Below are 57671 nucleotides of genomic sequence, written 5' to 3' on the forward strand. Positions count from 1 at the left end.
CCTGCGCTACCGCACCGACGGGGCGGGCCTCGTGCACCACTGCTGGAAGGACTCGGCCGACTCGATGGTGTTCGCCGACGGCACGGTCGCGGCGGGACCGATCGCGGTCAGCGAGGCGCAGGCGTACGCGTACCGGGCCCTGCGCGGCACGGCGGAGCTGGCCCGGTCGGCCTGGGGCGACCCGAGCTGGGCCGCCGACCTCGACCGCCGCGCCGACCGGCTGCGCGCGATGTTCTCCGCCGACTTCCGCCTGCCGAACGCGTTCGTGGCGCTGGCCCTGGACGGCGCCGACCGCCAGGTCGACGCGCTGGCCTCCAACGCGGGCCACGTGCTGTGGTCCGGCATCCTCGACGACTCGTGGGCGGCCCTGGTCGCCGACCGGCTGGCGGCCGACGACTTCTTCTCCGGCTGGGGCATCCGCACCCTCGCCGAGGGCCAGCCGCCCTACCACCCGCTCTCCTACCACCGCGGCGGCGTGTGGCCGCACGACACGGCGCTGGCGGTGGCCGGGCTGGCCATGACGGGACGCGCCGACGCGGCCGCCCGGATCGCGGAGGGCCTGGTCGCGGCCGCGTCGTCGGCGGACGGCCGGCTGCCCGAGGTGCTCACCGGCCTGCCCCGCCGCCCCGGCCAGCCACCGGTCCCCTACCCGCACTCCTGCTCACCCCAGGCCTGGGCGGCGGCGGCCCCACTGCTCCTGCGCTCGGTGCTCTAGCGTTTCGTGCCGGCGGCGACCCAGATGGTGAGCGCGGCCAGGAACTCGTCGCGGGCGCCGGCGGCGGCGACCGCGGCGAACCACGTCTCGCGCAGGTCCTCCGGGATCATGCCGGCCTCGGGCGGCACGGTCGGGTCGAAAAACGGGACCACGACGGCCGCCGAGGCGGGAGTCGGGAAGACGCAGGTCACCGCCGTCGCGGTCACGTCGGCCAGGCCGGCCCGGACGAGGCGGCGGCGCAGCGTGCGGCCCATGTCGTTGTGGTGGTCGGCCGCCAGGTTGAGCAGGTGGTCGCGCATGGTGGTGGCCAGGTCGGCCGGGACGCCGTCGACCGTGGCGGACTCCCAGTCGGTGTCGACCAGGACGACCCGCCCGCCGGGCCGGGTGACCCGTGCCAGCTCCCGGACGGCCCGGTCGGGGTCGGCCACGTGCTGGAGGACCCGCTCGGAGCGCACGCCGTCGAAGGTGCCGTCCGGGAAGTCGAGGGCCGTGATGTCGCCCTGGACGAAGCGGACCGGCAGGTCGGCCGGCGTGAGCTCCTGGGCGGCGCGCAGGGTGCGGGCGGACGCGTCCATCGCGACCACCTCGGCGGCGGTGGCGGCCAGGTCGCGGGCCACCTCGCCGGCCCCGGCGCCCGCGTCGAGCAGCCGCTGACCCGGCGCCGGGCGGAGGGCCTCGCGCGCGGTCGCGCGTACCCGCTGGATCTCGGGGTGGTCGGCCATCCGCCGCAGCACGCCGATCAGGATGTCGAAGATGGGCTCCGGCAGGGCGTCCACGTCGCTGAACGCCCCCGCGTCGTCGCGCTGCATGCCGGCCAGCCTAGTGCGCTACGCCCTCCGCGAACGACGGCCCGCGGGCGCGTCGGCTCGCCTAGAGTCGGCGGCGTGACGCGACCGCTGCTGCGCGAGGTGTACGGCCGGCTGCTGCGCCGGCGCCGGCTGCGGCAGGGCCGCACGATCGCCGACGTGGCCGAGGCGGCCCGGGTGTCCGCGCAGTACCTGTCCGAAGTGGAGCGCGGGCGCAAGGAACCCTCCTCCGAGGTGCTGGCCGCGGTCTGCGGGGCGCTCGGCGTCGAGCTGCCCGACCTGCTGACCGCCGCCGGCCGCGAGCTGGCCGCCGCCGACCAGCCCGCGGTCGCCCCCGTGCTGCGACTGGACGCCGCCCGCGCGGCGCGCGCACCCCGGTGGGGCGACGCCCAGCTCCGCGTCGCCGCCTAACCGACCCGGGCGAGCGGCGCCCGCTTGCGGTTCTGGACCACGTGGTCGGCGAGCCCGTACGCCACCGCCTCGGCGGCCGAGAACGTCAGGTTCCGGTCGATGTCGGCGCGGATCTTCGTGGTCGGGTGGCCGCTCACCTCGGCCAGGATCTCCTCCATCTCGGCGCGCACCTTGCTGACCTCCTTGGCCTGCACCGCCAGGTCCGGCAGCGTGCCGCGGGCCTGGCTCGACGGCTGGTGCAGGGCCACCTTGGCGTGCCGCAGCACCGCCCGCTTGCCCTGGGTGCCGGCGGCCAGCAGCACGGCCGCGGCCGACGACGCCTGGCCGAGGCAGAACGTGGCGATGTCCGGCCGGACGAACCGCATCGTGTCGTAAATCGCCGTCAGCGCGCTGAACGAGCCGCCCGGCGAGTTGATGTAGAGCCCGATCTCGAGGTCCGGGCTCGCCGACTCGAGGTGCAGCAGCTGCGCCATCACGACGTTGGCGACGCCGTCGTCGATCTCGGTGCCGAGGAAGATGATCCGCTCGGCCAGCAGCCGCGAGTAGATGTCGTAGGCGCGTTCCCCGGACGAGGTCCGCTCGATCACGGTCGGGATCGTGTACTGGCTCATCGTCACAGCCCCACCGGCTGGCGCGTGACCGACGGGCGCACGTCGTCGACCCGGCTCACCACGTGGTCGACCATCCCGTAGGCCAGGGCCTCCTCGGCGCTGAACCACCGGTCCCGCTTGCTGTCGTGGTCGACGGACTCGATCGGCTGGCCGGTGTGCCGGGCGATGAGCTCGACGAGGGTACGCCCGACCCGGTCGAGCTGGGTCGCGTAGATCTCGATGTCGGCCGCGGTGCCGCCGAACCCGGCGGAGCCCTGGTGCATCAGCACCTGGGCGTGCGGCAGGCTGTAGCGCTTGCCGGCGGTGCCCGCGCAGAGCAGGAACTGGGCCATGCTCCCGGCCAGCCCCATGGCGACCGTACGCACGTCGTTGGGGATCAACCGCATCGTGTCGTAGATCGCCAGGCCGGCGCTGACCGACCCACCGGGCGAGTTGATGTAGAGGCTGATGTCCGCGGCGGGGTCCTCGGCCGACAGCAGGAGCAGCTGGGCGCAGAGCCGGTTGGCGATCGGGTCGTCCACCTCCGCGCCGAGCACGATGATCCGTTGATGCAGCAGGCGCGTCGCCAACTGGTCGTCGAGCGAGGCGAAGCTCGTGTTCTGCATGGTCTCTCCCTCGTGGGTTCTGGCTGACCCCACGATGCGGAGACGGGTCGGTCGCGGGCCAGGCCGCGCTGCTGGCAGCAGCGCCGTTCAGCGCTCCGCGAACCCTTGACACCGCGGACCCACGCGATGTGCAATATATCGCGCGCCGGTGGCCGAGTCGCGAAGGAGACTGACCATGCCCCTCGCCGACTTCGACCGCTATCCGCTGCTGTTCGGACCGAGCCCCGTGCACCCCCTCGACCGGCTGAGCGACCACCTCGGCGGCGCCCGCGTCTGGGCCAAGCGCGAGGACTGCAACAGCGGGCTCGCGTTCGGCGGCAACAAGACCCGCAAGCTCGAATACCTCCTCGCCGACGCGCTGGCCACCGGGGCCGACACGCTGGTCAGCATCGGCGGCGTGCAGTCCAACCACACCCGCCAGGTGGCGGCGGCCGCGGCCCGGGCCGGGCTCAAGGCCGTGCTCGTGCAGGAGAGCTGGGTCGACTGGCCGGACCCGGTCAACGACAAGGTCGGCAACATCCTGCTGTCCCGCATCCTCGGCGCCGACGTGCGGCTCGTGCAGGAGGGGTTCGGGATCGGCTTCAAGGAGAGCTGGCGGCAGGCGCTCGACGACGTGCGGTCCGCCGGCGGGGTGCCCTACGCGATCCCGGCCGGCGGGTCCGACCACCGGCTCGGCGGGCTCGGCTTCGCCGGCTGGGCCGCCGAGGTGGAGCGGCAGGAGCGGGAGCTGGGCGTCTTCTTCGACACCATCGTCGTCTGCAGCGTCACCGGCAGCACCCAGGCGGGCATGATCGCCGGGTTCGCTGCGCAGGGCGGCCGGCCGCGGCGGGTGCTGGGCATCGACGCGTCGGCGAAGATCGACGAGACCCGGGCGCAGGTCGAGAAGATCGCCCGCAACACCGCGGCGCTGATCGGTCTCGACCGCGAGCTGGCGTCCGACGAGATCACCGTGCTCGCGGGCTGGGCCGGCGACTTCTACGGCATCCCGGTGGAGTCCACACTGGACGCGATCCGGCTGACGGCCCGGCTGGAGGGCATGATCATCGACCCGGTGTACGAGGGAAAGTCCATGGCCGCCCTCATCGACCTCGTCCGCGACGGCACGATCGCCCCTGATTCGCACGTCCTCTACGCGCATCTGGGCGGCCAGCCGGCGATCAACGCGTACAGCTCGGTCCTGTCGTGATCGTCGGATTGCCGAACGAAGGGTTGACCTGCCCAAACCGGCGCGCGTAGCAAGACCCTGTGTCCAGGACCGGGATCCAGCTCGTCGGACCGTTCGCGGTGGTGCGCGACGGCCGCGTGCTCCCTGACGCCCGGGTCGGCAGCCGCAAGGCCCGCACGCTGCTGGCCCTGCTGGCCGCGGAGCGCCGCGTGGTCCCCGTCGACCGCATCGTCGCGGCGCTCTGGCCGGGCCGGCCGCCGCAGCGCCCCGCCGACAACGTCGCGACCCTGGTCAGCCGGGTCCGCGCGGAGTTCGGGGCCGCCCTGGTCGAGGGCGGCCGCGGCGGCTACCGCCTGTCGGCCGAGATCCCGGTCGACCTCCACGAGGCGACCGAGGCGGCAGCCTCGGCCGAGCGGCTGCTCCCGACCGACCCGGCCGCCGCACTCGACGCGGGCCGCTGGGCCGAGGGCGTGCTCGCGGCCGCGCCGGCGCTCACCGACGAGCCGGTCTCCGACTGGGCCGCGGCGGTCCGCGCCGACCAGGCCGGCGCCCTGCGCCGGGCGCGGCAGGTGATCGCGGCGGCGGCGCTGGCCACCGGGCAACCCGCCCTGGCCCGCGATGCTTCCGCCGCCGCGCTCCGCGCGGACCCGTTCGACGAGGACGCGGCTCGCACGCTGATGCGCGCCCACGCCGCCCTGGCCGAGCCGGCCCGAGCGCTGGCGGTCTACGAACAACTACGCACGCTGCTCGCCGACGAGCTCGGCGTCGACCCCTCCACCGCCACCCGTACCCTCCACGTCACCATCCTCCGCGGCGACGCCGCACCGCCGCCCGGCCCGGCCGCCGACGCATCCCGCCGCACCGGGTCGGCCGCGTCGCCGCCTGGCGCGGCCCCGGCCGGCGGCACTGCGGCTGTCGATGTCGGTCCGTCATCCGGTGAGAGCGGCCTGGTCGGGCGGGCCGCGGAGGTCGACGTGCTGGCGCGGGCCTGGCGTGACGCGGTCGCCGGGCGGTCGCGGCTGGTGTTGGTCACCGGTGAGCCGGGGATCGGCAAGACCCGTCTCGCCGAAGAGGCGGCCCGCCTCGCCTCCGCCACCCCCGGCACCGTCGTCACCGTCCGCTGCTACGCGGCCGAGCGGTCGCTCTTCCTCCAGCCCGCCGTCGAGGCGATCGCCGACCTCGTCGCCTCGACCGACCCCGAACGGGTCCGGACCGCGGCCGCCGCCGGGGCCGGTGCCCTCGCCGCCCTCGTGCCGGCCGCCGCCGCCGTGCTCGGCGCCCCGCCCGCCGGCCACGGCAGCCCCGAGGCCGAGCGCCGCGCCGCCTACGAGGCGGTGACCGGCTTCCTGCGCGGCATCGCCGAGCCGCGCCCGCTGCTGCTCGTCGTCGACGACCTCCAGCACGCCGGCACCGCGACCGTCGAGCTGCTGCACTACCTGGCCCGGCACGCGGGCCACGCCCGCCTGCTCGTGGTCGCCACCGTGCGGGCCGCCGAGGGCCGCCCGGCCCTGGCCACCCTCGACGGCGTCGCCACGACCGTGCCGCTCGGTCCCCTCGACGAGCCGGCCATCGCCCACCTGGCGCGGGCCAACGGCCAGGACGCGCACGCCGCCGAGATCGCCCGCCGCACCCGCGGGCACACGCTGTTCGTGGTGGAGACCCTGCGGGCGCTCGCGGCCGGCGACACCGGCGTGCCGGAGTCGCTGCGGGCGGGCGTGCTCGCCCGGGTCCGCGCCGCCGACGCGGAGGAGCTCCTGCGGGCGGCCGCGGTGCTCGGCCCGTCGTTCGCCCCGGCCGCGCTCGCGGGCCTGCTCGGCATCGGCGTCGCCGACGCGACGCTGCGCTGCGACCGGCTCCTGGAGACCGGGCTGACCGTCGTGGCCGGCCGGGCCTACGAGTTCGCCAACGACCTCGTCCAGGAGGTCCTCTACGACGCGACGCCGGCGCCGACCCGGCTCGCCCATCACCTGCGCGCCGCCGACGTGCTCGCCGACAACCCGGAGGCGGTGGCCCGGCACGCGCAGGCCGCCGGTGACGACCGCCGGGCCGGGCGCGCGTGGCTGGCGGCAGGGCGGCGGGCGGCCCGGCGCTACGCCGCCCCCGACGCGGAGGCCCTGCTGGACAACGCGATCGACGCCGCCGACCGGTGCGCCGACCCCGAGCTGCGGACCAGCGCGCTGCTGCTGCGGGCCCGGGTCCGGGAGACGATGTTCCGGTTCGACGACGCCCTCGCGGACGCCGGCGTCGCCCTGTCGCTCAGCCGTGAGACCGGCGACCGGCGCGCGGAGATGGCGGCCCTGCGCGAGCTCGGCGGCCCGGCCTGGGCGGGCAGCGGGCGGCCGGTCGACACCGGGGTCGGGCACATGCGGGCGGCGCTGCGGCTGGCCGAGCAGCTGGGCGACCGGGGCGCCGAGGCGGAGCTGCTCGGCTGGCTGGCCGTCCTCAGCAGCAACCAGCTCCGGTTCGTCGAGGCCCTGGCGTACGGGCGACGGGCCCGCGACGCCGCCCGGGGCGCCGGTGGGGCCGGGCTGGCCGCGGCGTTCGACGGGCTGAAGACGGCGTACGCCTACCTCGGCGAAGTGGCCGAGCTGTCCGCGCTGCTCGAAGAGCTGGAGCCCCTGGTGCGCCAGGCCGGCGACCTCTGGTTCCTGCAGTGGTGCCGCTTCGAGTCGGCCTTCCCGCACCTCGCCGCCGGCCGCTGGGCGGAGGCGGCGGCCCGCGTCCACGAGGCGATGGCGATCAACGCGCGCAGCGGCTACCAGAGCTACGCCTCCTGGTACCTGGCCCACCTCGCCTGGATCGCCCGCCTCGACGGCCGCCGGGCCGACGCGCTGGAGCTGGGCCACCGGGCGTCCACCTTGGACTCCCACGCCTGGTTCGCCGGAGCGGTGGCCGCGCTGCACGGCACGGCCCTCGTCGAGTACGGCGACCCGGCCGCCGCCGTCCCGGTCCTGGAGGCCGGCCTCGCGGTCAGCGAATCCCACCGCACCGCTGCCTGGCGGCTGCGCTGCCTCGCCCCGCTGGCCGAGGCGACCGGCGACCCGGCCCTGCTCGACGAGGCCGACGCGATGCTCCGCGCCGTCGTCGCCCCGCCGGACGCGGCCTGGCTCTACGGCGCCGACGCCTACACCTCGGTCGCCCGGGCGTGGCTGGCGCGCGGCGAGCCGGAGCGCGCGGCCGCCCTGCTCGACCCCCTGCTGGCAGCCGGTGACCGCACCGGCTGGCGCGCGCCGCTGGCCGCCGCCCGCGCGGTGGCGGCGCGGCTTCAGAACAGCTCCGCCAGCAGCGCGGCGGCCCGGTCGGCGCCGTCGGTCTCCACGGGGCGGTAGTCGACCGGTCGGCCCAGCTCCTCCGCGATCAACGCGGCCAGGTCGTCCGTCTGTCCATAGTCGACGTAGCGGCCGGCGCGGTAGGCCGCGAGCCGGTGCCGGACGTGCACGTTCTGCTCGAAGTGGTTGCGCAGCGGGATGTAGAGGAACGGGCGCCGGTGTGCGGTGAGCGTCATCGTGGTGGTCAGCCCGCCGTGCGTGATCGCCAGGTCGCAGGCGGCCAGCAACCGGTGCAGGCGATGCACGTACCCGTGCACCTCCAGGCCCTCGCGGGGGGTGAACCGCGCCGGATCCACCCGCGGGCCGGCCACCACGACCAGGCGCAGCCCCGGCACCGCGCGGCGGGCGGCCGGGAACGCGTCGACCACCTTGCGCAGCAGGTCGCCGCCGACGCCCGAGCCGCCGACGGTGGCCACGCACACCGGCTCGCCGGGTGCCCAGCCCAGCTCGGCCCGGATCGCCGCCCGCTCCTGTTCGCCGACGGGCGCGAAGTCGCAGACGTACCCGCTGAAGTCGAAGTGCCGCAGGGTCCAGTCGCGGACGCTGGGCAGCCCCGGCCCGAGCGGGTCGGCGACCAGGTCGTCGGGGTTGCCGACGAACACGGAACGGTCGCGCAGCCGGGGGAAGCGGGCGATCTGCTCGACCATCTCGGCGTTGTAGTCGGCGGTCAGCTCCGCCTCGGCCGCGCCACCGGACGGCATCGGGAGCCAACCGACGAAATCGGTGAGCCAGGCGTACGCGGACCGTTTCAGCTCCGGGTTCTCGTGGAGGAAGTAGTCGAGCTCCCAGGCCTCGTCACCGACCCAGAGGTCGTAGTGCTCCCGCTCGACGAGGTCGGCGAAGACCATGAAGTTGGCGACCAGGATCTCGTCCATCCGCCGCACCGCCTGGAACGCGTGCAGGTCGTGCTCGCCCGCCTCGCTCTCGATGTGCGCGGACTCGGCGGCCAGGTGGGCCGAGGCCGGATGCACCCGCTCGCCCCGCCGGCGCAGCACCTCGGTCACGGGGTGCTGCGCCAGCCAGTCGACCTGGACACCGGGCCGCTGCCGGCGCAGGGCGTCGACGATCGCCGCGTCCCGCTCGGCGTGGCCGAGGCCGATCGGCGACGACAGGTAGAGCACGCGGCGCGGTCGGTCGAGCGGACGGGTCCAGCGCACCGGCGGCGCCGGCACGCCGGTGACCTCGCGGACGAACTCGCGCAGCAGCCGGTTGACCACCACGGGCTCCCGGGCGTGCGGGAGGTGGTCGGCGCCGTCGAGCACCACGTCGCGGGCGCCGGTGAGCTGGGCGGTGCGGACCATCTCGGCGCGGCTGCGGCAGTGGTCCTCGGATCCGCGGATCACCAGCACCGGGCGGTCGATCGAGCGCAGCAGCGCCTCGGCCTCGGCCCGGTCGCGGACGCAGCGCTCCGACCGCTCGGCGGCGATCAGCGACTCCGGCGTGGTCCGCTCCGCCCAGTCGACGGCGTCCTCGATCTGCTTGGTCGAGTGCGGCTCGCTGATCACGGTGTGGAAGAAGAACTCCGCGAACGCACGCAGGTCCTGGCGCCAGAAGTGCGCGTTGAAGCGCTCCCAGCCCGTGTAGTCGGTGCGGACCACCTCGAAGTGCGCTCGCATGCGGTGGGGCGGCAGGTCGTCGAGGAACGGGCCGACGGGCGCGATGGCCACGGCGCCGATGACCCGCTCGGGATGGCGGGCGGTGGCGACCAGCGACCACCAGCCGCCCCGGCTGAGCCCGACGAGCACCGCCTTGGTCGCGCCGACCGCGTCAAGCACCGCCAGCACGTACGCCAGGTGGGCGTCGTCGCTGTAGGCGGCCGGGTCGGTCGGCCGGTCGGAGCGGCCGTTGCCGGGCGGGTCGATCGTGACGACGCGGAACTCGCGGGCCAGGAACGGCACCTGCGCCTTCCAGTGCCGCGAGTCGATGATCGACCAGGCCGGCAGCAGCGCGACCGTCGGCGCGTCGGGGTCGCCCGGTTCGAAGACCTCGTACCCGATCCGGACGCCGTCGTGTTTCACGTACCCCTGGATGTCGGGTTGTCGTGCCCGCATGGCGCGCTCCTCTCCCCGCCCGCCAGCCTGCCCGGTGGCGTTGCAACGTGGTTGCAAGCAGCCTGCAACGTCGCCGAGGAGGGTCGGAAGGGACGAGTTCGTTCCTGGAGGGGGAAGCACGATGGCAGTGGACAATGACCGGTTGATGGAGTTCCTCGGCCGGTTCGTGGGGGATCTCGGCGCGACGATGGCGGCCGGCAACGTGGTCGTCGGTGAGCGGTTGGGGCTCTACCGGGCGCTCGCCGCCGCACCGCGGACGCCGGCCGACCTGGCCGAGGCGACGGGCACCGACGCGCGCTACGTCGACGAGTGGCTGCGCGGTCAGGCGGCCGGCGGATACGTCGAGTATTCGGCGGCGACCGGCGAGTACTCCCTCACCGAGGAGCAGGCGTTCGCGCTCACCGACCCGACCGGGCCCGTGTTCGTGCCGGGCGCGTTCCAGCTGGCGCTGGGCGCCCTGAAGGCGGAGCCGCGGATCACGGCCGCGGTACGCAGCGGCGACGGCGTCGGCTGGCACGAACACGACGGCGAGGTGTTCGAGGGGTGCGAGCGGTTCTTCCGGCCCGGCTACCTGGCCAACCTGACCGCGGCGTGGCTGCCGGCGCTCGACGGCGTCGAGGCGAAGCTGCGGGCCGGGGCCACGGTGGCCGACATCGGCTGCGGGCACGGCGCGTCCACCCTGCTGATGGCCGAGGCGTTCCCGGCGTCGCGGTTCGTGGGCTCGGACTACCACGACCAGTCGATCGCCCAGGCGCACAAGCGGGCCGCCGACGCCGGTGTCAGCGACCGGGTGTCGTTCGAGACGGCGACCGCGCAGACCTTCGGCGGCGGGCCGTTCGACCTGGTCACGACGTTCGACGCGATCCACGACATGGGCGACCCGCTGGGGGCGGCCCGACACGTCCGGGAGGCGCTGGCCACCGACGGCACCTGGATGATCGTGGAGCCGCGGGCCGGCGACACGGTCGCCGAGAACCTCAACCCCGTCGGCCGGGTCTACTACGGGTTCTCGACGTTCCTGTGCGTGCCGAACGCGCTGTCGCAGGACGGCGGCTACGCCCTCGGCGCCCAGGCCGGCGAGGCGGCGATCCGGCGGATCGCGACCGAGGCCGGCTTCACCCGGTTCCGCCGGGTGGCCGAGACGCCGTTCAACCAGGTGTACGAGGCGCGCCCGTAAAGATTTCGCCGGGGCTGTCGATTCCGGCATCGTGGGGTTCGTCGGTGCGGTGAGGGAGCCGCACCGCGGCTCCGCGGATCGGGAAGGCGATGGCCATGACGAAATACATGCTGCTGATCCTCGGCGACGAGGCCGAGTGGTCGGCGATGACTCCGGAGCAGTGGCAGGCCCACGACGAGGCGCACCACGCCTTCCGGGAGGCCGCCGGCGACCGCGTCCTCGGCGGCCAGCAGCTCGAGCCGCCCGCGGTGGCGACGACGCTGCGGTCCGGTCCGGACGGCGGGCTGGTGATGACCGACGGGCCGTTCCTGGAGACCAAGGAGGGGGTCGGCGGGTTCTACCTGCTCGAGGCCGACCACCTCGACGAGGTCACCAAGCTGGTGGCGCTGCTGCCGGAGGTACGGGCCGGGCACAGCGGCGTCGAGATCCGCCCGGTGGTCGACCACGGATGAGCGCCGACGAGGCGGTCGTCGCGGCGGTGGCGGAGGCCCACCGCCGCGAGTGGGCCCAGGTGCTGGCCACCACCGCCCAGGCGACCGGCGACCTGGACCTCGCGGAGGAGTGCGCCCAGGACGCGTTCGCGCAGGCGCTGGTCGTGTGGCCGGCCAGCGGCGTCCCGGACCGGCCGGGCGCCTGGCTGACCCGGGTCGCGCGCAACCGGGGTCTGGACGAGCTCCGCCGGCGGGCCGCGTTCCGGCGCCGGATGCCGCTGCTCGTCCTCGACCCCGTGGGCGAAGGGCCCGACGCGGCGCTCGACGACGACCGGCTTAGGTTGATCTTCACCTGCGCGCACCCGGCGCTGGCGCGGGAGGCCCAGGTGGCGCTGACGCTGCGGCTCGTCTGCGGGTTGTCGACCGCGGAGGTGGCCCGGGCGTTCGTGGTGCCGGAGCCGACGATGGCAGCCCGGATCACCCGGGCGAAGAAGAAGATCGCGACGGCCCGGATCGCCTATCGCACGCCGGCCCCCGACGAGCTCGGCGCGCGGGTCGACGTGGTGCTCGAGGTCGTGCAACTGATCTTCAGTACGGGGCACGCCGCGCCGGCCGGTCCCGCCCTGCTGCGCCACGACCTGCTGGACCGGGCGCTGGACCTGGGCCGGCTGCTGCACCTGCTGATGCCGACCTCGGCCGCGGTCAGTGGGCAGCTGGCGCTGATGCTGCTGATCGACGCCCGCTCGGCAGCCCGGGTGTCCGAGTCCGGGCGGCTGCTGCTGCTGTCCGAACAGGACCGTGCAATGTGGAACCATGCGCTGATCGCCGAAGGGGTGGCCCTGCTGGTCGACGCGCTCCGCCGTGGTCCGGTGGACCGCTACTCGCTGCAGGCCGCGGTCGCGGCGGTGCACGCCGAGGCGCCGTCGTGGGAGGCGACCGACTGGTCGGAGATCGTCGCCCTCTACGACCGGCTGCTCGTGCTCTGGCCCTCGCCCGTCGTGGCGCTGAACCGGGCGGTCGCCATGGGGATGCGCGACGGGCCGGCCGCCGGCCTGGCCGTCCTCGACCCGTTGCTGCGCGAGCCGGCGCTGGCCGCCTATCCCTATCTGAGCGCGGCCCGCGCCGACTTCCTGCGGCGGCTGGAGCGGTGGGACGCGGCCGCCGAGGCGTACGAGGAGGCGCTGGTGCTGACCGACAACGACGTCGAGCGCCGGTTCCTCCTCGCCCGCCTCGACGAGGTCCGCGGACTGGCCTAGGCGGCCGGCACGAGCGGGTTGGTGGGGTGATAGAGGCCGTCCGGGTTGTGGTACCAGAGCCACACGTGCATCGTGACGAGCTTCGGATGCCAGAAGCCGAACGCGGCCGCGCCGTTGGTCTTCGCGCAGTCGGCTTCCTGCTCGGTGGGCACGAACGTGCCGTCGGCGTAGTGGCAGGCCGCGTCGAACGAGCCGTAGGTCGCGCCCGGCAGCGGTGGTGCGGCCGGCTGTTCGGGCCAGACCCACTCGAGGGCGCCGAGCTGCCATGCGTCGCCGTTCCTGACGTAGACCAGGATCGCGGGCGTCGTGACGTCGAAGTCGGTGACCTCCGGGTTGAGGTAGTGGTAGCCCATCCCGGGCATCATCGGGGTGATGACCTGGTAGCCGGCGGCCTGGGCGGCGGGCAGGTCGGTGACGTACTTCGCGGTGGAGGCGCGGGCCTTGCCGAGGGCGGTGGCCAGCTCTGGTGAGGTGCTGCTCGCGGTGTGGGCCGTTCCAGGTGCCGGCTCCGGCTTTGATCCGGCGCAGGCGGCTGTGACGAGCGTCAGGGTCAGGGCCGCCGCGGCGGCGAGGGCGCGCCTCACTTGTAGAAGTAGGGGTCGAGGACGCGGACCTCGCTGATCTGGTCGACCGGCAGCGCGTTGCGGGTGGCGGCGCGGCGGACGGCTTCGGGGTCCGGGGCGTCGTACACGCAGAAGGTCCTGGTCTTGTCGGTGCTGACGTAGGAGTGAAGCCAGGTGACCCCCTCCTCCGCGTTGCGGTCGACGACGTTCAGGCAGGTCGCCGCGCCGCTGTCGTCGACGGGGATGTGCAGGCCGTCGGCGAAGGTGCGCTCCACGATGTACCTGGGCACTGTTGTGTTCCTTTCGGTTGGGTGTGCCCATCACCGTAGGAATGGGGCGCGGCCCAGGATTCCGAGGAATTACCCAGGTTGCGGGGTCCGGCGTGCCTAGATTGCGATGCCCCGGCGGGTGGCTTCCGAGGACGCCTGGGTGCGGCTGCTGACACCGAGCTTGCGCAGGACGGCCGACACGTGGTGGTGGACGGTCTTCTCCGACAGGAAGAGCCGCGCGGCGATCTCGGCGTTGGACGCGCCCTCCCGGACGAGGGTCAACACCTCGGCCTCGCGGCGGGTCAGGCTGGCCGGGTTGCGGGTGGTCTGGGGCCGAGGGCCGCGCGGGAGCCCGCGGACGCCCTGTTCGCGCAGGCGGCGGGTGGCGATCGCGGCGGCGGGGCGGGCGCCGAGGCGCTGGAGGTCGTCGAGCGCCTGCCGCAGGTCGGCCTCGTCGCCGTCGAGCAGGACGAGAGCGCCGTCGTACGGGCAACCCAGCGCGTCCCACGTCTTGGCGGCGGTGCGCGGGTCGCCCGCGAATTGGCTCTGGTACGGGACGTCCACCGTCTCGGTCTCCGCCATGCCGGCCAGGCGGCGCAGCCAGGCGAGCTCGCCGACGATCCAGAGCGCGCCACGGTCGCGGGCGGCGGCCAGGACGTCGCGGCTCTCGTCGTCGATGCTCTGCCTGCTGGCGCCCCGCAGCCAGAGCGCCTCGGCGCGGGCGAGCGCGACGGGCGCGTGGTACTGCAGTTCGTGCTGGCCGTCGAGGAGCGCGCGGGCCTCGTCGAGCACGGCCCACGGGTCGGGGTCGCCGCGCCTGGCCCGCACGGTGCCGAGGATGGTGAGGGCGAGGATGCGCAGCAAGGGCACCGACGTGGCGTTGCGGAGGACGAAGGCGGCGTCGTCGGCCGCCTGCTGCCAGCGGCCCTGGTCGAGGTGGAAGCGGGCCCGGTAGGCCTGGACGTAAAGTCGCCAGCCTTCGAGGCCCAACTGGTCGCAGAGCTCGACGCCGCGATCGAGCCAGGGCGCCAGCGCGTACGCCCGGGTCCGGCTCATCGCCCATCCGACATGGATGAAAGCGCGGCCGACGTGCTCTTCGAACCCGGGCGTGGCGTTGGCGACGGCGAGGCTGTGCTCTACTTTGCTCAGTCCATTGTGGTCGCCGGTCAGCAGCTCGATCGTGCCGATGTTGTTGAGGCTGTGCACGATGACGGCTTTGTCGTCGAGCTGCTCGGCGAGGTCGATCGCGCGGCGCGCCCAGTCGATGGTCTCGGTGCGGCGTTCGTCGTTGAGGAACAGCTGCGAGAGGTTGCTGTAGGCGAGGGCGAGCTCGCGGCCGGGCGGCAGGGCTTCGAGCAGGCGCACGGCCTCGTGGCCGGCGGCGGTGGCCTCGTCGGCGCGGCCGCCGCACCACAGGCGGCGGGTCAGCAGGGAGAGCGCGGCCGCCTCGCCGCGCCGGTCACCGCCCGCCCGGCGCACGGTGATCGCCTCCTGGAGCGCGTTGATCGACTCGTCGGTCTGGTCGGTGAGGTAGCACTCCTGCGAGCGGCGCTCCAGCAGGTCGGCGCGGTCCGGCCAGGCGAGGCCGGCGCCGAACCGGAGGGCGCGGGCGTAGTGGGCGGCCGCCTCGCGGTGGGCTCCCGTCAGGGCGGCCTGCTCGGCCGCCATGGGCGCGAACCGCTGCACCGCTTCGGCATCGCCGGCCGCCTCGGCGTGGTGGGCGAGCCGGGCGGCCTGGTGGTGTTGGCTTTCGAGCGCGGCGAGGGCCATGCGGTGCAGGTGGATGCGGCGGTGCGGGCTGAGCGACTCCTCGATCGCGCGGCGGGCGAGGTCGTGGCGGAAGGCGATGCCGCCGTGGACGGGTTCGAGGATGCCGGCGTCGAGGGCTTGCCGGAGGCCGGCGGCGGCGTCGTCGACCTGGGCGTCGAGCAGCCACAGCTCGCAGTGCGGCAGGGCGACGGACACGGCCTCGATGACGGTGGTCGCCGCGTCGTCGAGGCGGGCGGCGCGGGCGAGGACGGCGTCGCGGACGGTGGCGGGGATGCCTTGGCCGTCCGCCGCGAGGACCTCGGTCACGAAGAAGGGGTTGCCGCCGGTCGCCTGGTGGAGCGCTTGCGGGTCGTGGTTGTTCGCCAGGGTGGCGACCGCCTCCGGGGAGAGTGGGTCGGCGGTCAGGCGCCGGCCGCGTACCTCGCCGAGCAGTCGCCGCAGCGGATGAGCCCGGCCGATCTCGTCGTCGCGGTAGGTGGCGACGATCAGAAGCGGGAGTCCGGCGATCCGGCGGCCGAGCAGGCTGAGCACGTCCAGGGTGGCCTCATCGGCCCAGTGCAGATCCTCCAGCACGATGATCGCGGGCTGTGTGGTTCGCGCGATCGCCGCGGCGATCTGGTGTGGCTTGGGGTTGTTCTCGAGGAGGTTCCTCAGGTCACCGGAGGGGGTGGCCTGGGCGATGTCGACGAACGGGCCGAGGGGGCGGGGGGTGAAGAGCGGGTCGCAGGCGCCCCAGTGGACCTCGGCGTGGTCGCGGCAGAATTCGCGGACGAGCGCGGTCTTGCCGCCGCCGGCTTCGCCGCCGAGCAGCACGAGGACGCCGCCGTCGCCGCGCGCGACCGCGTCGTACGCGGCCCGCAGGGCGGCGAGGTGCGGCTCGCGCTCCACCAGGTGGGAACCCATCACCGAACACTGACAGAGCGGGCCGCGGTCTACTGTCGGCTATCGGGCTCGAGGTCCTGGCAGTACCACACGGTGGCGTACGGGAGCTCCGCCACGACCCGGGCCGCAAGCAGCCGCCCTTCCGCCGCGTGCGCGTCGTCCTCGGCTCTGGAGACCTCATGGCTGTCGTTCGGATCGGCGATGTCGACCATCGACTCGTACCGCCGCTGCCACGCCGCCAGCCGCCCGACCAGACTGGACGTCAGGCCGAGATCGGCCGGGTCGCGGTTCTCGAAGGTGCCGCCTGGGCTGTCCCTGACCCACAACGGCCAGCAGCCGTAGTCGTCCATCACCTTGATGAGCACGAGCCTCTCCTCGACCCGCCGCCGGCGCTGGGGCTGGGCCGGCCGGGGTTGGCCGGAGCCGGGTCGGCCGGGGGTTGGCCGGGTCCGGGGTCGGCCGGGTCCGGGGTCGGCCGGATCCGAGGCCGACCGGGGTTGGAGCCAGGCCGGGGTCGGAGCCAGCCCGGGGTCGGAGCCAGCCCGGCAGGCCTGGACGATTGGTCAAAGAGCCGCGACGCACGATCAAGCACCGCCGGCCGCGTGCGGCGACGCTTGCCGGGTGACTTTGACATCTGATCTTGACCGGCCCGCGACCGCCGCGGTGGGGCGGTCGGCGCGGTCGCCGTGGTTCGCCGTCGGCGCGGTGGGTCTGGGGATCTTCGCGCTGGTGACCAGCGAGTTCCTGCCGGCCAGCCTGCTGCCCCGGATCGCGGCAGACATGGGCGTCACCGAAGGCGTCGCCGGCCAGGCGGTCACCGCCACGGCGATCATGGGAGCCATCACGGCGCCGACGATCGCGATCGTCGTACCCCGGCTTGATCGGAAGCTCCTTCTTGCTCTCTTGACCCTCCTGGCGGTCGCGTCGAACGCGCTGGTCGCGGTGGCGCCGTGGTACCCGCTGCTGCTGGTCGCCCGCCTGCTCCTCGGCATCGCCCTCGCCGGCTTCTGGGCAATGGCGTTGGCGGTGGTCGGCCAACTGGTCACTGCGGACAAGCTCGGCCGCGCGATGACGGTGGTCAACCTCGGCGTCTCACTGGCGACGGTCACGGCGGTCCCGGTGGGCACGTACCTGGGCGAGGCCTGGGGCTGGCGGCCGGTCTTCTGGCTGGCCGGCGCCGCCGCCCTGGCCGCGCTGGGCCTGCTGCTCGCCTGGCTGCCGCCGATCCCGGCCGCCGGCGCGCCACCGCTGCGCGCCCTGGTGGACACCGCCCGCAGCCGCACGATGGTCCTCGGCATGCTCGCGATCCTGCTGGTCGCCGGCGGCCACTTCGCGGCCTTCACCTACGTCCGCCCGGCGGCGGAACGCGTCCCGGACATCACCCCGTCCTCGCTGGCCGTGCTCCTGACGGTCTTCGGCCTCGCCGCCTTCGTGGGCACGATGATCGCGGGCCCGCTGGCCGACCGCCGCCTACGCCTCGGCGTCCTCGTGGCGCCCCTCCTCATCGCCGCCGCCGTGACCGGCTTCGCGCTGCTGTCCGACTCGTACGCCGCGGTCGCCGTCGCGGTCGCGCTGTGGGGCCTGGCGTTCGGCGGCCTGCCGACGCTGGTGCTGACCTGGGTCGCCCGCGCGGAGCCGAACCGCCTCGAACCGGCCGGCAGCCTCGCCACCGCGATGTTCCAGGTAGCCATCGCCACCGGCGCAGCCGTCGGCGGCGTCCTCGTCGACGCCTTCGACGTGCGCGTGGCCATGGTGGTCGCCGCCGTCGCGGCGGCCATCGGTGGCTTCCTGTTCGCGAACGCCCGACGCGCCTGACCTCGTCGTCCGCGGCGGCGCCGGGCCGCGCGCCGCCGCGTACGCAGACCGGCTCCCCGGGCCGGGCGTCGCCGCGTACGCAGACCGGCGCCCGGGCCGGGCGTCGCCGCGTACGCAGACCGGCTCCCCGGGCCGGGCGTCGGCGTCGCAGACCGGCACCCCGGCCGAGGTCCCCCATCGCAAGGCGCCGGTCAGGCCGGCGGCGCACTCCAGCCGTTGTCACCCTGCCGCCACTGAGTCGGCGGCACGCCGGCGTTCCGGCGGAACGCACGGCTGAACGCCGCCTCGGAGCCGTACCCCAACCGCACCGCGACCTCGGCCACGCTCGTCCGGTCGGTGAGCAGGCGCTTGGCCTGCTCCATGCGGATCCGGGCCAGGTAGCGGGCCGGCGACTCACCCACCACGTCCCGGAAGCGCTTCGCGAAGGCCGATCGCGACGCCAGCGCCACCCGCGCGAGCGTCTCCACCGTCCACGGCGAGCCGGGCGCCTCGTGGATGGCCTCCAACGCCCGCCCCACCTCCGCATCGCGCAACGGCACCGTCAGCAGCGGCAGACTGCCGCAGTCGGACTCCACCCACCGTCTGATGGCGGCCGCGGTCAGGACGTTGGCCAGTTGGGAGACGACCGAACGGGAGCCCGGTCGATCACCGCACGCCTCGAAGGCCATGCCGTCGATGACGGCGGCGACGACCGGTTCGCGCACGGACAGGCAGCACGCGATCAGCATCTCGGGCATGACCGCGGCGACCCGGCCCGCGTTCGGTGAGGCGGCCTCCAGGTCCCCGGTGTGTAGGACCGTCCCGCCGCGCGCGATCAGCGTGTGTTCGCCGCCCCGTGGCAGCAGAAGGAAGTCGCCGGTCCCGAGCCGGGTGTTCGCGGTGCCCCGCACGTCGAGCCCACCCTCGGCCACGAAGTGGAACCGCATGCCGGTTCCACCCACGACGCGGCGCTCGCTGCCCCGCAACGTCTCCTTCCGGTAGCCGCCCACGGACCAGCGGAGCCGCTCCAACACATCGCTCAGGTCGTCCGTAGCCGGCGTCACGGTCATGCCCGGTCCAGCATCGCCGGCTCGAAGAGCATTCCCGGCGTGGCGTCCGCCACGTTCCCAACACCGCGGACCGGACCATTGACCGGGACCGGCCTGTCGGAGGCCCGCCGGCGCACGCGCCGGTGGGCCTCCGGAGCAGGCGGCCGGTCAGACGGCCGGTTTGCTGGTGTAGACCGTGGGATCGCCCTGGATGAGCCAGATCTCGGGCGAGTTGATCGGTAGGAAGGACCGGTCGCCGCCCGGCTCCCGGGTCGACGGGACCGCGTCGCCGTTGGGTAGGTGCATGATGAAGTTGACCGGCTTCGTGTCGTCGGCCAGCGGGATCGGGTAGTCGGCCCAGCCGTCGGTCACACCCGACCGCGGCCACGGCTTGTCCCAGGCGATCTGCGCGAGGACTTCCGGCGCCACCGCCTCGCCCCACATGTGCAGGCCCCAGCCCGCCGCGGGCGGGTCGCCGTAGTCGCCCGCCGGCCGGTAGTAGTGGACCGTCGCCGACGTGGCCGGTGGGCCAGCCGCCCGGACCCGGCGCGTCTCGCTGGTGGCGCCCGGACCGGCCAGGCCGCCGGGTAGCAGCACTGCGCGGTATTCGACCGGGGTGTCCGCCGCGAGGTTGAGCGGCGTCAGGTCGTCGAACACCGTGTAGGCCGGCGACGACGAGTCGGTGCCGATCCGGGTCCACGGGCCGCCGGCGACACGACGCTCGATGGCCACGACGTTGGTGGCCCGTTCGGGGTCGACGACCGCCCGCACCTCGACCGTGCCCCGCACGCCGCTGCCCTCGCCCGGCGCTTCGATCGTGACCAGCGGCGCCGGCACTGCCGCCGAGCGCGCCGCGGACTCCCGCGTGTGGCCCTTGTTGTCGAGCACCACCGCGCGATAGCGGACCGGCGTGCCCGCGCGCACGTCGCTGACGTCGTCGAACACCTGGTAGGGCGCGTTGTCGTCGGTGCCGACCGGCCGCCACGGCCCGCCGTCGACGGACGCGTAGAACGTGACCTCGTAGAAGGACGAGCCCCCCACGTTGGCGGTCACCTGGAGCCGGCCACGCGAACCCGGCGCCGGCACCGGCGCGGCCAGCGACACCGCCGGCGCCCAGCGGGACCCGGCCACCCTGCCGGTCGCCTCGTAGACCACCGCCGACAGCGGCGGCACCGAGAGCGTCAGCCGCCCGTCGCCGCCGGTGCGGACAATCCGCGGCCCGGCACCGTAGACATTCTTGAAGTTCTCCCGGCCCGACGCGTAGGTCGGGATGGTCGCCGACTGCGCGGCCTCGCTGTTGTTGAGGGCGACCACGTATTCGCGCTGGTCCCGCCGATCGAGCCGGGAGAACGCGTAGACGCCCGGGCCCTCGCTCGCGAACCGGTGCTGCTGGGCGCCGTCGCGCAAGGCCGGATGGCGCTTCGTCAAGGCGGCCAGGTCGCCGATCGACTCGTACAACGGGTGAGTGGTGACGTAGTTGTCGTGCGCGTGGGTGGCATCGGTGCCCAGCAGGTCGTCGTCGAGATAGTCGGGCACCCGGCTCGCGAACAGCGTCTGCCGCGCGTCCTGGTCGCCGCCCGGACCGGTGAAGCCCTGCTCGTCGCCGTAGTAGACGACGGGGTTGCCGCGCGACAGGTACATCAGCTCGTGGGCCAGCCGGTCGCGGGCGACCCATTCCGCGTCGGTCGCGCCGGGGTTGTCACCGCGCACGAAGCCGCCGATGCGGCCCATGTCGTGGTTTCCGAGGAAGGTCGGCAGCTGGTAGGCGTTGGAGTCGGCGTCGGTGTACCAGTCGTCGCCGGCGAAGAAGGTCTGCAGCGCCGCGGCCGGTTGGCCGCGCGACGCGAAGTTGCGGGCCGCCTCCTGGAACGGGAAGTCGAGCACCGACTGCATCCGGTCGCGGGTCGTGAACTGCGAGGTGAAGCTCTTCGTCGTGTCGAAGACCTCGCCGAACATGAAGAACTCGCGCTTGCCCTGGCGGTGGGCGTAGTCGAGGATCTCCGGCCCGAACTCCTGCCAGAACTCGTCGTTGACGTGCTTCATCGTGTCGATCCGGAAGCCGTCGACGCCGAAGTCCCGGATCCACGTCTTGTAGATGTCGATCATTCCGCGGACCACGCGCGGGTTCTCGGTGAACAGGTCGTCGAGGCCGAAGAAGTCGCCGTAGTAGGAGTTCTCGCCGACGAACGTGGTGTCGCCGCGGTTGTGGTAGAGCGTGACGTCGTTGAGCCACGCCGGCACCTTGAGGTTCTGCTCGGCGGGGTCGAGCACCGGCGTGTAGGGGAACGACGTCGCCGGGTCCAGCGCGGGGAACGACGGCTTGCCGGCGAAGTCGCGGTCGTCGAACGTCGCGCCGGACGCCGTGCGGTAGGGCGCGACGTCCTTGCTGACGTAGGCCTTCCGCGCGCCCTCCTCGTAGCCGATGACGTCGGCGGTGTGGTTGGTGATGATGTCGAAGTAGACCTTCATGCCCTTGGCGTGGGCGGTGTCGATCAGCGCGCGCAGGTCGGCGTTGGTGCCGAGGTGGGGGTCGATCTGCGTGAAGTCGGTGATCCAGTAGCCGTGGTAGCCCGCCGACGGGCCGTCTTCGAGCTGGACCGCCTTGTTCTTGAAGCTGGGCGTCAGCCAGATCGAGGTGGTGCCCAGCCCCTTGATGTAGTCGATCTTCGACCGCAGGCCCTTGAGGTCACCGCCGTTGTAGAAGCCCTTGCGGGTCGGGTCGAAGCCGGACACCAGCGGGTCGGAGCCCAGGCCGCCCTGGTCGTTGCCGGTGTCGCCGTTGGCGAACCGGTCGGCCATCACGAAGTAGAAGTTCTCGTCGGTCACCGGCTCGCGTAGCGAGTGACGGGCGGGCAGGTCGTCCCCGTGACCGCCGGCGACCGCTGGGGCGGCAGGCAGGGTGGCCACGAGCAACAGCGCGACGAACAGGCCGAGCGCGCGCCGGATGGATCCAGGTATGGACATCTTCCCCCCTCGGACATCGACCGACGGGGACGTTACCTGGGGGCACCGACATTGCAAACCGATGAATCAGTCGGACAAATCACGGGTACGCGGGCACAAACGTCCTCTTCAGACAGCGGCGAGCAACGAATGCACGGAAACGGCGGGGTCGCGTAGGCGGGATCGTTATCTTGCAGGGGCCGGCCCGTGGTGCCACGGCAGCTCCACCGGGCATTCCGGCAGCCGGCCCGCGGCGAGATCGTCGAGCAGGCCGGCCAGGCCGTACGGGATGACCGTCTCCACCGGCGCCACCAGCTCGGCGCGGGTCCACCAGCGGTGACCCACGTGAACGGCGCCCTCGTCGACGCCCATGCCGCCCATGTCCGGCGCGAACGCGTCGACCCGCAGCACGAAGAAGTCATCGCGGAACAGGCCGTTGGCCCAGCCGAGATCGGCATAACCGCCGATGTACGCGACCGGCGCACCGAGGTCGGCCGGCGGCACCGAAAGGCCGACCTCCTCACCCATCTCCCGCGCCGCCGCATCGGCCAGTGACTCGCCCGGCTCGACGCCGCCACCGGGCGCGCACCAGCCGTACGGGCCGAATTCGGGCACGTCCCGCTCGGCGAAGCGGAAGTGAAGCAGCAGCACGCGCAGGTCGGGGTCGAGCAACAGCACCCGCGCGGAGCGTCGCGCAAAATTCTTCACCGCAATATCCCTGCACTCTCTGGACACCGGTTGACCTGCCCATGCGAACATATGTTCGTGTCAGAAGGGACCATCCTCCACGCCGATCTCGACGCTTTCTACGCGTCGGTCGAGCAGCGCGACGACCCCAGGTTGCGGGGCCGTCCGGTGATCGTGGGTGGCGGCGTGGTCCTGGCGGCGAGCTATGAGGCAAAGGCAGCTGGTGTACGCACGGCGATGGGCGGTCGGGCCGCGCGGCAGTTGTGTCCGGACGCCATTGTGGTCGAGCCGCGGATGTCCGCCTACACGCAGGCCAGCCGGGCGGTCTTCGAGGTGTTCCGACAGACCACGCCGGCGGTCGAAGGGCTGTCGATCGACGAGGCGTTCCTCGACGTCAGCGGGTTGCGGCGGATCGCGGGGCCGCCGTCCGAGATCGCGGCCGGCCTACGCGAGCGGGTGCGCGAGCGGGTCGGGCTGCCGATCACCGTCGGGGTGGCGCGCACCAAGTTCCTGGCCAAGGTGGCGAGCGGGGTCGCCAAGCCCGACGGCCTGCTGGTGGTGCCGACCGAGCGGGAGCTGCAGTTTCTTCATCCGCTACCGGTCGAACGACTATGGGGCGTCGGAACGGTGACCGCGGCGAAGCTGCGCGACCGCCGGATCTTCACCGTCGGGCAGCTGGCTGGCCTGGGCGAGGCGACGCTGGTGTCGCTGCTGGGTCGGGCGGCGGGGCGGCATCTCGACGCGCTGGCGCACAACCGCGACCCGCGGGCCGTGCAGACGGGCAAGCGGCGCGGTTCGATGGGCGCCCAGCGGGCGTTGGGTCGCGAGCCGCGCACGCCGGCCGCGCTCGACGCCATGCTGGCCGGGCTGGTCGACCGCGTCACCCGCCGGATGCGGGCGGCGGGCCGCACCGGGCGCACGGTGGTGCTGCGCCTGCGCTTCACGGATTTCACGAGGGCGACCCGGTCCCACACGCTTCCCCGGGCGACGTCGCACACCCAGACGATCCTGGACGCGACGCGCCGGCTGCTGAAGTCGGCACTACCGATGATCGAGGAGCGCGGCATCACGCTGATCGGCATCTCGGTTGGCAACCTGGACGACCGCTACGTGCAGCTTCCGCTTCCCTTCGCCGAACAGGACGGCGTCGCCCTCGACGCGGCCCTGGACGCGGTCCGCGACCGCTTCGGCTCGGCGGCCATCACCCGCGGCGTCCTCGTCGGCCAAGGCCCAGGACTGGAGATGCCTATGCTCCCGGACTGAGCCGACGGGCCCGACGGTGTGACGGGCTCAGGGAGCAAGGCGACGGGCCGCGGGCGCCGAGCAGCTGGGCCGGGCGCGCGGGGCGCCGAGCAACCGGGCGCGAGCGCGCGGCGCCGAGCAACCGGGCGCGGGCCCACGGGCGCCGAGCAACCGGGCCGGACGCGCGGGCGCGCCAGGCAGCCGGGCGGGGGACGCCGAGCAGCCGAGGTCCGGCCGCCCGAGCAGCCGGGACCGGCCGCCGGGCCGCAATAGCGCTGACTGCAGGAGCCACATGTGGCCGCCCTCACGCAAATTGCCCCATTCATGGCGAGCCAACAGGCCCAGCGCGTAGCGTTCCGTAGGTGCGCGGTGACGATCTGGTGAGCGCGCGGGACGGGGTCGCCCGAGCGACCCCGCACAGCCATGACAGCGCCATCGACGGGGTGGATGTGGCGCCCGTGCCGCGAGCGATGCTCCGCGACGCTCTCTACGACGGCGGTCTCGTCATCGCTCCAGGCTGCTACGACGTCGTCGGCGCGCGGGTCCTGGAAGCCGCCGGCATCGACGCCGCCTACCTCACCCCGTTCGGCTTCCAGGCCGCCGACGCTCCCTCACCGCACGCCCCGCAGGACCCATGGGAGCGATACCTCGACCGGGCCCGGGAGCTCGTCGACGCCGCCGGCCTGGCGATCGTCGTCGACGGCCAGACCGGCCTCGAAGGCAACCGGTCGGCCGACGCGCGCGCCGCCGACGCGTTCTCCGCCGGCGCGGCCGGGTTCGTCGTCGAGGACCGGCAGGGCTTCGGCAAGGACCGGCCGCTGCGCACCATGGCCGAGGTCGGCCGGGAGGTCGCCCAGGTCAGGCGCGAGGTCGGCCGCGAGACCACGGTCATCGTCCGGACCGACGCCGTCAGGAACTCCGTCGACGACGCGCGGGCCCGGTGTGAGTCCTATCTGGACGCCGGCGCCGACCTCGTGCTCCCGCTGATGACCCGCTACCTTAACTACCCGGACACGCCGGCCGACCGGGAGCGGCGGATGTCGGCCTACGGGTTCCTGCTGGAACGCGTACCCGCCAACCGGATCGTCGTCCACTCCCCCACCGGGCGCCACCTTCCCGTCGACGAGGCCAGGCGGATCGGGTTCGGCCTCTACCTCATGTCGCAGCTGCTGATCAGCTCCGCGGTGACCGCGATGGCCCAGGAGGTCGCCGCCGTCCTCGCCGACGAACCCGGCACGCTCCCCCTGCTCGCCCCCGTCGACCTGGCGACGCTCACCGGCGTCGGCCAATGGCTGGAGAACCGATGGTGACGCGAGGAGGGACGCGGTGATCGACGCGAAACGCTGGGCCCGGACCAACCTGTCCGGCTACGTCCCCGTGATGTTCACGCCCTACACCGACGCCGGCATGATCGACGAGGCCGCGGTCCGCAAGGACGTCGCGTACACCCTGAGCCTTCCGGGGGTCGGCGGGCTCTACGTCGGGTCCGTCTGGCAGGAGTTCTGGCTGCTCACGCTCCAGGAGCGCAAGCGCCTCGCCGAGATCGTGCTCGACGAGGCGGCCGGGCGCGTGCCCGTCGCCGTGTCCGCCACGCACACCGCGCCCGACGACGCGGTCGACCTCGCCACCCACGCGGCCGAGTCCGGCGCCGGCATGATCATGTTGTGGCCGCCGTTCTTCGGGCCGCGCGGGCAGAGCGGGGTGCTGGCCTTCTTCGACTACGTGCTGGGCCGCGTGCCCGCACCGTTCGGCGTCTACAACACGAGCCTCAACGAGATCGGGTACGAGATGGGCCTCCCGCTCCTGCGCGAGCTCGCCCTCCGCCCGCAGATCGCGCTGCTGCTCGACGGCGCCGTGCGGCTCGACGTGTTCCTCGAAACCCTCGAGGCGATCGGCCGGGACGTCATGGTGACCAGCCCGGTCGAGGAGTACTTCCTCGTCGCCCGCATGCTCTACCCCGAGGTCGCGCCCGACGTGCTGATGGGCTCCAGCCGCGCGCTGTTCCTGCAGACGCCGCGCCAGCCGTACCTGCACGAGTTCTTTGTCGCCGTCGAGAAAGGACAGTGGCACGAGGCGCAGCAGCGGCTCGGTTGGATCATGCAGGCCGGCGAGTTCGCCCACGGCTCCGTGTTGCGCGAGGGCAAGACCCCGCTGGGCCTGATCAAGGCGCTGCGCGGCGCGTACGGCCAATCGGGCGGCACCCCGCGCGTGCCCGTGCCGGCGCCGAGCGAGGTGGAGGTCGGCGACGCCGTCTCGAACCTGCGCGCGGCCGGCCTCGACCCGCTCTGAAACAAAGCGAAACCCGCGCGACCGGGGTAAGACTGGATGGATGGCGAGGGAAGAGGACTTCACGACCGAGGCAGCCGAGGGCCAGCGCGACCGGCGGTTCCACGGTGGCGCGCCGGACCGGCTCGACGACGACGAGCTCGCACGCCGCACGCAGGAGGAGCGGGTCGAGGCCGGCACGGCTGACTACGACCCGGACGACGTGCCGCCCGCCACCGACGACCCGGTGCCCACCGACCTCAGCGACTCCAGCACGATCGACGACATCGAGGGCGTCGCCGCGCGGCAGGAGGACGAGGGCGAGACCCGGCCGCTGAGCCCCGACAACCCGTTCCCACCGACGCGGTACGACGAGTCCTAGTCACGCCGCCAGCGCCGCATAGCGTCCGGCCGAGTCGACCAGCGTGTCGTGCGTGCCGGACTCGAGCACCCGGCCGTGGTCGATCACCACGATCTGGTCGGCGTCGCGGATCGTCGAGAGCCGGTGCGCGATCGTCACCGTGGTGCGGCCACGCGACAGCGCGTCGAACGCCCGCTGCACCGCCCGTTCCGTCTCGGTGTCGAGCGCGCTGGTCGCCTCGTCGAGCACCAGGATCTTCGGATCGCGCAGCAGCGTACGCGCGATCGCGATCCGTTGCTTCTCGCCTCCCGAGAACCGGTGCCCGCGCGAGCCGACCACCGTGTCGTAGCCGTCCGGCAGCTCCGCGATCAGCTCGTGGATCTGCGCCGCCCGAGCGGCGGCCTCCAGCTCGGCGTCGGTCGCCGACGGCTTCGCGTACCGCAGGTTCTCGCGGATCGTGGTGTGCAGCAGGTAGGTCTCCTGGCTGACCACCCCGACGATCCCCGCCAGATCGGCCAGGCGCAGGTCGCGCACGTCGACGCCGTCGATGGTGACGCGGCCGGCGGTCGGGTCGTACAACCGGGCGATCATCGCCGCCAGCGTGCTCTTGCCGGAGCCGGTCTCGCCGACGAGGGCGAGCGACGTCCCGGCCGGCACATCGAGCGACACCCCGGAAACGGCGGGAACAGAGCTGCCCGGGTACGTGAAGCTGACGTTCTCCAGGCGCAGATGCCCGGCAACCGGGCCGAGCGTCACGGGTGCGGCGGGGTCGTCGACCTCGACCGGCAGGTCCAGGTACTCGAAGATCCGCTGGAACAGGGCCAGCGAGCTGGTCAGCGTGACACCGACGTTGAGCAGGCCCATGAGGGGTCGGAAGAGGCCGCTCTGCAGGGCGGTGAAGGCGACCAGCGTGCCGATGCTCAGCGCGCCGCGGGTGAACGGCAGCCCGGCGCTCAGGTAGATCAGCGCGGGGATCGCGGCGAAGATGATGCTCATCGAGGCCATCCGCCAGCGGCCGGCGAGCTCGGAGCGCAGCTCCAGGTCGATCAGCCGGCGCGACGAGGCGGTGAACCGGTCGACCAGCGCGGCGCCGGTGGACAGCGTCTTCGACAGCTGCGCGCCGCTGACCGACAGGCCCTCCTCGATGGTGACGTTGAGGTCGGCGAGCTCGCGCTGACGCTGCTCGGTGATCACGCGGCGCATCCGGGCCACGCGCCGGGTCAGCCAGATCGCCGGCGGCAAGACGATCAACGAGACCAGCGACAGCTGCCAGGACAAGGCGACCATCGCGGCGATGGTGGCGATGGTGGTGGTGAGGTTCGAGGCGATCGAGGTGGCGGTGGTGGTGACCACGGCCTCCATGCCGCCGATGTCGTTGGTGATGCGGGACTGCACCTCGCCGGTCCGGGTCCGGGTGAAGAAGCCGACGGACTGGCGGTGCAGGTGGCTGAAGACGCTCGTACGCAGCTGGTGCATGACCTTCTGCCCCACCGCCGTGGAGATCCAGGTCTGCACGACGCCGAGCGCGGAGGTGGCGGCCGCGACGCCGATCATGCCGATCACCAACCAGACCAGCAGCCGCAGGTTCTGCTGCGGTAGCGCCTGGTCGATCACGGCACGGAGCAGGAAGGGCGACGCCATCGCGATGATCGACGACGCCACGATGATCAGGGTGACGACGGCCAGGGGCCAGCGGTGCGGCCCGAACAGCCGCCCGATCCGGCGCAACGACACCTGGCGCGCCTGGGTCTTCTCGGCCTCGCTCACGCGTCGGCCATGCTCGTGTTGGGGCAAGTCGGATGGTCCTCCCGTGGTTCGGATTTGTTGAGGTTACCTCAACATGAGGTTACAACCAGATCGGTTGGTACGGTATTCCGCGTGGACCAAGGAGAAAGCCTCTCCGAGGCGTTCTGGGGCGTAGCGCGGCGCCTCCGGCACCTCAACCGCCAGACGATGGCGCCGTGGGAGGTGACACCGGCCCAGTGGCGGGCGATCAACGTCCTGGTCGAGCACGGCGCGCTGCGCCTGGGAGACCTCGCCGAGAAGCTGCACATCGCTCCCCGCTCGACCACCGAGGTCGTCGACGACCTGGAGCGGCGCGGGCTGGTCGAGCGGCATCCCGATCCGGCCGATCGCCGGGCGACCCTCGTCGCCCTGACCACCGAGGGCACGTCGGCCGCGTCGGCCATCCGGACCGCACGGACGGCGGAGTCCGAGCGCTTCTTCGCCGCCCTCTCCCCCGAGGACCGCGACCACCTGGGCCGCATCCTCCACAACCTCGCCCACGACTGACCTCGACGGCATCCCGCGGGGCGGGCGAGGGCTGGCCGAAACCGTCCGGGATCCGACTCGAAGACGGGCAGCCAGGGGTGTCTGTCCACGATAGAGTGCCGCGCATGGTAGCGCTCCCACGTCGCTTGGTGGCCGTTCTGGTGTGTGCTTCGTTGGCGTTCGCGGCCGGATGCGGTGGCGACGACGACCCGCCGCCCGCGCCGCCGTCCTCCGCCGACGAAGCGCCCGAGCCCGAGGAGCGCTGCGGCTTCGGCCCGGCGGACGACATCGAGAAGGTCGTCCTGACCACCAACGACGGGGTCGAGCTCGCCGCAGCCCGGTTCGGGCAAGGGGAGCGTGGGCTGGTCCTGGTGCACCAGCGCGGCAGCGACCTCTGCGGCTGGTTCGCCCACGCGCGGCGGTGGGCCGGGGAGGGCTACCAGGTGCTCGCCTTCGACCAGCGCTGCGACGGCCTCAGCGAGTGCGGCGGCCCCGAGCCGGCCCTCGACGTGATGGCCGCGGCGGTCCAGCTCCGCCGCGACGGCGCGAGCACCGTCCAGCTCGTCGGCGCCTCCCGCGGCGCCGCGATCGCGTTGGTCGCCGCCGCGCACGGCGAGACCGAGGCCGACTCCGTCGTGTCGCTCTCGGCCCACGACGCCAGCTTCGCCGCGGCCGCCACCGCCCCCACCTCACCCGCCGACGCCGCCGCCGGCCTCAAGGTGCCGCTGCTGTTCGCCTGCGCGACCGACGACCCGTCCGCCTTCTGCGGCGAGCGCGACCAGGGCTTCTTCACAGCGGTCGCGGCGACCGACAAGAAGCTGATCGAGCTCAAGGGCAGCAGCCTGCACGGCTGGGACATGCTCGGCACCATCGAGTCCGATGTGGACACCTTCCTCGCCGCCCACGCCGGCTAGCTTCGATCCGTCGCACAGCGCCGCATCACCGCCGAGCGACTCGTCGACGCAGTCGAAGCGACGAGATAGGGCGGACGGGAGTGCACAGTGCTCACGGCTGTCCGCTTGGCTCCGGCAGCTACAGTCGACAGATGCGGCCGGCCGAGGACGAGTCGATTGTCGACGTTCGAGATCTGCGGATGCGCTACGGGTCCAACGATGTGCTCAATGGTGTCGACTTCACTGTGCACAGGGGTGAGGTCATCACGTTGCTCGGGCCTAATGGGGCCGGAAAGACCACGACGATCGAGATCCTCGAAGGCTTCCGGCTGCCATCGGCCGGCACCGTTGATGTGCTGGGAGTCGATCCGGCGCAGGGTGACGAGGACTGGCGAGCGCGCGTCGGTGTGGTGCTCCAGTCCTGGCGCGACCACGCGCGCTGGACGCCACGGAAGCTCCTCGCCCACCTGGGGAGCTACTACGCGCCGTACGCCACGCCCCAGCGCACCCGGCCGTACGACGTGGAAGAGCTGATAGCCATGGTCGGCCTCGATGAGCAGGCAGACCAGAAGATTCGTACGCTGTCCGGTGGGCAACGTCGCCGCCTCGACGTCGCGATCGGGATCGTCGGGCGGCCCGAGTTGCTCTTCCTCGACGAGCCGACGGCGGGATTCGACCCGCACGCCCGGCGTGAGTTCCACGAGCTGATCCACCGCCTGGCCAACCTCGAAGAGACGACGATCCTGCTGACCACCCACGATCTGGACGAGGCGGAGAAGCTGGCCGACCGCATCCTGATCCTGGCGGGTGGCCGGATCGTCGCCGACGGCAGCGCCGAGCAACTCGCCCGGCAGGTCGCCGGCGAGGGCGAGGTGCGGTGGAGCCTCAACGGCCGGCACTACGTGGAGTCAACACGGGACCCCACCACGTTCACGCGGGAGCTGTTCGCCCAGCACGGAGTGGGGATCACTGATCTGGAGGTACGGCGGGCCAGCCTCGAGGACACCTACCTCACGATGGTCCAGCAGCACGAGTCCGGCCACGCCGACCAGGCGGCGACCACCTTCGGTACGGCCGAGGCGAAGGTCGACACGGGGGGCGCCCGATGAGTCGAACCGGACAGCGCACGACACACGCGATCCGCGTGGGGCTAGCCCGCGGCTGGACGGAGTTCGTGCTGAGCATCCGCAGCCCGCAGGATCAGGGCTTCTACCTCTTCGTATCGGTCGTCGTCGTCGGCTACCTGTTCGTGCGGCGCAACACCCAGGTCGACGGGACGTCGCTGCTCCTGCCCTCGGTGTCGATGCCGAGCATCCTCGGCGGTCTGGTGGCCTTCGGCGTGATCATCGGCCCGGCCTACGCGCTTGCCATGGAGCGCGAGGACGGCACACTCCTGCGCGCCAAGGCAGTGCCTCGCGGCATCCTGGGCTACGTCAGCGGCCAGGTGCTCTTCCACTCGCTCGGTCTGTTCCCCTCCCTCTTGACCATCCTGATCCCCAGCTTCCTGCTCTTCGACGACCTGGTCCACCGAGGCGCCGCGGGATGGCTCACGGTCGCCTGGGTCCTTGTTCTCGGGCTCCTCGCCACCATGCCGATCGGCATCATCATCGGTTCGCTGGTGCCCAACGTTCAGAAGGTCGGCACCTGGGGGATGCTCCCGATCATGGTGCTCACCGCCATCTCCGGCATCTTCTACCCGATCCAGGCGCTGTGGGGCTGGGTCCAGGTCGTGGCCCAACTCTTTCCCGTGTACTGGCTCGGGCTCGGCATGCGATCGGCGTTCCTGCCAGAGTCTGCGGCAACGCTCGAGATCGGTGACTCGTGGCGCACACTGGAGACGATCAGCGTCCTCAGCGCCTGGGCCATTGCCGGGGTGCTGGTGGCCCCGATCGTGCTGCGCCGGATGGCCCGTCGGCAATCGGGGTCCCAAGTGGAAGCCGCGCGCCACGAAGCCGTTCAGTGGGTGCGGTAGTCGACTAGGTGGGCGTCCAGCGCAGCCAGGTGCGGTCCTGGCCGAAACCGGCCCGGGTATAGAGCGACACCGCCCGGTCGCTCGAGTGCACGGTCACGTGCTCCAGCGACAACTGTTCAGCGCAGGCCAGCACCTCGGCCAGCAACGCCGCCCCCACGCCGCGGCCGCGCGCCGAGGGCAGCACGTACACCGACTGCACGTCGCCGAACCGGCGGTCGCGCCGCGACCGGCTCGGCACCCGCGCCGCGACGAACAGCCAGGCCATCCCGACCACCCGCCCGTCCAGCTCGGCGACGAACGGCAGGTGGGTCTCCACATGCGCGGCCAGCCACTCGGAGAACGACGTGTCGAACGCGTCATCGGCCACCCCGTCGCGGCGTAGCGCCGACAGCGCCGCCGCGTCGGCGACGGTCGCCCGCCGCACGACCACGCTCACCCCGTCGCCGCCAGCACCCGGTGGAGCAGCGAGTTGAGCTGCGCGGCCTCGGCCGCGGACAGGCCGAGCGCCGCAGGCCGGTTCATCCGCGCGATGATCGGCCAGGCCCGCCCGAGCAGCTCGTGCCCGGCGGCGGTCAGGCTGACCGACAGCGGCTGCCCCCGCCGCGGCGCCGGGTGTGTGACGAGGCCTTCGGCGACCAGCCCGCGCAGCAGCGAGCCCATGCTCTGCGGCGTGACCCGCACCTGCCGGGCGAGCTCCGCCGACGACATGCCCGGGTTGCGGCTCAGCGTGGCCAGGATGCCGAACAGGTGCGGCTTGAGGCCCACCTTGGCCAGCTCGGCCGTGAACATCCGGCTGAGCGCGTGGCTGGCCCGGACGACGGTCCACGGGACCACGGCGTCGTCGTCGAACTCCATGTTTAGTAGCGTATGGTCCCGGCTAACCATAAGTCTCCTTACACCCCGGCCGAGAGGCGACAGCGATGTGGACCGAGTGGATCCTGCGGCACCGGCGGCTCGTCATGCTCGGCTGGCTGGTGCTCGCGGTGATCGGCGGCGCCCTGGCACCGCGGGCGATCGACCGGCTCAGCTACGACTTCAGCTTCCCGGGCCAGCCGGCCTACGAGGCCAACCAGCGGATCCAGGAGACCTTCGGTGGCGGCGGCGACGTGGACCCGCTGGTCGTCACCGTCACCCTGCCCGAGGGAAAGACCTTCGACGATCCCGGCGTACGCGATGAGCTCGCCGCCGCGTTCGGTCGGCTCCAGCGGCCGGACTGGCGGGTCGCCTCCCCGCTCGACGTCGCCGACGCCGACGCGTTCGTCCGCGACGACACCGCGTTCGCCCTGGTCTATCCGCCGCTCACCCCCGGCCCCGCCCCGTACGCCGCCGCCCTCCCCCAGCTCGAAGGCGCGCTGGCCGGTGTCACCGTAGGTGGCGCGCAACCGCTGGTCACCGGCGTCGACCCGCTCAACGAGAGCGGCGGCGGGTCCGACCGGCCCATCATCGTGGAGATCGCGCTCGGCGCCGGCGGCGCGCTGATCGTGCTGGCGCTGGCCTTCGGCTCGCTGCTCGCCCTGGTGCCCCTGCTGATGGCCGCCGTCGCGATCACCACGACGTTCCTGCTGGTCCTGGCACTGACCGCCGGCCTCGACGTCTCGTTCATCGTGCAGTACCTGGTGGGTCTGATCGGCCTCGGCGTCGCCATCGACTACGCGTTGCTGCTGGTCATGCGCTGGCGCGAGGAGCGCGCGGGCGGGGCCGACAACGAGCAGGCGGTACGCACGGCGATGGCCACCGCCGGCCGCGCTGTCGTGTTCAGCGGGGTCACGGTGGCGATCTCGCTGCTCGCGTTGATCGTGCTCCCCCTGCCGTTCCTGCGCAGCGTCGGCCTCGGCGGCCTGCTGATCCCGCTGGTCAGCGTGCTGGTCGCGGTGACCCTGCTGCCGGCGCTGCTCGCCTCCGTCGGTCCCAGGCTGGAGTGGCCCCGCCGCAAGCTGCCGAAGACGGAGAGCCGGTCCTGGCACGCCATCGGCGGGTTCGTCGTCCGGCACCGCTGGCTCTCCGCCGTCCTCGCCACCGCCGCCCTGGTCGTCATGGCCCTGCCCGTCTTCGGCCTGCGCCTCGGTTCGCCGGAGCTCGCGGCGATCGGGGGCGGCGACAGCCCGGCCGCCGTGGGCTACCAGAACCTGGCCGAGGCCGGCGCGGCCGGCGCGCTGCGGCCGATCGAGGTCGTCACCACGGATCCGGCGGCGGCCGAGCGGCTGGCCGGCGTGGAGGGCGTGTGGGAGGTGGTCGCCCCGAACGGGCCCGGCTGGACGGCCGGCGACCAGCGGCTGGTGCCCGTGCTGTTGACGGAGGACCCGGCGTCGCCGGCGGGCGCGGCGACGGTCGACCGGATCCGGGCGGCGGCGCCGGGCGAGGTCGGCGGCACGGCGGCGCAGGACGCCGACGCGGTCGACGCGATCTACGGTGACAGCTGGTGGGTGCTCGCCCTCGTCGTGGTGATCACGTTCGCGCTGCTGGCCCGGGCGCTCCGGTCGATCTGGCTGCCGATCAAGGCGCTGCTGCTCAACGTGGTGTCGATCGCGGCGGCGTACGGCCTCACGGTGTTGATCTGGCAGGACGGCTACGGCAGCGAGGCCCTGTTCGGCACGGAGTCCAGCGGGTCGGTCACGGTGTGGGTGCCGATCGCCGCGTTCTCGTTCCTGTTCGGGCTGTCGATGGACTACGAGGTGTTCATCCTGTCCCGGATCCGCGAGGGCCACGACGCCGGCCTGTCGACCGACGAGGCGACGGTGCACGGCATCGCGTACACCGGGCGGTTGGTCACCTCGGCCGCGCTCATCCTGGTGCTGGCGTTCATCGCGCTGTCGACGGTGCCGGTGGTCGACGTGAAGATCTTCGCGACGACGCTGGCCCTCGGCATCGCCCTCGACGCGACGATCGTCCGCGGCATCCTGACCCCCGCCTTGGTGGCCGCGTTCGGCCGCGTCAACTGGTGGTGGCCGGGCCGCCGATCCGCGTGATCGCGCGTCGGGCCCTGTCCCGCTCCCACGGTGTGCGGCGGGGGTTGTCGGCGATGCGGCGTAGGGCCGGCAACGCCCGCTCGTCCGCGAAGCGCGGCGCCGCGTCCACGGCCGCCTGGCGGGCCGCGTCGTGGCGGTCGCCGAGCAGGCGGGGCAGCAGGTCGGTCAAGGCGGGGCTCCGCCGGGCCAGCAGGCTCGCCACCGCCGTCGCCCGCAGATAGCCGTGGCCCGCCTCCCGCACCTGGGCCGCCGCCACCAGGATCGCCAGCGAACCCGGCGTGTCCAGCTCGCGGAGCGCGTGCGCGACGTTGGTGTCGCGGCGGAGCGCCGGGGTCGCGACGACGACCGCCTCGAAGCGCTCGGGCCACCGGCGGGCGGCGACGTGCACCGTCTCGGAGGCGTCCTCCACGACGTCGCGCGGATGGGCGCCGGGTGCCCCGGTCGGCGGGCGCGGCACGGTGCCGGCCACCACCGCGAGCAGGGCCGCGCACGCCGTGTCCGGCAATGTCTCGAACCGGGCCAGCGCGTCCGGGAACCCCGACCCGCCGGCGGCGGTGAGCAACCGGGCGACCTCCTCCGCGGCGTCCACAAGGGAACGTTACAACCGAGGTCCAACCGGGCGCGGGGCGCGACCGGGGCGGCGTGCGGCGGGTGTCGTCGGGCAGAATCACCAAAATGACCGCCAACGAGTCGTCCTTCGACGAGACCGTCGTCGACGACCCGGCGGCCCGGGCGCTCTACTGGGTGCTGTTCCCGTTGCTGGGCGCGGCGCTCGGCTGGGTCGTCCAGTGGGGGGCCGGCTGGGTCGTGGGCCTGCCCTGGGCGCCGTTCAAGTTCGTGTTCCGGTTCGTCGACGAGGCGCCCGACGTGCAGGCGACGCTGGCCTGCGTGGGAGTGGGCCTGGTGCTCGGTCTGGTCGTGGCGGTGCTGGCGGTCGCCGACATGCTGGTCGTGCGGGTCGGGCCGAGCGAGGTCACGCTCACGCGGGGCGGCAACAAGGCCAAGGCGCGGCGGATGTCCCGGGGCGAGGTCACCGGCGTCTTCTTCGACCGCAAGGAGCTCGTCGTGCTCGGCCGGGAGGCCCGCGAGCTGGCCCGGGAGAAGACCGACCTGAGCAAGAAGGCGGTCGAGGCGGCGTTCACCGCCAAGGGCTACCCGTGGCTGGCCGGCGGCGACCCGCACCGCGACGAGTTCCGCATCTGGACCCGGCTCGACGACGACCTGCCCGGTGTGGCGCACGGCCTGCTCATCGACCGGGCCACCGCGCTCGAGAAGGGCCGGACCGAGGAGGCCGCGCAGCTGCGCGAGCAGCTGCTCAAGCTCGGCTTCGTGGTCCGCGACGAGAACAAGAAGCAGCACTGGCGGCGCGACCGACGGGAGCTGGCGTGATCCGGATCGCGATGTGGTCGGGTCCGCGCAACGTCTCGACCGCCCTGATGCGCAGCTTCGGCGCGCGGGCCGACTGCGCCGTGGTCGACGAGCCGCTCTACGCCTTCTACCTGGCGGCCACCGGGCTCGACCACCCGGGCCGGGCGGCGATCCTGGCCAGCCAGCCCACCCACTGGTGGGGCGCGGTCGACGCGCTGCGCCGGCCCGCCGGCAAGGCGCTGCAGTACGAGAAGCACATGGCGCACCACCTGCTGCCCGAGGTGGGCCGGGAGTGGTTGGGCGAGGTCGTCAACGCGTACCTGATCCGGGATCCGGCGCATGTGGTCGCCTCGTACGCCAAGGTCCGTGGCACGCCGACGCTCGAGGACCTCGGCTATCCGCAGCAGGTGGAGATCTTCCGCGCCCACGGCGGGCCGGTGCTCGACTCGGCGGCGCTGCTGCGCGACCCCGCAGGCCAGCTCCGCAAGCTCTGCGCCGAGCTGGGCATCGAGTTCGACCCGGCGATGCTGACCTGGCCGGCCGGTCGGCGGGACAGCGACGGGGTCTGGGCCCCGCACTGGTACGCGGCGGTCGAGCGGTCCACCGGCTTCGCGCCCTACCGCGACGAGCCGGTCGACGTGCCCGCCCACCTGACGCACCTGGTGGAGGCGGCGCAGCCGTTCTACGACGAGCTGGCCGCACACCGGCTCTAGAGCTCCTGAGCGTTGGCCCGGGCGTACGCCTGGTAGATCCCGGACAGCTTGGCGGTCACCGGACCCACCTCGCCGGCGCCGACGACGCGGCCGTCGATCGTCGTCACCGCGGCCAGCTCGCCCATCGTCCCGGTGCAGAACACCTCGTCGGCGTTGTACATCTCGACCAGGCTCACGTCGCGCACCTCGGTCGGGACGCCGGCTTCCGGTGCCAGCTTCAGCACGGTGTCGCGGGTGATCCCTTCCGGACACGCGACGGTACGCGGGGTGACCAGCCCGCCGTCCACCACCGCGAACAGGTGCGTGGCGTTGGTCTCGGCCACGAAGCCCCGGGAGTCCAACATGAGCGCGTCGTCGGCGCCGGCCACGTTGGCCTCGATCTTCGCGAGGATCGAGTTGAGCAGGTTCGCGTGGTGGATCTTCGGGTCGAGCACGTCGGCGCCGGGCCGGCGGACACTCGAGGTGATCAGCGTCAGGCCCGACGTGTCGTACACGGGCGGTTTGTGCTCGGCGAGCACGATCAACGTGCAGCCCGCGGTGTTGAGCCGCGGGTCCATGCCGCTGGTGAGCTTGACGCCGCGGGTCAGGGTCAGTCGCACGTGTACGCCGTCGCGCATGTCGTTGGCCGCCAGCGTCTCGCGGACGGCGGCCGTTATGTCCGCATTGGACGGTATGCCGGCGAAGTTGAGCGCGCTGGCCGAACGGCGCAGGCGGGTGAGGTGGGCGTCGAGCGCGAAGATCCGGCCGTCGTAAAGCCGCAGGCCCTCCCAGACGGCGTCGCCACCCTGGACAACCGAGTCGAACGGCGACAAACCGGGCTCGTCCCGGTGCCGCAGCACGCCGTTGACCGAATACCGGATGTCGGCGTTCCGCGCGTCGTAGCTCTGCAGCATTCACCCAGCAGATCACGGCTATCCACACGACTAGCGCGCAGGGCCGCCGCACGGGCAGAGTGTCTGGCGTGTCGCTGCCCTCCCCGCTCGCCGCCGCGCTCCGCCAGGCCCAGGCGCTGCGCGACGCCGGCGACCTGCCCACGGCCCGCGCCATGCTCGAAGACGCGGTCGACGCCGCCCGCCCGGTGCTCGGCGACGACCACCCGGAGCTGCTGGGCGGCCAACACGCCCTGGCCACCCTGCACCGCGAGGCCGACGACCCGACCGCCGCGCGCCGGGTCCTGGAGGAAGCCCTCGCCGCCGGCGAACTGCACCGCGGCGAAGCCGATCCGCTGCTGCTGGCCCTTTCCTACGACCTGGGCGCCGTGGCCGAGGAGCTCGGCAACCGCCACGAGGCCCGCCGCAACTTCACCCGGGTCACGACGTACGGGCCGGCCGCGTTCGGTGAAGACCATCACATGGTCCGGTCCGCGGCCGCCTACCTGTCGTCCGCGGGTGGGGAACTGCCCCCGCTGCCCCCGCTCCAGCCGACGGTCGCGCCCCCGCCGCCCGGTGGGCCGGCGTTCGGCGCGCCATCCGGAGACGCGCCGTTCGCCGCTGGCCGCGGCCCCAAGGGTCGACCGACGCATCTCGGCGAAGCGACGCGAGACGCGCCGCCGCGGTTCGCGCCGTCCGCCGGGCCGCCGACGAGTTGGCCGCCGCAGGCGCCGCCGGCCGAGCGCACCGGCGCGAGCACGACGGGGGCTCCGGCCTGGCCGGGGCGTGAGGTGGCGCCCGGAGTCTTCGCGCCTGGCCAGGCCGATGCCGCCGCCCGAGCCGCGATCGAGGCGCCGACGCAGGCGCTGCCGACGCAGCGGCCGCCGGGCGGGCAGGCAGCACCGGCCGCCTGGTTCGACGCGAACGCGACCCCGGAGAGCCCGCCCGGGCCGTGGGGACCGCCACCGTCCAAGCCAGCCGGGGCCGCGTGGGGCGGCGGGCCGCCGGCCGGTGCCACCGAGCCGTGGGGGCGGGAGGTGGCGCCGGCGGGCGATCGGTTGCCCACGGCTCTCGGAAACCGCCACGAGCCCGCCGCCTCTCCTGCGACGGCGGTCGAGGTGGCGCCCGTATCCCTGCATGGTCCGATGGCTGCCGCCGCGGCGCGGGAGCGGGCGCGGGGGCGCAGTGCGACGGTGGCCGCGTTCGTCGCCGCCGGCGCGGCGGTCGTGCTGGCGCTGGTGGTGCTGTTCGTGGTGTTCCGGCGGGAGACCGAGCCGCCGCGGGTGGGCGCGGTGCCCGACATCAGCGCGGGCGCGCCGGTGCCGAGCGGGCCGGCGCTGGGCGGTGAACCCCCCAGTGACCTGGCGGTACGCGCGGACGGCGACGCGCTGCTGGTCACCTGGACCGATCCGACGGCGGGAACGGTGCCGTTCATCCTCGCCGCGGGGCGGGCGGGCACCCAGTTGCGGGCGATGGCGACGATCGAGCCCGGTGTGACCCGATATCTGGCGAACGGGCTGAGCACCAAGGCGGACTACTGCTTCACGGTGGTGGCGGTCTATTCGACCGACAAGTACGCGGCGTCCGGTCAGGTGTGCACCAACCGTACGGCCGATGCTCCGCGGTAATCCACAAGACACGGTGCGTACGCGCGAATGGACTGACCTGCGTTGACGTGAGGTTGGTTCGCCGTTGTCCACAGGGCACCGGAGCACTGTCCACAGCCGACCACGACGGGTCCACTTCGCCATCGACGTACCCATATGATGGCCCCTGGCTTCGGGGAGGAACGCCAGGCGACCGGGTCGCCGCACACAGGGGTGGGAGGGGCAGCCGGCTGTGGCCACCACAGACAACGGCACCACGACGGGCGGCGACGGCGCCGCGGAAGATCTCGGCAAGGCGCTCGACGCCGCGCTGGGCAAGCCGCGGCGGCGTGTCCCGCGCGGCGGTCTGGTGACCGGCGGCGTGGTGCTCGCGCTCGTGGCGGCGATGGGCTTCACGGTGCTCGGGTTGGGCGTCGCCGACAACGCGGTGGCCAACTACGACGCGAGCTCCTGGTTGTGGAGCCGGGCCAAGAGCGAGGTGGCCCGGGTCAACGGGCTGACCGGCCGGGTCGACACCCGCGTCGAGGTCGCCCAGGCCCGCAACCACGCGATGCAGGTGACCCAGACCGACCGCTTCCTGATCCTCCGCGACCTGACCACCGGCCAGATCAGCTCGCTCGACCTGGCCACGCTCCAGGTCATGGCGACCACCCGCACCACGTCGGGCCTCGGCGTCAGCGTCGCGCTGCAGGACGACGCGGCGTTCGTGGTCGACGCGCCGCAGGGCGTGGTCCGCCAGCTCGACCCGCGGTCGCTGGTGCCGATCGGCGAGCCGGTGCGCTACCCGCCCGGCATCTCGGGCGGCACGTTCGACGGCGCGGGGCGGCTGTGGGTGGCCGTGCCGAGCGAGGGCACCGTTTCCGCGATCACGCCCGCGCCGCTGCCGAGCGCGCCGGCCGATCCGCTGCCGACCGGCGGCGCCGCGCTGGCCGGCGTCTCCCAGCCCGGCGGGTCCGGCGGTGGCATCAGCCCCACCCAGGTCAAGACCGTGACCGTGGCCGACCCGAGCCACGACCTCGCGGTGAGCACCCTCGACGACGGCGTGGCGGTGCTCGACCGCACGACCGGCGCGCTGACCACCGTCCGCGGCGAGCGCGAGCACCAGGTGATCCTGCAACTGCCGGGCGCCGGCGCGGTGCCGCCCCGCACCAACGGCGACCGGGTCCCGGTGACCGTCGCCGAGGGCCGGCACGTCGTGGTGGTCGGCGAGGGCGGGCCGGTCTCCCGGTTCGTGGTGCCGGGCCAGGGCGCTCAGCTGCGGCCGGCGGTGGCCTGGGCGGGCCGCTTCTACTGCGCCGACGAGCGCTCGGGCACCGTGCACGTCTTCGACGAGCGCGGCCAGCTGGTGGAGACGATCGAGGTCAAGGGGGCCAACGGGCCGCTCGAGCTCGAGGTCCGCGAGAACTACCTGTTCATCAACGCCCCCAACTCGTCGACCGCGCGGGTCGTCGACGACAAGCACCAGGTTCGGGTGGTCGACAAATACGCCGACGACGTGCTGGGCGGCGACCCGCCGAAGGATCCGCCGCTCCCGCCGCCGCCGAAGAAGGACGTCGTCAGCAAGCCGGGCGCGCCGCGCGCGGTGACCGCGACGGCCGGTGACAAGGTGGCCCGGGTGAGCTGGCGCGCGGCCGACGCCAACGGCTCCGCGATCACGAAATACGTGGTCGAGGGCGGTCCGCAGCCGCTCGAGGTCGGCGCGCGGCAGCGGTCGGTCGAGATCGGCGGGCTGACCAACGGCGAGACCTACCGGTTCGCGGTGCACGCGGTCAACGGCAAGGGCGCCGGCCCGGCCAAGCGCAGCAACCCCGTGATGCCGACCGCCGAGGTGCCCGACCCGCCGGCCGCCGTGACCGCCGAGGCCCGGCCCGACGGCACGGTCCGGGTCAGCTGGCCCGCGGCCGACGGGCAGGGCAACCGCATCGCGAAATACTCGGTGACGGCCGCGTCCGCCGGCGCCACCGCGCCGGCCGGCGAGACCGCCAAGACCGAACTGGTCGTGCCGGCGGGCGAGCTGGAATACGGCACGCAATACGCGTTCACCGTGGTCGCCGTCAGCGACAAGGGCGCCGCGTCGAAGCCGTCGACCGCGAGCGACACGGTGGTGCCGTTCACGGTGCCCGGCCAGCCGGCGGGCATCGCGGCGGTCGCGCCCAACGAGCCCGGCACGGTCACGGTCAGCTGGCAGCCGCCGGCCGACAACGGGCGGCCGATCCTCGAATACGTGGTCAAGGTCAACGGCCAGACGCTGCGTACGCCGGAGACCAGCTACAAGATCACGGGGCTGGCGGAGGGCCAGCCGGCCACCGTCTCGGTGACGGCGCGCAACGAGGCCGGCGAGGGTCCGGCGGCGACCGACACGGCCACGACGATCGCCAAGCCGACGGTGACGCTCGGCGCGGCCCGGGTCACGTCGACAACGGTCACGGTGCCGGTGACCGTCAACACCAACGGCAGCCCGACCCAGTGCCAGGTGACGATCTCCTACGGCGGCCGCTCGGTGCCCTCCGGCTGGCGGGCCTGCGGCGACATCGCCCTCGACGCGTGGCGGGCCGGCACCGCATATTCCTATGTGGCCTCCGCCCGCAACGCCGCCGGCCAGGTCGACCAGCCCGCCCGCAGCGCCACCACGACCGCGGTCAACGGCGTGGTGACCTGCAACGACAGCGGCGGCACCTACTGCGACACGGGCATCGGCATCTACACCGGCACGCGCCAGGTGCAGAGCGAGTCCCCCGGCACCGCGCAGAACGGGACCCGGTTCCAGGCGTGGTGCAAGAAGACCGGCACCAACATCCGGGCGGTGCAATACAACGGCAACAAGGCGAGCACCTGGTGGGTGCAGATCACCTTCAGGGGCGACACGACCTACATCCCGTTCGCCTGGTTCAACCTCGACAACGGCGACAACATCAACGGCCTGCCGACGTGCGTGTGAGGATGCCGTGACGTCACCACAGCTGGAGCCGTTGCCGCCCGGACACGTCCAGGGTTTCGCCGCCCTGGCCGGGCGGCTCGCCGACGCGATAGGCGCGGTCGTGCTCGGCAAGGACGAGGTCGTGCGGCTGACACTGACGGCGCTGTTCGCGCAGGGCCACGTGCTGCTCGAAGACGTGCCCGGCGTCGGCAAGACCACGCTGGCCCGGGCGCTGGCGTCGACGGTGCACGGGCAGTGGCGGCGCATCCAGTTCACGCCCGACCTGCTGCCCTCCGACGTCTCCGGCGTCACGATCTTCAACCAGGCGACCCGCGGCTTCGAGTTCCACCCGGGCCCGGTGTTCGCCAACATCGTCATCGCCGACGAGATCAACCGGGCGTCACCCAAGACCCAGTCGGCGCTGCTCGAGGTGATGGAAGAACGCACCGTGACGGTCGACGGCGTACGCCACGGCGTCCCCCGCCCCTTCCTCGTCGTCGCGACGCAGAACCCGGTCGAGATGGACGGCACCTACCGACTACCCGAGGCCCAACTCGACCGCTTCCTCATGAAGCTGTCGGTGGGCTACCCGGACGAGGCGGTCGAGATCGAGGTCCTCCGCGGCGCCACGCTGCGCTCCCCGGACGCACTGGAGCCGGTCACCGACACGGCGACGGTCGGCGAGATGGTCCGGATGGCGCAGCAGGTGCACATCGCGGACCCGCTCTACGCCTACGCCGTGCGCCTCGCCGCCGCAACCCGGACCCATCCGCAGGTGCGGGTGGGGGTGAGCCCGCGGGGCGTGATCGCCTTGACCCGCGCGGCGTGCGCCTACGCCCTGATCGCGGGCCGCGGCTACGTCCTGCCGGAGGATCTCAAGGCGTTGCTCGGGCCGGTGTTCGCCCACCGGATCCTGCTGACGCCGGACGCGCAGCTACGCGGTCTGACGGCCGACGAGGTGCTCGCGGACGCGATGCGATCGGTGCCGGTTCCGCTGCCCGGGGGTGGCTCCGGGGGTAAGGCGGGTTCGCCGCCCGGCGCGACGGCGGGCAACGGCCGGGCGGCGGCGGGTCGCGCGGCGCCAGCGCCCACGGCCACCTACGGGACACCGGCTCAGTCGAACGGGGTCGTCCACGCCAGCTACGGAATGACCCCCTACGGAGGCGGACCGGCTGGCGCGGCGGGCGGCGTGGCCGGACCGGGCGATACCCCCGCAGCTGGCTACCGGCAGCAGGGCGGCGGCGGGCGCCGGGCGGGATGGCGGGCGGCGCTTGGGTTCGGCGGGCTGCGGCCGCTGCCGGGGAGCTGATCCGTGCGGCCGACCGCCCGGGGACTCGGGCTGGCCGCAGCCGGCGTCGCGTTGGTCGTCGTCGGCTGGCGGTTCGGCTATGCCGAGCTTGCCGCGCTCGGCGGGGCCGCGCTGGTCGCGGTCGTGTTCGCCGTGCTGCACGCCGCCTGGCGGCCGCGGCTGTCGGTGACGCGGGTCGTCGAGCCCGACCGGGTCGGCCGCGGCGAGCCGGCCGGCGTGACGCTCACCGTCCGCAACAGCGCCCGCCTCCGCGCCGCCAACCTGGTCGCGCACGACCGGTGCGGCGCGGCCACGGTGCCCGTGCCGGTGCTGCGCCTGCGACCCGGCCGGGACACCACTGTGGACTATCCGGTGCCGACGACCCGGCGGGGCGTCGTGCCGGTCGGGCCGCTGCGGGTGGCGCGGCGCGACCCGCTCGGCCTGGTCACCGCGGCCCGGTCGCACGGCGGCGCCAGCACCGTGTGGGTGCATCCCCGGATCCATCCGCTCACGGCCGTGCCGGCCGGCGCGATGCGCAGCCTCGACGGCCGGGTCGACAGTGTCCCGCACGGCACGATCACGTTCGACTCGCTGCGGGAGTACGTCGTCGGCGACGAGCTGCGCCGTGTCCACTGGCGCACCAGCGCGCGGGTCGGCGAGCTGATGGTCCGCGAGCAGCTCGACACCAGCCTGCCCCGACTGGTCGTACTCGTCGACAACCGGACGACCGCCCACCCCGACCGCAGCGGCGGCGAGGCGCCCACGTTCGAGGCGGCCTGTGAGGCGGCGGCCTCGGTGGTCACCGCCGCGGCCCGCGAGGACGTCGACGTGACCCTGCTGCTGGTCGCCGGCGAAACCGCCCCGGCGTCGCACCCGCTCGACCGGCTCGCCGAGGCCGAGCTGGTGGCCGGCGACCTCAAGGCCGCCACCGACCGCCTCCGTCAGCAACGGGCCGGCGACACCGTGATCTTCCTGACCGGCGCCGGTGCCCGCGCCCACGGGGACCTCGGGCTGATCGGCTCCCTCCGCGGCCCGTACGCCGCCGTGGTCGCGACCGTCTTCGGCGACGGCGGCACACCGTCCACCGCCGACGGCATGGTCGTCCTCGACGCCACCGACGGCGAGGCCTTCGCGGCCGCCTGGGACGGTGTCCGCGGATGGTGATGCGGTTCGCCCGGTCGGCCGTACCGCCGCTCGTGCTCGTCGTGATGATCGCGGCGGCGGCGCTGGCGCTCGGCCGCGTCTACGCCGGCGCGGTCCTGGTGCCGCTGGTCGCCGGGGCCGGCGCGGGCGCGGTGCTCGTCTCCGTCGCAGCCCGCCGCGCCCCGTCCTGGCTGGTGGCGCCGGTGTCCGTGGTCGGCATGGCCGGCTACACGCTCGGCGCGCTCTGGTGGGCCGCCGACCGCGCCGGTCTCCCGGGGCCCCTGCGGGACCTCGTCGTCGAGGCCGCCCGCAACGGCATCCCGCGACTGCTCACCGCGCTGATCCCCGTGGAGCCGACGCCCGACACCGTGATCGTGCCCGTGGTCGCCGGCTGGCTCGCCGGCCTCGCGGGCGCCGAGCTCGGACTGCGGTGGGGCCGCCTGCTCATCGGGTACGGACCACCCGTCCTCCTTTTCGCCGGCGCCCTCTACGTCGTGGGACCCAACGCGGCGCCGGCGCTCGTACCCGCGCTGATGATCGTCATCGCCGCGGCGGCAGGGCTCGCGGTCACCGGCCGGCCGGCCGCGCCCGACGCGGACCTCCCCCGCTCGACCCGGCTCGCGCTCCAGACCCGGGCGGTGCTGGCCGCGCTCGCCGCGATCGCGCTCGTCGCCGCGACCGCACCGCTGATCACCGGGCGGGTCGAGGCCACACCGGTCGACCCACGGCAGTACGTGCAGCCCCCGCAGGTCGACAGCCTCGACGAGAACCCGCTGATCCGCATCTCGGGCTGGGCGCTCAACCCCGACCAGAAGCTGTTCGACGTGCGCAGCGACCGCGCCGAGCCGACCCGGATCCGGCTGGCGGTGCTCTCCGACTACGACGGGATCACGTGGCGGGTCGGCGCGGTCTACCGGGGCGCGGGCCGGGTGCTGCCCGCCCCGGCGACGCTGCCCGGCAACGCCGCCGCACCGGTGAGCCAACGGATCGAGATCGGCGACCTGTCGGGGCGGTTACTCCCGGCCGTCCCCACACCGTCGCAAGTGGACGGTGTGCGGGTGGCCTACGACCCGGCGACCGGCACCATGATCGAGCCGGACGGGTTGCGGCCCGGGCTGGCGTACTCGGTGTCGTCGCTCGCCGAACAACCCGACCTCAACCTGCTCACCGCCGCCGAGGTGCCGTTCGGAGACGGCATCGCGCGGATGCTGGCGCTCGGCGCCGGCGCGCCCGACCCGATCCGCGCGCTGTCCGACCGCCTCGCCACGGAGTCCGGCGGCGGCGCCTACCAGCGGGCGCTGGGCATCGAGGAATATCTGGCCACCCACTACAAGCTGGTCGCCGACGCGCCGAGCGGCCACGCGTACCCCAATCTCGCGTTCTTCCTCTTCGGCCCGGCCAACGGCGGCGGACGGGAGGGCACCTCGGAACAGTTCGCCGCGTCGTACGCCGTGCTCGCCCGTATGATGGGACTGCCGACCCGGATCGTGGTCGGCTTCCGCAGCGCCACCGGCACGGGCCCGGTGCGCGGCGCCGACGCCCAGGCCTGGCCCGAGGTCTTCTTCACCGACGTGGGCTGGGTCCCGTTCGACCCGCTGCCGAAGCCCGACACGGTGCCGGAGCCGCCGGAGCAGGAGCCACCGAAACCCGAGCCGCCGACACCGCCACCCTCCGAGGCGCCGCTGCCGACGCTCGAGCCCGCGGCGTCCCCCACCGCCACCCCGCTCGCGGCGGTCGCACCGGGCGGTTCGGGCGCGGCGTCCGCGTACGCGATCGGCGGCAGCGGTGTGGTGATCGTCGTGCTCGCGGCGATGTGCGCGCTCGTGGTGCTGCGGCGCGGGCTGAGCCGGCGCCGGCTGGCGACCGGCCCGCCGGGTGAGCGGGTGGCCGGGGCCTGGCTGGAGGTGCGCGACGCGTTGCGGCTCGCGGGCCGACCCGCCGCGGCGCACCTGTCGGCGACGGAGCTGGCCGCGCACGCGGCGGCCGCGGCCCGGCCGGCGGTTTCCCCGCGAGATCCTGCCGCCCCGCTCGTGGCCGGGGACGACCCGCCGCCGGAGTTGGCGACGCTCGTCGACCTGGTCAACCGTGACGCCTTCGCACCGGCCCAGACCGGCGACGCCGAGGCCGACGAGGCGGAGACGGCGGCGCGCGCCTACACGGCCCGACTGCGTGCCACTCAATCCCGCTGGCGCCGGGCGATGTGGCCGTTCCATCCAGGCCCGCTGCGCTGGCAGCGATCCCGCGACCGCGGCGACGGACCGTAACGCCGGCACCGGCTCCCCCGGTGCCGCCGATGCCCAAACCCAATCACGCCACGGCGCCCGCCGGTCATCGCCGGCGTCCGGCGCCCCTTGCGCCGGCGCCGTGCGCCGGCAGCCCGGCACGCCGCCCCAGGCCCGCCGGCCGCTCCGGCTGGCGCGCCGTGGCCGATGCCCAGACCCATCGCGCCACGGCGCCGACCGGGCTTCGCCCGCGTCCCGCTTCCAAATGGCCGGCTCGATGCGCCGGTGGCGGCCGAAGGCCGGCATGGGGAGGTCGAAGGCCGGGCGCCGTCGAAGGCCGGGCGCCGTCGAAGGCCGGGTCCCGCGATCAAAGGCCGGGGTCCCGCGGTCGAAGCCGGGCGCAGCGGTCGAAGGCCGGGCGCCGTCAAAGGCCCGGTCCCGCGGTCAAAGGCCGGGGTCCGGCGGGTCGAAGCCGGGCGCAGCGGTCAACGGCCGGGCGCCGTCGAAGGCCGGGCGCGGCGGCTGGTGCGGATCTGACTGGAGTACAACGACCCTGCGCAGTAAGGCCGTCCACGGAGCGCATCGGGAAAGGGGTTGTGCGGCAGCCGGTCCGCCCGGCGGGTAGCTTGGCCAACGAGGACCGCGGCCGCACAACGCGCAAGGAGAACAACATGCCAGCGCCGTCGAACGGGTTCGAGTCGAAACGCACCGCGTTGCTGGTGATGGATTTCCAGAACGGGATCGTCGGGCGGCTACCGGACGCCGACGCGCTCGTCGGCCGGGTGCGCGACGCGATCGCGGACGTCCGGGCCCACGAGGGCGTCATCGGGTACGTGCGGGTCGCGTTCACGGACGACGACTACGCCAGCGTGCCGGCGACGAACGCCCGGTTCGCGGCCGCCGCGGAAAGCCGGGCGCTGACCGACGACGACCCGAGCACGGCGATCGTCGACGCCCTCGCACCGCAGGACGGCGACATCGTCGTGCGCAAGGTCCGCATCGGCGCCATGTCGACCACCGACCTCGACCAACGGTTACGCGCCCGCGGCGTCAACACCGTCGTCCTCGCCGGCGTCAGCACCAGCGGCGTCGTCCTCTCGACGGTGATGGACGCGGCCGACCGGGACTACCGCGTCTACGTCCTGTCCGACGGTGTCGCCGACACGGACACCGACGTGCACGAGATCCTGCTCGACAAGGTCTTCGGCCGCCGCGGCACCGTGATCGACACGGCCGAGCTGCACAACATGCTCGAAAAGGCGGTCTGATCGCGGACGGCCGGGCCCCCAAGCCGGGAATGGCCAAGGCCTCTAGGCCGGGACCGGGTTGCGTAGGCCGGGATGGCCCGGCGGGAGCGTTCGGCGGACCACCCACCAGCTGACCGCCACACAGGCCGCGACCAGTGGCCAGGTCAGCGCCACCCGGGCCGCGGTCAGGGCCAGCACCCGGTCGGCGGCGTACAGCGGCAGGAACACCGCCACCCGGACCACGTACTGCATGACCCAGACGACGCTCCCCCAGCCGTACGCCCGAACCAGGGCCGGGTCGCGGCGCCACCGGGTCTTCTGGCCCAGGGCGAAACCGACGACGACGCCGAGCAGTGGCCAGCGGATGGCGATGCTGACCAGCCAGGCCAGCGCGCTGGCCGCGTTGCTGAGCAGTTGCAGCAGGAAGAAGTCGGCGGCGCGGCCCGTGCGCAGCACGATCAGGGCGGCCAGGCACACGCCGAAGAGGCTGATCACCACGGCCATCGGGCGGTGACCCCGGGAGAGCCGCCACACCGCGACGGCGGTGCCGACGGCGAGCGCGGCGATCACGCCGCCGAGGATCGAGCCGCCCGCCACCGCCCAGCCGACGCCGAACGCGAGCGGCGGCAGTGACGCCTCGATCGCCCCGCGGCGGCCGCCGAGCAGGTCGTTGAGCGACTCGTCGGCCATCGCATCTCCCCACCGGCAGCCGGAAACCCGGGGTTAGGTTAACCTAAGCGACCGTCGCCGATAAGAATCAGTACGCGACCTCAGGCCCGACAACCGGTAGGTTCTTCAAACGTGAGCCACCGTTGGGGAATGACGGTCCCGTTCGCCGGGATCCCGTTGGCCGACCACGGTCGGCTCTATGCGCTGTTACACGACGCCGGCTTCACCGACCTCTGGACCTCGGAGGTCGCCGGCACCGACGCGTTCACGCCGCTGACCATCGGCGCGATCACCACGCCGAAGATGCGGCTCGGCACCGCCGTCACCCCGGTCTTCACCCGCGGGCCCGGCCTGCTGGCGATGACGGCGGCGGCGCTGGCCGAGACCGCGCCGGGCCGGTTCGTGCTGGGCATCGGCGCCTCGTCGCCGGTCGTCGTCGGTGACTGGAACGCGGTGCCGTTCAAGGAGCCCTACAAGCGCAGCCGCGACATGCTGCGCTTCCTGCGGCCCGCGCTCGCCGGAGAGACGGTCGACGGTGAGTTCGACACGTTCGCGGTGCGCCGCTTCCGCCTCGAACGCCCGCCCGCGACGCCACCGCCGATTTTGCTCGCCGCGCTGCGGCCGGCGATGCTGCGGCTGGCCGCGACCGAGGCCGACGGCACGATCCTCAACTGGCTGGCCGCCACCGACGTGTCGAAGGCGGTCGGCGCGCTGGGCGATCGCCCGGCCAACTTCGAGATCGCGGCCCGGATCTTCATCTGCCCGACCGACGACGCCGACCATGCCCGCGCCGTCGGCCGCCGCATGATCACGAGCTATCTGACCGTGCCGGCCTATGCGGAGTTCCACCGCTGGCTCGGCAACAGCGACCTGCTCGACCCGGTCTGGACCGCGTGGGCGGCCGGCGACCGCCGCGGCGCGCTCGCCGCCGTGCCGGACGAGCTCGTCGACGCGCTGATCATCCACGGCACGCCCCACCAGTGCAAAGAGCAGATCATGCGGTACGTCGAAGCCGGCGTCACCACCCCGATCATGGCGCCACTGCCCACGCCGGAGCTCACCGCCGGCGGCGCCGAGGCGCTGTTCACCCTGATCGGCGAGTTGGGTGCACCGTCCACCGTGGAGAGAGGCTGAGCGATGGAGCTGAGCGGCAAGGTCGTCGTCATCACAGGCGCGGCCGGCGGCATCGGCGCCGCCCTGGCCCGCCGTTTCGCCGCCGAGGGCGCGGCCGGCCTGCTCCTCGCCGACCTCGACACGACGGCGGTCGAGGTGCTCGCGGCGTCGATCGACAACGCCCGCGGCGTCGGTTGCGACGTCACCGACCCCGCCCAGGTCGCCGCCCTGGTCGACGCGGCCGAGGAGTCGTTCGGCCCGGTCGACCTGTTCTGCTCCAACGCCGGCATCACGACCGGCACCGGCCTCGACACGACCGACGAGACCTGGGACCGCGCCTGGTCGATCAACGTGCACGCCCACGTGGTGGCCGCCCGGGCGGTGCTCCCCTCGATGCTCGACCGCGGCACCGGCTACTTGTTGCAGACCTGCTCCGCGGCCGGCCTGCTGACGGCGGTCGGCGACGCCCCCTATGCGGTGACGAAGCACGCCGCCGTCGGCTTCGCCGAGTGGCTGTCGATGACCTACGGCGACCGCGGCATCCGGGTCAGCGCGCTGTGCCCCCAGGGCGTGAGCACGCCCATGCTCGAGCAGGGCCTGGCCCGCGGCCACGCCGGCGCCCAGGTCACCGCCGCCGCCGGCGCGGTCCTGACAGCCGAGGAGGTCGCCGACGCGGTGATCGACGGCCTCGCCGCCGAACGCTTCCTGATCCTTCCCCACCCCGAGGTGGCGACGTATCAGCGGCGCAAGTCCGAAAACCCCGACCGCTGGCTGGCCTCGATGCGCAAACTCATCAGCCGCGTCTCCTCCTCCGCCTGACCACACCACCGTCCATCACCACCCCACGAGCTCGCCGGCGTCGACACCGCGAAGCCGGCTCGTCGGTCTCACATGGATGAGTACCGAGCTGAGGGCAGAAGGTTCACGCGACCTCGCAAGAAATCTGGAAAGCCGGCACCGCCCACCGCGACGGGAGTCGAGGCCGGTGCCATCCGCCAGCCCGCAAACCGAAGTCGGCGCCAGCGCAAGAAAACTACTGCGATGCCTCGCGACCGGTCGCGGGCCGCCGGCCAACCTGGGACTTCCCTGCTCGCTGGCGCTCGCCCGACGGTCCGGCGACAGCTGCCCGACCGTTGGCGGACGGCGAACCGCCGCCCGCGCCAGTGCCGCTTGATGCCGCGACTGACGAATCCGGCCCGACCACCGGGCCGTCGCTCGACCCGCCCGCCGTCGAATCCGCGTGGATGTAGACCCCGCCACGGAACAGCGAAACCACCGCCCCCGCAGCCGCCAGCACCGCCGCCAGGATGAACACCACGATCAGGCCGTCGTGGAACGGCCCGCTCAGGACCCCCGGCAGGAAGGTGCCCCCGGTCAGGTGGGCCAACGTCGAAGGCGGCACCTGTGCCGTGACCCCGGCCTGGTCGAGGAGGGTGCCGATCGGGTTCGTGCCCAGGAACGCCGCGAACATCACCGACACCGGCGGCACCGCGACGACCGACGAAACCGCGTCCGGGGGTACGCCCTGCCCGGTCAGGCCCGACCGCAGCGCGTCCGGCAACGACGACGACAGGCCCGCGATCAGCAGCGAGAAGAACACGCCGATCGACAGCACCATGCCCGCGTTCTGGAAGGTGGCCCGGATCCCCGAGGCGACGCCGCGCTCCCCCGCCGGCACCGCGTTCATCACCGCGGTCGTGTTGGGCGCCGAGAACAGGCCCGAGCCGACGCCGTTGAGGAACAGCAGCAGCGCGAACGTCGGATAGCTGAAGTTGACCGGGATCAGCAGCAGCCCCACGAACGTCGCCGCCATCACCACCAGGCCGCCGGTCGCCAGCAGTTTCGCGCCGTACCGGTCCGAAAGGTAGCCACTCACCGGACCCGCCACGATGAAGCCGATCGTCAACGGCACGAGATAGATGCCGGCCCACAGTGGCGTGTCCTCGAACGAGTACCCGCGCAGCGGCAGCCAGATCCCCTGCAGCCAGATGATCAGCATGAACTGCAGACCACCGCGGGCGACGGCGTTGAACAGGGCCGCCGCGTTCCCCGCCCAGAAGGCCTGGATCGTGAACAGGCGCAGGTGGAACATCGGCTGCGCCACCCGCGTCTCGATCACGCAGAACGCGACCAGCAGCACCGCGCCCGCGGTCAGGCCGCCGAACACGAGCGGATTGGCCCAACCCTCGACATGATCACGGTACGGCTGGATGCCGTACGTCAGCGCCGCCAGCAGCACGGTGAGTCCCACCGCCAGCGTCGCGTTGCCCCACCAGTCGATGCGCACGCCCGGCCGGCGGGAGACGGTCTCACGCAGGTTCCGGTACGCCCAGCCGGCGCCGACCACGCCCACCAGCGCGCTGACCGCGAAGATCGACCGCCAGTGCCACGCCGACAGCACGCCGCCCAGCACCAGCCCGACGAAGCTGCCGGCGAGCCCGGCCACCTGGTTGACGCCGAGCGCCGTACCCCGTTGGGATGCGGGAAAGGTGTCCGTGATGATCGCGGCGGAGTTGGCCATGAGCATGGCGCCGCCGACGCCCTGGACGATCCGCCAGCCGATCAGCCACAGCGCGGCCAGGCGCCCGGTGCCCGGCGTCAGCAGGCAGGCCACCGAGGCGAGCGCGAACACGGCGAAGCCGGCGTTGTATATCCGCACGCGTCCGAACATGTCGCCGAGCCGGCCGAGCGACACCACGAGCACCGCCGTCACCAGCAGGTAGCCCATCAGCATCCAGAGCAGGTAGCTGACGTTGCCCGGCGCGAGCGGGTCGAGATGGATGCCGCGGAAGATCGCCGGCAGCGAGATGATCAGGATCGACGCGTTGACCGTCGCCATCAGCATGCCGAGGGTGGTGTTCGACAACACCGACCACTTGTGCGGTACGCGTCCGCCGGACCGGACCTGGATCGCCATCGCGCCGCCTCATCTCATTAGCTGTACTAACCATATTCCGCCGGGCGTACGCGTGCCGCGTGAACTGGGTCGCACCTCGGGCGATGAGCCAGGTGGCTCGCGGCCAGCAGGCCAATGGCGACCTGGCATAGCACAAGACCCCGCATCTTGCAATCGGCAGTTGTCGCTATCTGTGCCATATTCACGTGAGTCTTGTCACGTGCAGTGTCGATCCCTACGCTCAGTGTGACGAAGCGCCGAACGGAACCGCCGGAGGCGCACCCTCGCTGGGGAGGAACCCACATGACCGAGGAGACCAGCTCCAGCCACCAGGCCGACGCGAAGCTCCTGGAAGCCAGCCTGGAAGTAGTCGCCGACCGCGCCGACGCGCTGATCGCGTCGTTCTACGACCGCCTCTTCACCGAGTACCCGGCCGTCCGCCCGATGTTCCCGACGAACATGAGCGCCCAACAGGACAAACTCCTGGGCGCGATCGTCGCGCTGGTGACCAACTACGAAAACCCCGAGGCCCTCCGCCCCACGTTGGAAGCCCTGGGCGCGAAACACGACAGCTGGGGCGTACGCCCGGAGCACTACACCGCCGTAGCCGGCTGCCTGCTGGCCACGCTCCGCGAGTACGCCGGCGAAGCTTTCACCCCGGAAGTAGAAGGCGCCTGGGTCCGCGCCTACACCTTCGCCGCCGGCACCATGATGCAAGGCGCCGCCCTACGCCAATCCGAAACCCAAGCCGCCTAACCGCCCGCACCACACGAACGAAGCCCGGGCCAAGCCCGGGCTTCGTGTGTCCCGGGGCGACTTGTTCTTCCAAGCCCGGGCCGGGTCGGGCCGGGCGACCGAACCACTGGGCTAAGCACGAACAAGGCCGCGCAAAGCGCTACGCCACACGGCGTCGACCGCGCCCCCAGGCCGCGCCAGGACCGCTCCGCAAGAACGTCAACCGCACGAAGAGGCAAGCCACAGAAGGCCCCGCCAGCAGCTGGCCAGGCGAGGAGGCGGCCACGGGGAGAAGGCGCCACGCCAGGAAACGGCCACGCCAGAAGGCGGCCACGCCAGAAGGCGGCCATTCGGGATCGGCTGCTGGGTCCTCAAGCTGCGCGACGACTGGGCCGCACGGGAGCTAGACCGCCGACGAATCGGCTCACACGTAGGTCGACGCGAGTACTGAGCCCCGCTGAAGCCGGAAAAGCCGAATCAGTGCCGAGGGATCGACCGGGCGGGATTGAGCCGCGCCAGGACTGGGCCGCGCTGGACAAGGAGGCTCGGCAGTCGGCGTGGCAATCCGCCATGCGGACGCTGGCCATGCGGACGCCGGCCGACCGAACGCAGCCGACCGGACGCAGCCCGAGCGGTCGTGGGCTGCACAGAGAGCACTTGGGATGCGCCGGGTGTCAAGGCCGCACAGGCCCGAGCTGCCCAAGGATTGACGGCCGAGCAAGGCCAGTACAAGGGCGAGGCCGGCCGCCAGAGTAGGCCGCACAGGCCCGAGCTGCCCAAGGATTGACGGCCGACTAAGGCCAGCACAAGGGCGAGGCCGGCCGCCAGGGGCAGGCCGCACCGACCGAGCATCAGCCGCGACGATCCGGCCGCAAGAGCTGACCACACGCCCACGTCACCACATGGCTGGAGAGGACTACGCCAGCGCTGCAGGACGCCTTCGCGGCGGTCTGCAGCGCGCCGCGGCAGCCGCAGGCGGGACCGCCGCGCGCGCTTACGCAGCGACATGCCACGCCTGGGCCCTGCACGCACTCGCCACGGCTCGACAGCACCGGGCCGACCGCCAGCCGGCACGCGGGCAACTTCCGCACGGCCGATCGAGCCCACCAAAACCGCAACCACCGCACCGCGGGGTCCCCGGGGGCTCGGCCCCCGGGGCCAACATGCCGAAAGCCCCCGTCCGCGCACTCCGCGGACAGGGGCATCCTGGCTTGAGGGAGAGGCCGCCACGGGGGAAGCGGCCCCTCCGCGCAGAACGATACTCCGTTCGGCCCTTTATGGATAGCTGGGTCGATCAACCATTCGGGAAGAGGTGGCCGTAGTCGGCGTACGCCATGGCGACGTCGGCTTGGGCCCAGAAGCGGTGGTAGTTGAAGGTCGGCGCCGCGCCACCATCCAGGTAGGACTGGATCTTGGGCCAGTCCGGGTCGTTCTTGTAGAACGAGCGGATGTCGACGAAGCTCTTGCCCGCGGTGACGATGTCGCCGTTGGGCATGTCGCCGGTCCAGCCCGGCGGCAGGTAGAGGCCCTGGCCGGTGCTGGCGTTGTAGACGTCGTCGAACCGCCGGTAGTCCTCCCGGGTCTCCGGCGTGACCACGCCGCGCGCGTCGCGGTTGGCGTAGAGGGCGTCGATCAGGCCCTTGGCCCCCGTCTTGGCGGCGGCGTTGTTGGCGCGGGCGGCGTAGTACATGAGCGTCCGCGCGTACGCGGCCGCCACGCCCACGTCCCGGCCCATCTTCGTCACCGTCACGTGCAGGCCCGTGTTGGCCGCGGGCGACGTCGGGTTCCAGGTCGCCGGCGCGCCGCTCCAGGTCATGTCGGACGGGATCTCGAAGGCGCCCCCGGTGCCGATCGTGGTGTTCGCCAGCGCCCACGGCACCCACTTGTCGAGCAGCGCCTTGGCCTTCGCGTTGCCGGTCGCGTAGTAGAGCTCCGCGATCCGGTGCATCGACCAGACCTGCATGCCGAACCACTGGTTCGACGGCGGGTCCTCGTAGACGGGGTCGACGTCGTAGAACATGCCGTAGAACGTCGGCGTGCCGGCGGGCGGCTGCGCGTACGAGCCGTTCCAGCTGTTGGTCGCGCCGCCGGCGATGCCGCCTTCGGCCGACTGCAGCCACTGGTAGAACTCGAGCTGGCGGTCGAAGCTCTTCTGCCAGTCCGCGACCGCCGACGGTGACCGCGGCTTGAGCTCGTTGACGTTGGTCAGCGCCCACGCCGCCATGGGGTTCTGGTAGCCGAAGTGGTTGTGGCTGGAACCGATCCGCCACGACCAGCCGGCGTTCACGTCGGTCGCGCCACCCCAGGCGTAGTACCACGACATGAGGTAGTGCGCCGAGTCCTTGCCGGACCCCGCCGGGCAGGCCGAGGCGCCGACGCAGTTGCCGATCTTCTTGAAGTACTTGTCGAACATCGCGTAGCGCAGGTAGTCGCCCATCTTGGCCGCCTTCGCCACGGTGGCGGAGACGTCGGCCGCGCGGCCCTGCTCGGTCGCCCAGGTCAGCGCCCAGTACGCGGCCTCGATGGCCCGCGCGTCGGCGTCCGGCGCATTGGTGTACTTCCACTGCTTCGCCGGCGCGTTCGGATCCTTGATGGAGATGTCCAGGAAGCCGGCCGGGCCGCCGTGGGCGAACGTCTCGCAGGACGGCTGCGGCACGGTCTCCCAGACGGACTCCTGCGGACCCCGCTGGAACGTGTTGATGTACGCGGGCCGCGTGGTCCCGTCGCCGCAGCGCCCGAAGCCGTACGTGTTGTCGACGTCGAGCAGCCAGTGCATGCCGTAGATGTCGCCGGTGCCGTAGGTCGACTGGAGCTCGGAGCGAAGCGGGTCCTGCCCGACGGGCACGTTGGGGTCGAGCGTCGACGGGTACTGGCTCGGCAGGTTGTACTCGGCCGCGTACTGCGGCGTGCCGTTGACGCCCGCGGTCGGCTGGTCGTTGTGCGACGGGATGATGTAGCGCTCCATCACCGTCCAGGCGTTGTTGAACGGCGCCCAGTTCTCGGTGACCCGCCCGTACTGTGCCTCCAGCCAGATCCAGAAGCTGAACGCCTCCGAGGTCGTCTCGTGGCCGTGGTCCGGCGCCTCGACGATCAACGTCTCGATCGAGTGGTACGGGACGCCCTCCTGGCTGAAGTACCCGGAGTTCTTGATCTTCCCGTACTGGTCCAGGAACCGCGTGATGTACTCGTTGTCCCCGGTGGAGCCGTCGTTGTCGATCTCGGTGACCGCGATCGCGACCGGCGCGTACCCGGTGGCGGTGGCGGTGACGGTCGCGGAGCCGCCGGCGGTGTCGGCGTCCTCGGCCGCGGCGATCGTCACCGGCACGCCGGTGCTCCAGTTGCTGCTGGTCAGCTGCACGCTGGTCGGCGTCACCGAGACGTCGGTGTCGCCGGTGCGGGCCAGCGCGACCGTGACCGGCGACGTCGGCGCGGCGCTGAGCGTGAGCCGGGTCGTCGACGTGCCGCCCTCGGCGACCGAGACCGACGTCGGGGTGGCCCGCAGCACGGGTCCGCTCGCCCCGGCGACGGTGAAGCTCGCCTCGTCGGTGGCGGTCAGGTTCGCGTTGTCGTACGCCCGGGCCTGCACCGTGTAGGAGCCGGCGGGCAGGTCCTCCATCGTGTAGCCGTAGGGCGCGGTGGTGTCGGTGTTGACCAGCAGCCCGTTGCGGTAGAACTCGACCTTGGCGACCGTGCCATCGGGGTCGCTGGCGGTCGCGGCGAGCGCGACGTCGGCGGGCGCCTCGAACGGGCCGGCGGGCACGGTCAGGTCCACTGTGGGCGGCTGCTGCACGGGCGCCCCGCCGCAGGTGGTGCCGTTGACGGTGAACGCGGTCGGCTTCGGGTTGCTCCCCGACCAGCTGCCGTTGAAGCCGATGCCGGTGGAGCCGCCGGTGGGCAGGTTGCCGTTCCACGGCATGCTCGTCGCGGTGACCTGGTTGCCCGTCTGGGTCCAGGTCGCCGACCAGCCCTGGGTGACCCGCTGGCTGCCCGGGAAGGTGAAGCCGAGCGTCCAGCCGTTGATCGGGTCGCCGAGGTTGCGGATGGTGAGATTGGCGGTGAACCCGCCGGGCCACTCGTTGGTCGCGTAGACGACGTCGCAGGCGACGGCGGCCTGCGCGGGGCCGGCCGGCACGGCGACCGCCGCGGCGACCAGCAGGCCGGCGGAGACGAGCGCGACGGCCCGTCTGGACCGGGTGAGCCTGGTTTTCATGGATCTCCTCGCGGAAGCGGAAGCAGGGGTGGGCGGCGCGTCCTTGCCCGGGACGCGTGCGCGAAAGGTGGCTCCCGATCCGCGATAGTTCGACAGTCTTCCATGGGAGCGCTCCCGGAGGCAAGCCGTCCCGATCCGCGTACGCTCCGTGGTTCTATGGGTCGATGGACCGCGTCCTGGGCGGGGTGCT

General features: G+C 73.1%; 46 protein-coding genes and 2 pseudogenes (2 of these 48 cut by a window edge). 29 read left to right on the forward strand and 19 right to left on the reverse strand.

Annotation, left to right across the window (positions count from 1 at the left end; genetic code table 11):
• Nucleotides 1–715, forward strand: partial view of a glycogen debranching N-terminal domain-containing protein gene (locus tag O7635_RS32550; protein WP_278084324.1) — the 3' portion only. It extends 1106 nt beyond the left edge of the window; 715 of the gene's 1821 nt are visible here — the last part of the coding sequence; its start codon lies off the left edge, out of view; it ends in the stop codon at nucleotides 713–715.
• Here the strand turns inward: O7635_RS32550 and O7635_RS32555 are convergent.
• Nucleotides 712–1524: a methyltransferase domain-containing protein gene (locus O7635_RS32555; protein WP_278084325.1), complete on the reverse strand. Its 813-nt coding sequence runs from the start codon at nucleotides 1522–1524 to the stop codon at nucleotides 712–714. The genes O7635_RS32550 and O7635_RS32555 overlap by 4 nt on opposite strands.
• Before the next feature lie 87 nt (nucleotides 1525–1611).
• Between O7635_RS32555 and O7635_RS32560 the strand changes: the two are divergent.
• Nucleotides 1612–1806 (forward strand): annotated as a pseudogene (locus tag O7635_RS32560) (helix-turn-helix transcriptional regulator); the annotation flags it as partial.
• A gap of 122 nt (nucleotides 1807–1928) precedes the next feature.
• On the opposite strand, the gene O7635_RS32565 reads toward O7635_RS32560, so the two are convergent.
• Entirely contained in the window at nucleotides 1929–2543 is a 615-nt protein-coding gene (locus O7635_RS32565; protein ID WP_278084326.1) for an ATP-dependent Clp protease proteolytic subunit, read from the reverse strand.
• 2 nt (nucleotides 2544–2545) lie between these two features.
• Entirely contained in the window at nucleotides 2546–3148 is a 603-nt protein-coding gene (locus tag O7635_RS32570; RefSeq protein WP_278084327.1) for an ATP-dependent Clp protease proteolytic subunit, read from the reverse strand.
• Between the two features lie 175 nt (nucleotides 3149–3323).
• On the opposite strand from O7635_RS32570, the gene O7635_RS32575 reads away from it, so the two are divergent.
• Nucleotides 3324–4334, forward strand: a complete 1011-nt coding sequence (locus O7635_RS32575) for a 1-aminocyclopropane-1-carboxylate deaminase (protein ID WP_278084328.1) — start codon at nucleotides 3324–3326, stop codon at nucleotides 4332–4334.
• A gap of 59 nt (nucleotides 4335–4393) precedes the next feature.
• Complete coding sequence (locus O7635_RS32580; RefSeq protein ID WP_278084329.1) at nucleotides 4394–7642, forward strand: AAA family ATPase; 3249 nt, start codon at nucleotides 4394–4396, stop codon at nucleotides 7640–7642.
• Here the strand turns inward: O7635_RS32580 and O7635_RS32585 are convergent.
• Nucleotides 7579–9693 carry an alpha/beta hydrolase gene (locus O7635_RS32585; protein ID WP_278084330.1) on the reverse strand — a complete coding sequence of 705 codons (2115 nt, stop codon included), beginning with the start codon at nucleotides 9691–9693 and terminating at the stop codon, nucleotides 7579–7581. The genes O7635_RS32580 and O7635_RS32585 overlap by 64 nt on opposite strands.
• Nucleotides 9694–9814: 121 nt before the next feature.
• Between O7635_RS32585 and O7635_RS32590 the strand changes: the two genes are divergently transcribed.
• From O7635_RS32590 to O7635_RS32600, 3 genes are all read left to right on the forward strand, one after another.
• Nucleotides 9815–10870: a class I SAM-dependent methyltransferase gene (locus O7635_RS32590; RefSeq protein ID WP_278084331.1), complete on the forward strand. Its 1056-nt coding sequence runs from the start codon at nucleotides 9815–9817 to the stop codon at nucleotides 10868–10870.
• 95 nt (nucleotides 10871–10965) lie between these two features.
• A complete protein-coding gene (locus O7635_RS32595) occupies nucleotides 10966–11322 on the forward strand; it encodes a YciI family protein (RefSeq protein WP_278084332.1) in 357 nt (118 codons plus the stop codon).
• Between the two features lie 59 nt (nucleotides 11323–11381).
• On the forward strand, nucleotides 11382–12557 hold the full coding sequence (locus tag O7635_RS32600; RefSeq protein WP_278085626.1) for a DUF6596 domain-containing protein: 1176 nt from the start codon (nucleotides 11382–11384) through the stop codon (nucleotides 12555–12557).
• Here O7635_RS32600 and O7635_RS32605 read toward each other — a convergent pair.
• The 4 genes from O7635_RS32605 to O7635_RS32620 all read right to left on the reverse strand — a co-directional run bounded on the left by O7635_RS32605 (nucleotide 12554) and on the right by O7635_RS32620 (nucleotide 16406).
• Entirely contained in the window at nucleotides 12554–13141 is a 588-nt protein-coding gene (locus O7635_RS32605) for a hypothetical protein (RefSeq protein WP_278084333.1), read from the reverse strand. The two genes, O7635_RS32600 and O7635_RS32605, sit on opposite strands and share 4 nt — an antisense overlap.
• Nucleotides 13138–13410, reverse strand: a complete 273-nt coding sequence (locus tag O7635_RS32610) for a DUF4242 domain-containing protein (RefSeq protein WP_278084334.1) — start codon at nucleotides 13408–13410, stop codon at nucleotides 13138–13140. The genes O7635_RS32605 and O7635_RS32610 overlap by 4 nt, the downstream gene beginning before the upstream one ends.
• A gap of 96 nt (nucleotides 13411–13506) precedes the next feature.
• Nucleotides 13507–16062, reverse strand: coding sequence for a helix-turn-helix transcriptional regulator (locus tag O7635_RS32615; protein ID WP_278084335.1), 2556 nt, complete (start codon nucleotides 16060–16062; stop codon nucleotides 13507–13509).
• 29 nt (nucleotides 16063–16091) lie between these two features.
• Nucleotides 16092–16406 carry a hypothetical protein gene (locus O7635_RS32620; protein WP_278084336.1) on the reverse strand — a complete coding sequence of 105 codons (315 nt, stop codon included), beginning with the start codon at nucleotides 16404–16406 and terminating at the stop codon, nucleotides 16092–16094.
• 256 nt (nucleotides 16407–16662) lie between these two features.
• Here O7635_RS32620 and O7635_RS32625 point away from each other — a divergent pair, with 256 nt between their 5' ends.
• On the forward strand, nucleotides 16663–17856 hold the full coding sequence (locus tag O7635_RS32625) for an MFS transporter (protein WP_278084337.1): 1194 nt from the start codon (nucleotides 16663–16665) through the stop codon (nucleotides 17854–17856).
• A 191-nt stretch (nucleotides 17857–18047) separates the two neighbouring features.
• Here the strand turns inward: O7635_RS32625 and O7635_RS32630 are convergent, their stop codons facing one another.
• From O7635_RS32630 to O7635_RS32640, 3 genes are all read right to left on the reverse strand, one after another.
• The gene (locus tag O7635_RS32630; protein WP_278084338.1) at nucleotides 18048–18905 is read right to left on the reverse strand and encodes an AraC family transcriptional regulator; all 858 of its coding nucleotides are present in this window, start codon (nucleotides 18903–18905) and stop codon (nucleotides 18048–18050) included.
• A 147-nt stretch (nucleotides 18906–19052) separates the two neighbouring features.
• Nucleotides 19053–21848, reverse strand: a complete 2796-nt coding sequence (locus O7635_RS32635) for an alpha-amylase family glycosyl hydrolase (protein WP_278084339.1) — start codon at nucleotides 21846–21848, stop codon at nucleotides 19053–19055.
• Nucleotides 21849–22013: 165 nt separating this feature from the next.
• Complete coding sequence (locus tag O7635_RS32640; protein ID WP_278084340.1) at nucleotides 22014–22535, reverse strand: NUDIX domain-containing protein; 522 nt, start codon at nucleotides 22533–22535, stop codon at nucleotides 22014–22016.
• A 51-nt stretch (nucleotides 22536–22586) separates the two neighbouring features.
• Here O7635_RS32640 and dinB point away from each other — a divergent pair, with 51 nt between their 5' ends.
• The 4 genes from dinB (at nucleotide 22587) to O7635_RS32660 (ending at nucleotide 26403) form a co-directional block, all read left to right on the forward strand.
• Nucleotides 22587–23777, forward strand: a complete 1191-nt coding sequence (dinB, locus tag O7635_RS32645; protein ID WP_278084341.1) for a DNA polymerase IV — start codon at nucleotides 22587–22589, stop codon at nucleotides 23775–23777.
• A 341-nt stretch (nucleotides 23778–24118) separates the two neighbouring features.
• Entirely contained in the window at nucleotides 24119–25066 is a 948-nt protein-coding gene (locus O7635_RS32650; RefSeq protein ID WP_278084342.1) for an isocitrate lyase/phosphoenolpyruvate mutase family protein, read from the forward strand.
• Between the two features lie 16 nt (nucleotides 25067–25082).
• Nucleotides 25083–26045 carry a dihydrodipicolinate synthase family protein gene (locus tag O7635_RS32655; protein ID WP_278084343.1) on the forward strand — a complete coding sequence of 321 codons (963 nt, stop codon included), beginning with the start codon at nucleotides 25083–25085 and terminating at the stop codon, nucleotides 26043–26045.
• 40 nt (nucleotides 26046–26085) lie between these two features.
• Nucleotides 26086–26403 carry a hypothetical protein gene (locus tag O7635_RS32660; RefSeq protein ID WP_278084344.1) on the forward strand — a complete coding sequence of 106 codons (318 nt, stop codon included), beginning with the start codon at nucleotides 26086–26088 and terminating at the stop codon, nucleotides 26401–26403.
• Here O7635_RS32660 and O7635_RS32665 read toward each other — a convergent pair whose 3' ends face one another.
• Nucleotides 26404–28149 carry an ABC transporter ATP-binding protein gene (locus O7635_RS32665; RefSeq protein ID WP_278084345.1) on the reverse strand — a complete coding sequence of 582 codons (1746 nt, stop codon included), beginning with the start codon at nucleotides 28147–28149 and terminating at the stop codon, nucleotides 26404–26406. It lies immediately after the preceding gene.
• Nucleotides 28150–28260: 111 nt separating this feature from the next.
• Here O7635_RS32665 and O7635_RS32670 point away from each other — a divergent pair, with 111 nt between their 5' ends.
• The 4 genes from O7635_RS32670 (at nucleotide 28261) to O7635_RS32685 (ending at nucleotide 31518) form a co-directional block, all read left to right on the forward strand.
• Nucleotides 28261–28674: a MarR family transcriptional regulator gene (locus tag O7635_RS32670; RefSeq protein ID WP_278084346.1), complete on the forward strand. Its 414-nt coding sequence runs from the start codon at nucleotides 28261–28263 to the stop codon at nucleotides 28672–28674.
• A gap of 140 nt (nucleotides 28675–28814) precedes the next feature.
• Nucleotides 28815–29567, forward strand: a complete 753-nt coding sequence (locus tag O7635_RS32675) for an alpha/beta hydrolase (RefSeq protein ID WP_278084347.1) — start codon at nucleotides 28815–28817, stop codon at nucleotides 29565–29567.
• A gap of 131 nt (nucleotides 29568–29698) precedes the next feature.
• Entirely contained in the window at nucleotides 29699–30655 is a 957-nt protein-coding gene (locus O7635_RS32680) for an ABC transporter ATP-binding protein (RefSeq protein WP_278084348.1), read from the forward strand.
• Between the two features lie 65 nt (nucleotides 30656–30720).
• A complete protein-coding gene (locus tag O7635_RS32685) occupies nucleotides 30721–31518 on the forward strand; it encodes an ABC transporter permease (RefSeq protein ID WP_278084349.1) in 798 nt (265 codons plus the stop codon).
• A 4-nt stretch (nucleotides 31519–31522) separates the two neighbouring features.
• Here O7635_RS32685 and O7635_RS32690 read toward each other — a convergent pair whose 3' ends face one another.
• The gene (locus O7635_RS32690) at nucleotides 31523–31954 is read right to left on the reverse strand and encodes a GNAT family N-acetyltransferase (protein ID WP_278084350.1); all 432 of its coding nucleotides are present in this window, start codon (nucleotides 31952–31954) and stop codon (nucleotides 31523–31525) included.
• Nucleotides 31951–32373, reverse strand: a complete 423-nt coding sequence (locus O7635_RS32695; RefSeq protein ID WP_278084351.1) for a MarR family winged helix-turn-helix transcriptional regulator — start codon at nucleotides 32371–32373, stop codon at nucleotides 31951–31953. Before O7635_RS32695 ends, O7635_RS32690 begins: the two co-directional genes overlap by 4 nt.
• A gap of 65 nt (nucleotides 32374–32438) precedes the next feature.
• Between O7635_RS32695 and O7635_RS32700 the strand changes: the two genes are divergently transcribed.
• The gene (locus tag O7635_RS32700; RefSeq protein WP_278084352.1) at nucleotides 32439–34484 is read left to right on the forward strand and encodes an MMPL family transporter; all 2046 of its coding nucleotides are present in this window, start codon (nucleotides 32439–32441) and stop codon (nucleotides 34482–34484) included.
• Here the strand turns inward: O7635_RS32700 and O7635_RS32705 are convergent.
• Nucleotides 34450–35073: a HEAT repeat domain-containing protein gene (locus tag O7635_RS32705; protein ID WP_278084353.1), complete on the reverse strand. Its 624-nt coding sequence runs from the start codon at nucleotides 35071–35073 to the stop codon at nucleotides 34450–34452. The two genes, O7635_RS32700 and O7635_RS32705, sit on opposite strands and share 35 nt — an antisense overlap.
• Before the next feature lie 86 nt (nucleotides 35074–35159).
• Between O7635_RS32705 and O7635_RS32710 the strand changes: the two genes are divergently transcribed.
• Nucleotides 35160–35873 carry a hypothetical protein gene (locus O7635_RS32710; RefSeq protein ID WP_278084354.1) on the forward strand — a complete coding sequence of 238 codons (714 nt, stop codon included), beginning with the start codon at nucleotides 35160–35162 and terminating at the stop codon, nucleotides 35871–35873.
• Nucleotides 35870–36565, forward strand: coding sequence for an HAD family hydrolase (locus tag O7635_RS32715; protein WP_278084355.1), 696 nt, complete (start codon nucleotides 35870–35872; stop codon nucleotides 36563–36565). Before O7635_RS32710 ends, O7635_RS32715 begins: the two co-directional genes overlap by 4 nt.
• On the opposite strand, the gene O7635_RS32720 is transcribed toward O7635_RS32715, so the two are convergent.
• Nucleotides 36562–37458 carry an aminotransferase class IV gene (locus tag O7635_RS32720; RefSeq protein WP_278084356.1) on the reverse strand — a complete coding sequence of 299 codons (897 nt, stop codon included), beginning with the start codon at nucleotides 37456–37458 and terminating at the stop codon, nucleotides 36562–36564. The two genes, O7635_RS32715 and O7635_RS32720, sit on opposite strands and share 4 nt — an antisense overlap.
• A gap of 68 nt (nucleotides 37459–37526) precedes the next feature.
• On the opposite strand from O7635_RS32720, the gene O7635_RS32725 reads away from it, so the two are divergent.
• The 6 genes and pseudogenes from O7635_RS32725 to O7635_RS32750 all read left to right on the forward strand — a co-directional run bounded on the left by O7635_RS32725 (nucleotide 37527) and on the right by O7635_RS32750 (nucleotide 47879).
• Entirely contained in the window at nucleotides 37527–39062 is a 1536-nt protein-coding gene (locus O7635_RS32725) for a tetratricopeptide repeat protein (protein WP_278084357.1), read from the forward strand.
• A gap of 289 nt (nucleotides 39063–39351) precedes the next feature.
• Nucleotides 39352–41979: a fibronectin type III domain-containing protein gene (locus tag O7635_RS32730; RefSeq protein WP_278085627.1), complete on the forward strand. Its 2628-nt coding sequence runs from the start codon at nucleotides 39352–39354 to the stop codon at nucleotides 41977–41979.
• A 7-nt stretch (nucleotides 41980–41986) separates the two neighbouring features.
• Nucleotides 41987–42964: pseudogene (locus O7635_RS32735) on the forward strand (MoxR family ATPase); the annotation flags it as partial.
• A gap of 306 nt (nucleotides 42965–43270) precedes the next feature.
• The gene (locus O7635_RS32740; RefSeq protein WP_278084358.1) at nucleotides 43271–44410 is read left to right on the forward strand and encodes a DUF58 domain-containing protein; all 1140 of its coding nucleotides are present in this window, start codon (nucleotides 43271–43273) and stop codon (nucleotides 44408–44410) included.
• The gene (locus tag O7635_RS32745) at nucleotides 44404–46653 is read left to right on the forward strand and encodes a transglutaminase domain-containing protein (RefSeq protein ID WP_278084359.1); all 2250 of its coding nucleotides are present in this window, start codon (nucleotides 44404–44406) and stop codon (nucleotides 46651–46653) included. The genes O7635_RS32740 and O7635_RS32745 overlap by 7 nt, the downstream gene beginning before the upstream one ends.
• A gap of 629 nt (nucleotides 46654–47282) precedes the next feature.
• On the forward strand, nucleotides 47283–47879 hold the full coding sequence (locus O7635_RS32750) for a cysteine hydrolase (RefSeq protein WP_278084360.1): 597 nt from the start codon (nucleotides 47283–47285) through the stop codon (nucleotides 47877–47879).
• Nucleotides 47880–47921: 42 nt separating this feature from the next.
• Here the strand turns inward: O7635_RS32750 and O7635_RS32755 are convergent, their stop codons facing one another.
• Nucleotides 47922–48548 (reverse strand): DUF3159 domain-containing protein, encoded by a 627-nt coding sequence (locus tag O7635_RS32755; RefSeq protein WP_278084361.1) that lies wholly within the window; start codon nucleotides 48546–48548, stop codon nucleotides 47922–47924.
• A gap of 129 nt (nucleotides 48549–48677) precedes the next feature.
• Between O7635_RS32755 and O7635_RS32760 the strand changes: the two genes are divergently transcribed.
• Together O7635_RS32760 and O7635_RS32765 are read left to right on the forward strand one after the other, a co-directional pair.
• The gene (locus O7635_RS32760) at nucleotides 48678–49661 is read left to right on the forward strand and encodes an LLM class F420-dependent oxidoreductase (protein ID WP_278084362.1); all 984 of its coding nucleotides are present in this window, start codon (nucleotides 48678–48680) and stop codon (nucleotides 49659–49661) included.
• A gap of 3 nt (nucleotides 49662–49664) precedes the next feature.
• Nucleotides 49665–50459, forward strand: coding sequence for an SDR family oxidoreductase (locus O7635_RS32765; protein WP_278084363.1), 795 nt, complete (start codon nucleotides 49665–49667; stop codon nucleotides 50457–50459).
• A gap of 214 nt (nucleotides 50460–50673) precedes the next feature.
• On the opposite strand, the gene O7635_RS32770 is transcribed toward O7635_RS32765, so the two are convergent.
• Nucleotides 50674–52557 (reverse strand): MFS transporter, encoded by a 1884-nt coding sequence (locus O7635_RS32770; protein ID WP_278084364.1) that lies wholly within the window; start codon nucleotides 52555–52557, stop codon nucleotides 50674–50676.
• Between the two features lie 282 nt (nucleotides 52558–52839).
• Between O7635_RS32770 and O7635_RS32775 the strand changes: the two genes are divergently transcribed.
• Nucleotides 52840–53292 carry a globin domain-containing protein gene (locus O7635_RS32775; protein ID WP_278084365.1) on the forward strand — a complete coding sequence of 151 codons (453 nt, stop codon included), beginning with the start codon at nucleotides 52840–52842 and terminating at the stop codon, nucleotides 53290–53292.
• Between the two features lie 1273 nt (nucleotides 53293–54565).
• Here the strand turns inward: O7635_RS32775 and O7635_RS32780 are convergent.
• Nucleotides 54566–57481: a glycoside hydrolase family 48 protein gene (locus O7635_RS32780; RefSeq protein WP_278084366.1), complete on the reverse strand. Its 2916-nt coding sequence runs from the start codon at nucleotides 57479–57481 to the stop codon at nucleotides 54566–54568.
• Between the two features lie 164 nt (nucleotides 57482–57645).
• Between O7635_RS32780 and O7635_RS32785 the strand changes: the two genes are divergently transcribed.
• Nucleotides 57646–57671 carry the 5' portion of a diguanylate cyclase gene (locus tag O7635_RS32785; RefSeq protein ID WP_278084367.1) on the forward strand. The gene runs 1459 nt beyond the window's last position, so only the first 26 of its 1485 coding nucleotides appear in the window; it begins with the start codon at nucleotides 57646–57648; the stop codon falls past the right edge of the window.

Origin of the sequence: Asanoa sp. WMMD1127 (genome assembly GCF_029626225.1) — a bacterium.
Lineage (GTDB): Bacteria > Actinomycetota > Actinomycetes > Mycobacteriales > Micromonosporaceae > Asanoa.

Coding starts and splice junctions, on each gene's coding strand:
- O7635_RS32555 (WP_278084325.1), bottom strand. CDS start 1,524: ATGCAGCGCGACGACGCGGGGGCGTTCAGCGACGTGGACGCCCTGCCG.
- O7635_RS32565 (WP_278084326.1), bottom strand. CDS start 2,543: ATGAGCCAGTACACGATCCCGACCGTGATCGAGCGGACCTCGTCCGGG.
- O7635_RS32570 (WP_278084327.1), bottom strand. CDS start 3,148: ATGCAGAACACGAGCTTCGCCTCGCTCGACGACCAGTTGGCGACGCGC.
- O7635_RS32575 (WP_278084328.1), top strand. CDS start 3,324: ATGCCCCTCGCCGACTTCGACCGCTATCCGCTGCTGTTCGGACCGAGC.
- O7635_RS32585 (WP_278084330.1), bottom strand. CDS start 9,693: ATGCGGGCACGACAACCCGACATCCAGGGGTACGTGAAACACGACGGC.
- O7635_RS32590 (WP_278084331.1), top strand. CDS start 9,815: ATGGCAGTGGACAATGACCGGTTGATGGAGTTCCTCGGCCGGTTCGTG.
- O7635_RS32595 (WP_278084332.1), top strand. CDS start 10,966: ATGACGAAATACATGCTGCTGATCCTCGGCGACGAGGCCGAGTGGTCG.
- O7635_RS32615 (WP_278084335.1), bottom strand. CDS start 16,062: ATGGGTTCCCACCTGGTGGAGCGCGAGCCGCACCTCGCCGCCCTGCGG.
- O7635_RS32630 (WP_278084338.1), bottom strand. CDS start 18,905: ATGACCGTGACGCCGGCTACGGACGACCTGAGCGATGTGTTGGAGCGG.
- O7635_RS32635 (WP_278084339.1), bottom strand. CDS start 21,848: ATGTCCATACCTGGATCCATCCGGCGCGCGCTCGGCCTGTTCGTCGCG.
- dinB (WP_278084341.1), top strand. CDS start 22,587: ATGTTCGTGTCAGAAGGGACCATCCTCCACGCCGATCTCGACGCTTTC.
- O7635_RS32660 (WP_278084344.1), top strand. CDS start 26,086: ATGGCGAGGGAAGAGGACTTCACGACCGAGGCAGCCGAGGGCCAGCGC.
- O7635_RS32680 (WP_278084348.1), top strand. CDS start 29,699: ATGCGGCCGGCCGAGGACGAGTCGATTGTCGACGTTCGAGATCTGCGG.
- O7635_RS32695 (WP_278084351.1), bottom strand. CDS start 32,373: ATGGAGTTCGACGACGACGCCGTGGTCCCGTGGACCGTCGTCCGGGCC.
- O7635_RS32700 (WP_278084352.1), top strand. CDS start 32,439: ATGTGGACCGAGTGGATCCTGCGGCACCGGCGGCTCGTCATGCTCGGC.
- O7635_RS32710 (WP_278084354.1), top strand. CDS start 35,160: ATGACCGCCAACGAGTCGTCCTTCGACGAGACCGTCGTCGACGACCCG.
- O7635_RS32720 (WP_278084356.1), bottom strand. CDS start 37,458: ATGCTGCAGAGCTACGACGCGCGGAACGCCGACATCCGGTATTCGGTC.
- O7635_RS32745 (WP_278084359.1), top strand. CDS start 44,404: ATGGTGATGCGGTTCGCCCGGTCGGCCGTACCGCCGCTCGTGCTCGTC.
- O7635_RS32750 (WP_278084360.1), top strand. CDS start 47,283: ATGCCAGCGCCGTCGAACGGGTTCGAGTCGAAACGCACCGCGTTGCTG.
- O7635_RS32755 (WP_278084361.1), bottom strand. CDS start 48,548: ATGGCCGACGAGTCGCTCAACGACCTGCTCGGCGGCCGCCGCGGGGCG.
- O7635_RS32760 (WP_278084362.1), top strand. CDS start 48,678: ATGACGGTCCCGTTCGCCGGGATCCCGTTGGCCGACCACGGTCGGCTC.
- O7635_RS32765 (WP_278084363.1), top strand. CDS start 49,665: ATGGAGCTGAGCGGCAAGGTCGTCGTCATCACAGGCGCGGCCGGCGGC.
- O7635_RS32770 (WP_278084364.1), bottom strand. CDS start 52,557: ATGGCGATCCAGGTCCGGTCCGGCGGACGCGTACCGCACAAGTGGTCG.
- O7635_RS32775 (WP_278084365.1), top strand. CDS start 52,840: ATGACCGAGGAGACCAGCTCCAGCCACCAGGCCGACGCGAAGCTCCTG.
- O7635_RS32780 (WP_278084366.1), bottom strand. CDS start 57,481: ATGAAAACCAGGCTCACCCGGTCCAGACGGGCCGTCGCGCTCGTCTCC.